Annotated in this window: 51 protein-coding genes and 1 riboswitch (2 of these 52 only partly in view); of the genes, 39 read left to right on the top strand and 12 right to left on the bottom strand. The window is 31.4% G+C overall.

The window, feature by feature from the left end:
- Positions 1 to 699, bottom strand: the 5' portion of a protein-coding gene (locus J3477_RS09240; protein WP_206869529.1) for a glycosyltransferase family 4 protein. It extends 417 nt beyond the left edge of the window; the window shows 699 of its 1116 coding nt (coding positions 1-699); its start codon is at positions 697 to 699; the stop codon falls past the left edge of the window.
- Positions 700 to 803: 104 nt separating this feature from the next.
- On the opposite strand from J3477_RS09240, the gene J3477_RS09235 reads away from it, so the two are divergent.
- From J3477_RS09235 to J3477_RS09205, 7 genes are all read left to right on the top strand, one after another.
- A complete protein-coding gene (locus J3477_RS09235; RefSeq protein ID WP_206869527.1) occupies positions 804 to 1808 on the top strand; it encodes a CotS family spore coat protein in 1005 nt (334 codons plus the stop codon).
- Between the two features lie 901 nt (positions 1809 to 2709).
- Positions 2710 to 3588 carry a sporulation peptidase YabG gene (gene yabG, locus J3477_RS09230; RefSeq protein WP_206869526.1) on the top strand — a complete coding sequence of 293 codons (879 nt, stop codon included), beginning with the start codon at positions 2710 to 2712 and terminating at the stop codon, positions 3586 to 3588.
- 463 nt (positions 3589 to 4051) lie between these two features.
- Positions 4052 to 4531: a hypothetical protein gene (locus tag J3477_RS09225; protein ID WP_206869524.1), complete on the top strand. Its 480-nt coding sequence runs from the start codon at positions 4052 to 4054 to the stop codon at positions 4529 to 4531.
- A gap of 14 nt (positions 4532 to 4545) precedes the next feature.
- Positions 4546 to 6273 (top strand): hypothetical protein, encoded by a 1728-nt coding sequence (locus J3477_RS09220; RefSeq protein WP_206869523.1) that lies wholly within the window; start codon positions 4546 to 4548, stop codon positions 6271 to 6273.
- A 17-nt stretch (positions 6274 to 6290) separates the two neighbouring features.
- A complete protein-coding gene (locus J3477_RS09215) occupies positions 6291 to 6464 on the top strand; it encodes a hypothetical protein (RefSeq protein ID WP_206869522.1) in 174 nt (57 codons plus the stop codon).
- Positions 6461 to 6916: a hypothetical protein gene (locus J3477_RS09210; protein ID WP_206869521.1), complete on the top strand. Its 456-nt coding sequence runs from the start codon at positions 6461 to 6463 to the stop codon at positions 6914 to 6916. The genes J3477_RS09215 and J3477_RS09210 overlap by 4 nt, the downstream gene beginning before the upstream one ends.
- A gap of 1 nt (position 6917) precedes the next feature.
- Positions 6918 to 8474, top strand: a complete 1557-nt coding sequence (locus tag J3477_RS09205; RefSeq protein WP_206869520.1) for an AAA family ATPase — start codon at positions 6918 to 6920, stop codon at positions 8472 to 8474.
- Positions 8475 to 8530: 56 nt separating this feature from the next.
- Here J3477_RS09205 and J3477_RS09200 read toward each other — a convergent pair whose 3' ends face one another.
- Positions 8531 to 9070: a TetR family transcriptional regulator gene (locus tag J3477_RS09200; RefSeq protein ID WP_206869517.1), complete on the bottom strand. Its 540-nt coding sequence runs from the start codon at positions 9068 to 9070 to the stop codon at positions 8531 to 8533.
- Between the two features lie 110 nt (positions 9071 to 9180).
- On the opposite strand from J3477_RS09200, the gene J3477_RS09195 reads away from it, so the two are divergent.
- Both J3477_RS09195 and J3477_RS09190 read left to right on the top strand, forming a co-directional pair.
- A complete protein-coding gene (locus J3477_RS09195) occupies positions 9181 to 10209 on the top strand; it encodes an SDR family oxidoreductase (RefSeq protein WP_206869516.1) in 1029 nt (342 codons plus the stop codon).
- A 253-nt stretch (positions 10210 to 10462) separates the two neighbouring features.
- Entirely contained in the window at positions 10463 to 11341 is an 879-nt protein-coding gene (locus J3477_RS09190) for an N-acetylmuramoyl-L-alanine amidase family protein (RefSeq protein WP_206869514.1), read from the top strand.
- A gap of 62 nt (positions 11342 to 11403) precedes the next feature.
- On the opposite strand, the gene J3477_RS09185 is transcribed toward J3477_RS09190, so the two are convergent.
- The 6 genes from J3477_RS09185 to J3477_RS09160 all read right to left on the bottom strand — a co-directional run bounded on the left by J3477_RS09185 (position 11404) and on the right by J3477_RS09160 (position 17078).
- Complete coding sequence (locus tag J3477_RS09185; protein ID WP_206869513.1) at positions 11404 to 12246, bottom strand: TerC/Alx family metal homeostasis membrane protein; 843 nt, start codon at positions 12244 to 12246, stop codon at positions 11404 to 11406.
- Between the two features lie 401 nt (positions 12247 to 12647).
- Positions 12648 to 13415, bottom strand: coding sequence for a 3'-5' exonuclease (locus J3477_RS09180; protein ID WP_206869510.1), 768 nt, complete (start codon positions 13413 to 13415; stop codon positions 12648 to 12650).
- 65 nt (positions 13416 to 13480) lie between these two features.
- Complete coding sequence (locus tag J3477_RS09175) at positions 13481 to 14092, bottom strand: TlpA family protein disulfide reductase (protein ID WP_206869509.1); 612 nt, start codon at positions 14090 to 14092, stop codon at positions 13481 to 13483.
- A 39-nt stretch (positions 14093 to 14131) separates the two neighbouring features.
- Complete coding sequence (locus tag J3477_RS09170; protein WP_206869507.1) at positions 14132 to 14836, bottom strand: cytochrome c biogenesis CcdA family protein; 705 nt, start codon at positions 14834 to 14836, stop codon at positions 14132 to 14134.
- An 831-nt stretch (positions 14837 to 15667) separates the two neighbouring features.
- The gene (locus tag J3477_RS09165; RefSeq protein ID WP_206869505.1) at positions 15668 to 16480 is read right to left on the bottom strand and encodes an alpha/beta fold hydrolase; all 813 of its coding nucleotides are present in this window, start codon (positions 16478 to 16480) and stop codon (positions 15668 to 15670) included.
- 85 nt (positions 16481 to 16565) lie between these two features.
- Positions 16566 to 17078, bottom strand: a complete 513-nt coding sequence (locus J3477_RS09160; RefSeq protein WP_206869504.1) for a hypothetical protein — start codon at positions 17076 to 17078, stop codon at positions 16566 to 16568.
- 500 nt (positions 17079 to 17578) lie between these two features.
- On the opposite strand from J3477_RS09160, the gene J3477_RS26350 reads away from it, so the two are divergent.
- Complete coding sequence (locus tag J3477_RS26350; protein WP_308483199.1) at positions 17579 to 18448, top strand: NlpC/P60 family protein; 870 nt, start codon at positions 17579 to 17581, stop codon at positions 18446 to 18448.
- 192 nt (positions 18449 to 18640) lie between these two features.
- Here J3477_RS26350 and J3477_RS09150 read toward each other — a convergent pair whose 3' ends face one another.
- The 3 genes from J3477_RS09150 to J3477_RS09140 form a co-directional block, all read right to left on the bottom strand.
- Positions 18641 to 19540 (bottom strand): SDR family oxidoreductase, encoded by a 900-nt coding sequence (locus J3477_RS09150; protein WP_206869500.1) that lies wholly within the window; start codon positions 19538 to 19540, stop codon positions 18641 to 18643.
- Between the two features lie 242 nt (positions 19541 to 19782).
- Positions 19783 to 20382, bottom strand: coding sequence for a hypothetical protein (locus J3477_RS09145; protein ID WP_206869499.1), 600 nt, complete (start codon positions 20380 to 20382; stop codon positions 19783 to 19785).
- A gap of 247 nt (positions 20383 to 20629) precedes the next feature.
- On the bottom strand, positions 20630 to 21355 hold the full coding sequence (locus J3477_RS09140) for a DsbA family oxidoreductase (RefSeq protein WP_206869497.1): 726 nt from the start codon (positions 21353 to 21355) through the stop codon (positions 20630 to 20632).
- A gap of 432 nt (positions 21356 to 21787) precedes the next feature.
- Between J3477_RS09140 and J3477_RS09135 the strand changes: the two genes are divergently transcribed.
- The 28 genes from J3477_RS09135 (at position 21788) to J3477_RS09000 (ending at position 56070) form a co-directional block, all read left to right on the top strand.
- On the top strand, positions 21788 to 23824 hold the full coding sequence (locus J3477_RS09135) for a molybdopterin-containing oxidoreductase family protein (RefSeq protein WP_206869496.1): 2037 nt from the start codon (positions 21788 to 21790) through the stop codon (positions 23822 to 23824).
- 266 nt (positions 23825 to 24090) lie between these two features.
- On the top strand, positions 24091 to 25791 hold the full coding sequence (locus tag J3477_RS09130) for a molecular chaperone HscC (RefSeq protein ID WP_206869493.1): 1701 nt from the start codon (positions 24091 to 24093) through the stop codon (positions 25789 to 25791).
- Entirely contained in the window at positions 25792 to 28347 is a 2556-nt protein-coding gene (locus J3477_RS09125) for a tetratricopeptide repeat protein (protein ID WP_206869491.1), read from the top strand.
- Between the two features lie 536 nt (positions 28348 to 28883).
- Positions 28884 to 29219 carry a PadR family transcriptional regulator gene (locus J3477_RS09120; protein WP_206869489.1) on the top strand — a complete coding sequence of 112 codons (336 nt, stop codon included), beginning with the start codon at positions 28884 to 28886 and terminating at the stop codon, positions 29217 to 29219.
- 4 nt (positions 29220 to 29223) lie between these two features.
- Positions 29224 to 30180, top strand: coding sequence for a permease prefix domain 1-containing protein (locus J3477_RS09115; RefSeq protein ID WP_206869485.1), 957 nt, complete (start codon positions 29224 to 29226; stop codon positions 30178 to 30180).
- A gap of 461 nt (positions 30181 to 30641) precedes the next feature.
- Positions 30642 to 34100 carry an efflux RND transporter permease subunit gene (locus J3477_RS09110; protein ID WP_206869483.1) on the top strand — a complete coding sequence of 1153 codons (3459 nt, stop codon included), beginning with the start codon at positions 30642 to 30644 and terminating at the stop codon, positions 34098 to 34100.
- A 165-nt stretch (positions 34101 to 34265) separates the two neighbouring features.
- Positions 34266 to 34973: a response regulator transcription factor gene (locus J3477_RS09105; protein WP_206869480.1), complete on the top strand. Its 708-nt coding sequence runs from the start codon at positions 34266 to 34268 to the stop codon at positions 34971 to 34973.
- Entirely contained in the window at positions 34951 to 36018 is a 1068-nt protein-coding gene (locus tag J3477_RS09100; protein ID WP_206869479.1) for a sensor histidine kinase, read from the top strand. Before J3477_RS09105 ends, J3477_RS09100 begins: the two co-directional genes overlap by 23 nt.
- Complete coding sequence (locus J3477_RS09095; protein WP_206869477.1) at positions 35999 to 36754, top strand: ABC transporter ATP-binding protein; 756 nt, start codon at positions 35999 to 36001, stop codon at positions 36752 to 36754. The genes J3477_RS09100 and J3477_RS09095 overlap by 20 nt, the downstream gene beginning before the upstream one ends.
- Positions 36754 to 38037 carry an FtsX-like permease family protein gene (locus J3477_RS09090; RefSeq protein ID WP_206869474.1) on the top strand — a complete coding sequence of 428 codons (1284 nt, stop codon included), beginning with the start codon at positions 36754 to 36756 and terminating at the stop codon, positions 38035 to 38037. The genes J3477_RS09095 and J3477_RS09090 overlap by 1 nt, the downstream gene beginning before the upstream one ends.
- A 486-nt stretch (positions 38038 to 38523) precedes the next feature.
- Complete coding sequence (locus J3477_RS09085) at positions 38524 to 39327, top strand: ABC transporter ATP-binding protein (RefSeq protein WP_206869473.1); 804 nt, start codon at positions 38524 to 38526, stop codon at positions 39325 to 39327.
- Positions 39324 to 40127: an ABC transporter permease gene (locus tag J3477_RS09080; protein WP_206869472.1), complete on the top strand. Its 804-nt coding sequence runs from the start codon at positions 39324 to 39326 to the stop codon at positions 40125 to 40127. Before J3477_RS09085 ends, J3477_RS09080 begins: the two co-directional genes overlap by 4 nt.
- Before the next feature lie 4 nt (positions 40128 to 40131).
- Positions 40132 to 40914, top strand: a complete 783-nt coding sequence (locus J3477_RS09075) for an ABC transporter permease (protein WP_206869470.1) — start codon at positions 40132 to 40134, stop codon at positions 40912 to 40914.
- Between the two features lie 363 nt (positions 40915 to 41277).
- The gene (locus J3477_RS09070) at positions 41278 to 42747 is read left to right on the top strand and encodes a spore germination protein (protein ID WP_206869711.1); all 1470 of its coding nucleotides are present in this window, start codon (positions 41278 to 41280) and stop codon (positions 42745 to 42747) included.
- Complete coding sequence (locus J3477_RS09065; RefSeq protein WP_206869469.1) at positions 42737 to 43828, top strand: GerAB/ArcD/ProY family transporter; 1092 nt, start codon at positions 42737 to 42739, stop codon at positions 43826 to 43828. Before J3477_RS09070 ends, J3477_RS09065 begins: the two co-directional genes overlap by 11 nt.
- The gene (locus J3477_RS09060; RefSeq protein WP_206869468.1) at positions 43815 to 44921 is read left to right on the top strand and encodes a Ger(x)C family spore germination protein; all 1107 of its coding nucleotides are present in this window, start codon (positions 43815 to 43817) and stop codon (positions 44919 to 44921) included. The genes J3477_RS09065 and J3477_RS09060 overlap by 14 nt, the downstream gene beginning before the upstream one ends.
- 22 nt (positions 44922 to 44943) lie before the next feature.
- Positions 44944 to 46029 (top strand): GerAB/ArcD/ProY family transporter, encoded by a 1086-nt coding sequence (locus J3477_RS09055; RefSeq protein ID WP_206869466.1) that lies wholly within the window; start codon positions 44944 to 44946, stop codon positions 46027 to 46029.
- Positions 46030 to 46178: 149 nt separating this feature from the next.
- A complete protein-coding gene (locus J3477_RS09050; RefSeq protein ID WP_206869465.1) occupies positions 46179 to 46385 on the top strand; it encodes a hypothetical protein in 207 nt (68 codons plus the stop codon).
- A 59-nt stretch (positions 46386 to 46444) separates the two neighbouring features.
- Positions 46445 to 48061 carry a spore germination protein gene (locus J3477_RS09045; protein ID WP_206869464.1) on the top strand — a complete coding sequence of 539 codons (1617 nt, stop codon included), beginning with the start codon at positions 46445 to 46447 and terminating at the stop codon, positions 48059 to 48061.
- Positions 48062 to 48196: 135 nt separating this feature from the next.
- Positions 48197 to 49363, top strand: coding sequence for a Ger(x)C family spore germination protein (locus tag J3477_RS09040; protein ID WP_206869461.1), 1167 nt, complete (start codon positions 48197 to 48199; stop codon positions 49361 to 49363).
- A gap of 24 nt (positions 49364 to 49387) precedes the next feature.
- Positions 49388 to 49603 (top strand): hypothetical protein, encoded by a 216-nt coding sequence (locus tag J3477_RS09035; protein WP_206869459.1) that lies wholly within the window; start codon positions 49388 to 49390, stop codon positions 49601 to 49603.
- A 52-nt stretch (positions 49604 to 49655) separates the two neighbouring features.
- Positions 49656 to 50741, top strand: a complete 1086-nt coding sequence (locus tag J3477_RS09030) for a GerAB/ArcD/ProY family transporter (RefSeq protein WP_206869457.1) — start codon at positions 49656 to 49658, stop codon at positions 50739 to 50741.
- A gap of 77 nt (positions 50742 to 50818) precedes the next feature.
- Positions 50819 to 50920: riboswitch (TPP riboswitch) on the top strand.
- A gap of 211 nt (positions 50921 to 51131) precedes the next feature.
- Positions 51132 to 52430, top strand: coding sequence for a phosphomethylpyrimidine synthase ThiC (gene thiC / locus J3477_RS09025; RefSeq protein ID WP_206869454.1), 1299 nt, complete (start codon positions 51132 to 51134; stop codon positions 52428 to 52430).
- Positions 52431 to 52499: 69 nt separating this feature from the next.
- Positions 52500 to 52694, top strand: a complete 195-nt coding sequence (gene thiS, locus J3477_RS09020; protein WP_206869453.1) for a sulfur carrier protein ThiS — start codon at positions 52500 to 52502, stop codon at positions 52692 to 52694.
- A gap of 1 nt (position 52695) precedes the next feature.
- Positions 52696 to 53499: a sulfur carrier protein ThiS adenylyltransferase ThiF gene (gene thiF, locus J3477_RS09015; RefSeq protein ID WP_206869452.1), complete on the top strand. Its 804-nt coding sequence runs from the start codon at positions 52696 to 52698 to the stop codon at positions 53497 to 53499.
- Positions 53499 to 54263 (top strand): thiazole synthase, encoded by a 765-nt coding sequence (locus J3477_RS09010; RefSeq protein ID WP_206869450.1) that lies wholly within the window; start codon positions 53499 to 53501, stop codon positions 54261 to 54263. The genes thiF and J3477_RS09010 overlap by 1 nt, the downstream gene beginning before the upstream one ends.
- 12 nt (positions 54264 to 54275) lie before the next feature.
- The gene (thiH, locus tag J3477_RS09005; protein WP_206869448.1) at positions 54276 to 55379 is read left to right on the top strand and encodes a 2-iminoacetate synthase ThiH; all 1104 of its coding nucleotides are present in this window, start codon (positions 54276 to 54278) and stop codon (positions 55377 to 55379) included.
- A gap of 4 nt (positions 55380 to 55383) precedes the next feature.
- A complete protein-coding gene (locus J3477_RS09000) occupies positions 55384 to 56070 on the top strand; it encodes a thiamine phosphate synthase (RefSeq protein ID WP_228731237.1) in 687 nt (228 codons plus the stop codon).
- Between the two features lie 57 nt (positions 56071 to 56127).
- Here J3477_RS09000 and J3477_RS08995 read toward each other — a convergent pair whose 3' ends face one another.
- A complete protein-coding gene (locus J3477_RS08995) occupies positions 56128 to 57009 on the bottom strand; it encodes a LysR family transcriptional regulator (protein ID WP_206869441.1) in 882 nt (293 codons plus the stop codon).
- Positions 57010 to 57291: 282 nt separating this feature from the next.
- Here J3477_RS08995 and asd point away from each other — a divergent pair, with 282 nt between their 5' ends.
- Positions 57292 to 57671: the beginning of an aspartate-semialdehyde dehydrogenase gene (gene asd, locus J3477_RS08990; protein ID WP_206869438.1), read on the top strand. It continues 700 nt past the right edge of the window; only the first 380 of its 1080 coding nucleotides appear in the window; the start codon lies at positions 57292 to 57294; its stop codon lies off the right edge, out of view.

Genomic DNA, 57671 nt, shown 5'->3' with positions numbered 1-57671 from the left:
TGTTATGACTAAAGACAAATCTTTGTTATATTTATGAAGCAAAAGTTCATAAGCTTCCATAAGTCCTATTATATTCTTTCTAGGGCTAAAACCACCTACGTATAGAAGAAAATCACCTTCAATTCCATACTTTTTACTTAAGTAAGATTTGCATTCCTTTTTGTTTAAAGGTTTGTAAATGTCTTCTGCAGCAAGATGGGTTACAAAAATCTTCTCTTTTGGAAAATTAAATTCTTTATATATATCCTCTTTAGAAAAGTTAGAGACTGTAATTATACCATCACATTTTTCGATTATCCCTGGCATATCTTCGTTAAATATCTTAAGATACCTTTCACTACAGGTTTCAGGCATTCTTAAAGGGATGATATCATGCAAGGTTATTACTTTTTTACAATTTATATTACTGGAGAGACCAACGCCATTTTGGGGGATATGATATAAATCTATATCATTTTCACTTAATACATTTGGAACTCTAATTTCCTCCCAAAAATTAAATGATTCATTTTGTTTAGCTACGCCAGTTTTAAAGTTGCTTCTGAATTCTTTTTCAAAATGAAATTCTTCAGGTAAGAAGATTAAATAATTATTTAAAAAATCTATTTGATTTAAATTATTTATAAGTTGATAGGTATAAGTGCCAATACCAGTTCCTCTATACCAATTAGCTGCTCTTCCGTCTATAGCTATCTTCATATATAAGTCCTTTCACATTTCTATATTTTATTATATTAAGCAATTATAAAAAGTGTTAATAAAAGGATACGCCTGTACATATAAATATATAGGAGGTGAGCACTATGATGAGGGAATTTGAAATTGAAAGACAGTTTGATATAAAAATTGAGACACTAAGGCCGAATAAAGGGATATACTATTTAAAATCTAATAAAGGAGACAAATGCTTAAAAAGGATAAACTATGGTGCACAAAAGCTATTGTTTGTATATGGTGCCAAGGAACACCTTATAAAAAATGGCTTTGACAAGGTTGATAGGTATGAGATTAATATCGATGGAGAACCTTTTGCCTTAGTAAATGAAGACTTATACACTCTCTCACAGTGGATACCAGGAAGAGAGTGCGACTTCCACAATTTAGACGAAGTTAAGATAGCGGCAAAGACCCTTGCATTACTCCATGAAGCTACAAAAGGATACGATCCTCCAGAAAACTCTAAACTGAAAAGTGATCTAGGAAGATGGCCACATCTAATGGAAAAACGAATGAAATCTCTAGATAAAATGAGAGATATGACTAGAAAGAAATCTCAGAAAAGTGACTTCGACTTAAATTATATTAAATCAATGGAGTTCTATAAGGAACTATCTAAGAGAGCGCATAATGTGATGCAAACCTCCTCTTACCTTGATTTATGTGAGATTGCAGAGAATGATAAATCTTTTTGTCATCATGATTTTACCTACCATAATATAATATTAGGTGATGATAATGAAGTTTATGTAATAGACTTTGATTACTGCAAACGAGAGATTAGGGCATACGACATAGCTAATTTTATGATTAAAGTGCTGAAAAGAGTAGATTGGAACATAGAATATGCTAAAGCTATATTAGAATCATATAGCGCAGTTGGAAATCTCAAGGATGAAGAATATAGAGTTATATTTGGATTTTTGCTATTTCCTCAAAGATACTGGAGACTTGCTAACAGATACTATTATAACGAAGTCAACTGGGGACAGAACACCTTTAACAATAAGCTTGAGGGAATCATCAATGAAAAAGAGATATATCTAAAATTCATTGATGAGTTTAAGGAAATGTATGACCAAAAAGAATAGGAAGAAAAAATTTAAGCTACCAATAATGGTGGCTTATTTTTGTTTTAGTTATAACTATTTAAAATTGAAATGATCACACTTCCGATGATTTAATGAGCTTCATAAAGAATTAATATGATTTATTCCGATGAGATAACTAAAACTGTATAACTCACTACGTTCGGACAATACAGTTTCTTAACGTCATCTCATCTCCATAAATCATTTAATTCTAATTACTTGCTCATATAGCATCTCCTGTGTAAGCATTTTAATTTTAAAGATGAGTATAAACTTAATATGTAAGAACAGCTTGTTGAAATTAAGGAGGTGCTACTTTATATGTTTTAATGAGCTTGCGCAAAGAATTAATATGATCTTTTTATATTTCGTGGCTAAAACTGCAAACTCACTTCGTTCGAACAGTACAGTTTTTTTACGCCACTCCATCTGAAAAAATCATTTAATTCTAATAGCTCGCTCATATAGCATCTGCCGTAGCTCCTCCTTAATTTCAATAGTATTAACAAGCATAACCTAGTTGCTAATAATTGAAATGCAGATATATCAGATACGTTAATAAGCTTCGCAGAGAATTAATATGATTTGTTCCAATGAGATAACTAAAACTGTATAACTCACTGCGGTTGGATAATACAGTTTTTACACTAGTACATCTTCGAAAGTCATTTAGTTCTAATTGCTTGCTTATATAGTATCTCCTGTGTAAGCATTTCGATTTTAAAGATGTGTATAGACTTAATATGGTAGAACACTGTGTTGAAGTTAAGTGGTTAATAATCTTATATTTTGATGAGCTTTTAAATAGGAAAAGCTTGAAGAAAAATTTAATCCAGACTATAACAAAAGAAGCTTTGTTACATAGTATATAATGTGAAATCATAGCTGCGAGGAGAAGTGTATGAAAGTCGGTGACTTAGTTGTAAGAAAGTCATATAGTAAGGATATAACCTTTAAGATTATAGATATAAGAGAAGATGATGATGCAGTTTATTATGTTTTAAAAGGTATTAATATAAGAATAATAGCAGATGCAAAGATAGAGGACCTAGAAGAGGTTGATGAGCAATTTATAGCGGAGAAGGATAAAATCTTTAATGCTAGGGTAAATGAGACTATTAAAAGAGTAATGGTATCAAGGGAGGTGGTTGGACATAAAAATATAACGAGAGTAACCAAGTCTCCCAAAATCATACCGGAAAAAGAGTTAACCTTTGGACGTCCTGGGAGAATACTTCATGTTGATGGAGACCCTCAATACTTAGATGCTTGCATGAAGGTTTATAAGCAACTTAATCTCAATGCTACAGGAAAAGCTATAGTAGAAAAGGACCAGCCTTTGCAGATTGTTGATTTAGTGAAGGAAATAAAACCAGACATAGTAGTACTTACTGGACACGATGGATTAATTAAGAATGCAACAAATTACCTAGACCTGAATAATTATAGAAACTCAAAGTATTTTATTCAATCAGTTCAGAACCTAAGAAATTATAATTCCAGTTACGATGAATTAGTGATATTTGCGGGAGCATGCCAGTCTTGTTATGAGGATATATTGGATGCTGGTGCAAACTTCGCCTCAAGCCCAAATCGAGTGCTAATACATTGTCTAGATCCTGTATTTGTCTGTGAAAAAGTAGCTTATACAAGAATCGATCAGGTGGTTTCTATAACTGAGGTCATTGAGAATACCATAACAGGCATAAAGGGCATTGGAGGACTTCAGACTAGAGGAAAGTATAGAGAGGGATATCCTAAGTCGCCTTATGTGCAATAGAAGATAAAAAAGATGATATAAATTATATGTAAAAAGAAGGAGTTAAATTAGCTCCTTCTTTTCTATTACTAGTTTTTCAAAAAATGGGTAATTAGAAGAATTCTAAAATTGCAGTAAAATATTATCTTCATTACAGTAGATTTTGAAGTTACGTTAGATGAAGATGAAACTAAAATACTTAATTATATAATGAGTCATGGATTTATTACAAATTCATTTTTTAGGACAGAATTTGTAGTTAAGAGTTACTAAGCATTTACTACTTTTGATGCTTCATTTAAGTAGTAATCTAAAATTATATAAAAAATTAACTTCTATATTTTACGTGAATAGTTAATAAATACAAATCTATACAATTATATTCCTTAATTGGAAGTAGTAATGTATAATACAATTAAGTTTAAAAATATACATAATGTTACATAAAATAAAATATTTTTAACCTTATCAAGGGGGGGACAACATGCCAAAACCAATTTTAGCTAATAACATAAATCGCCAAGAAAAATTAGATTTAAGCATTAAAGCAACAAGCAGTGCAAGAATGGCAATGGATTTGTTAACTTTAGAAAAAAGATTGAGAGTTAAAAGGTCAAATGAGTACATGGATGCAATTGAGAAGTTAGATATAGGCGGGTGTGAACAGTGTAAAAAGCAATTTGATGATTGTGTAGCCGTAATAAAAGATGAGTTTAAGGATATACCAGAAGAACATCATTTAGTTGGACTTTTAGCAAAGTGTTATCTAGGAGATAGGTACGATGTTCATACAGTAGATTATATGGGAAATATAGTAACTCATTATTTAATAAATGAAAGCCTTCCAGAATTAATGGAAAAAGCTAGAGGTTTAGCTTTACATGGGGGGTATAAATTTATTGAAGTTTATACAGATATTTTATGTGCAGTAAAGTCCGATGGAACTGTAAATATAGTTAAGTAAGGGGAAATGTGAAGATGGCGGATCAATCAATAAGTAGAGCAAATCTAAATTATATTGAGAATAATTTAAGTAAGCTAGCTAATAATTTAGCAGTGGTAGCTGAGAATATTGAAGTAGTTTCGAGTCAAGTTGGCAATGTAGATAATAGAGTTAATTCTGTTGCAACAGAATTAACTAATTTAACAGCTGAGTTTAGAAATTTTGTTAATGAATCAAAAAGAGTTGCAAATCTAGCTGATGCAAAACAAACTGTTGTTTTACTAGAACAAGAACTAAGAAAAAACTTTGGAAATTATGAAACCATAAGAAATCATACAGTTGGTATTTTGCAAGCTTCAGACCTTAGTATAGTAAAGAAAGAAACTATAGAAAATGCTACTGAAGAGATGATGATTTCTACTCCAAGGTATTGGTTAGCACCTGCTTTAATCGCATTGTCTGCATGGCTTAGTGATAATAAAGAACTTGCAGATAAGGCTTTAAAAGAAGCTATGCGAAGAGATGATGAAAAAACATCACTACTTTTCTGCTTAATTAGTAGAAGAGCAGGAAAGCTGGATGGATCTTTAGTTTGGCTAGAAAGATATTTTGCGATGCAGGATCCAAAGAAGATGGAAAGAAGAATAATTGTAGTTTTAGATGCATTTGCTGGAGGACTTTTTGGTGGCGATATAAATGGAATATGTATAAATAAGATAAAAGACTGGTTAAATGAACTATCCTCAAGTGCTGGATTTGTTGAGAAGCAAAGAGAGCAATGGCAAAGTGCTATTTTAGCGAGAAAAGCTACTATAGATGAAAATAGTTTTCCAGTTTTAAGTAAATATAGTCCTACATGGGTAAAGCTGAAGGAAGTATTGGAGTTTGCTGAAATTCATGAGGATATTTATGAATACTTCAGCAATATATTTAACACTAAAGTTAATAATGCACCATCACTATCTGCAAAAATAGATGAAATACTAGATAACTTAGTTAAAAATTATGATAATGACGAATTACCATTAAGAACAAAACTAAGAAAAAATCAATTAACAATTGAAGAAAATGGAGATATTCAAAGGGCTACGCAAAGGTTTGCTGAAGAAGTTAAAGCATATTCAGAATATGAGGACTTTTCACAGCATCTAACCAGTATTGCATTAACACCAGAATCCTCAGGAGCTTTAATCACTACACAGAAATTAGCGATTACACTTTCAAAAGAGTGGATTGTGGATGCTTATGAAGATCTAACTGCTAAAAATAGAGCAAGTGTTCCATTAGAGGTTGAATTAGAAATTTCAGATTGGAAAAATAAATCTAGAGATGGATCAAATGAAGCAGAGTTAAAGACTTCATTAAACGATTATATGGATAATATAAAAGCTGAGCAGCTGAGTAAACTAAAATTTCCTAATAAAAAAGTTATAACAGCAGGAATTATAGGAGCAATTTTGTTCGTTTTAAGTATTGTTACTATAATTGGACCTATAATAGTTGCTGCTATCACAGGAATTTATATCTTTATGCAGAAGAAAGCTATAGATAAGGGCAGAAATTCAGTAATTGAACAGATTGAGAATGAAAGAGCTAACTATCTACAAATTTTAAATGGGTTTTTAGCTGAAGTAGTTGATTTTAGAAGACTATACTCAGAAAAAGATAGAAATAGTCAAAAAGTTATAGACTTACTTAATGAATTAACACCAGAACAATATATAACTGTTCAAAATTCTAATAAAGTAAGACAAGTATTATAGGAAGGTGTATGAGAGTAATGAGTGAAAAGAATTTACTTATAAATAGAAATTTAGCAAAAGAACAATCTGTAAATGATACTAAAACAAATGTAAATAAAACGGAATCAGTTGATGAGTTTGCAGCTTCATTTCCAGAGTGGAATCTATTACCACCTGCAATAGTAGTTAAAAGAGTAAGGAGAAATATATGAAAAGTCCAAGCACATATTTAGAGTGGGTTCATTGCTTTGATTTAGCTAAAGAAGGTACTCATGATGAAGAAGTACTAAGTAGCATAAAGAATGGCTCAATTGATTTAACTGGTGGTGTTGGTGGTAGGATTGCAAGTCAATTAAACGATGTTATTCAAGTTAGATTAAAAAGAGCATCAGATAAATTTAATAGATCGCTTAGTTTTAGTGGCGGAGATATGAATCTGCTTACTAACTCACTAATTTTGTTTAGAAAAGAATTTAAATTCTTAATTGGTCTTGTACAAATTCCTGGAATGCCAGAAAGTGATGTTAACATGTTTATAGATGTAATCAAAAAGCAAGCTGATTTAATGCAGCAATCTTTAGAAACTACAAGTAAAAGTGATAGAACAGGAATGCTTTCAAGTATCATAAAAAGAAATAGAATAAACAATCTAGGAGAGATATAGAATGTATTTCAATGAATGTATCGGTAAGATAAAACAATATTCACTTGCTAGAATTCCATTTATATCATTTAATACTGTTGAGAAAGGTAGAGCGTTAGAAGTTTGTAAGCAAGTATCAAGTGACTTAGCTTTACCATTTTTTGTTCATACACTTTCAAAGGGTATGTATGACATTTCAAGTGGTAGATCGGTAAATGAAGATAAATCTATAGTTGGTGCCTTAGATTTCATTGCTGATCAAATGAAGGTTAAGCAAAATTTAACCTTTGTACTTACAGAAGTAGCAGAAATAGATAATGACACAATGACTGCAAGATATTTGCAAGATATCGTATCCTTGGCTGAAGAAAACGGAGGAGTAATTATCGCATTAACAACTACTCCGGTTTGGGCACAACTACAACGATTAGGGATGGCGTTATCCTTGGACTTACCAAGTGAAGAAGAAATGTTGAAAATCATATATGAAAATGTTGAACCATATAAAAGAGATATTTTAATCGAGTGGGATAATAATGATTTTAGGGAAGCTGCAACTATTTTAACTGGGGTAACGCAAGTTGAAGCGCAAAATGTTATTGTATCTTTAGTTGCAAACAGAGCAATAAAAAAAAGCGACTTAGTTGAATTAAATTTTGCTAAGAATAAATTATTCTCCAATATAGAAGGGCTTGAGAAAATAGATGTTTCACAAAGTATCTTAGATGTAGGAGGATTAGGTGGGCTTAAAGACTGGCTTAACAGTAAGAAAAAGCTTCAAACTCCAGAGAAAAGAGATGAACTAAGAAGACGTGGACTTCAACCACCTAGAGGAGTTCTTTTAGTAGGAGTACCTGGATGTGGTAAATCACTTTCAGCAAAGGCTATCGCAGCTTTTTGGAATTTACCACTATATAGACTTGACTTTGCAACGGTACAAGGACAATATGTTGGACAGAGTGAACAGCAGCTTAAAGAAGCATTCCAAACAGCTGAACACCTTTCTCCTTGTGTATTATGGATAGATGAAATTGAAAAAGGTCTTGGTGGATCAGGAAACGATTCATCTGGAGTTACTACAAGAATGGTAGGACAATTTTTGTTTTGGATGCAAGAGTGCAAAAAGTTAGTTTTCGTAGTAGCAACTGCAAATGATGTCTCAAAACTACCTTCTGAACTATTAAGACGTGGACGTTTTGATGAATTATTTTTTGTAGATTTACCAACCCAAGCTGAGAGGGATGAAATAATTAGATTATATGTTAAGAAGTATCTTCAAATGGATTTAAATGAGAGTACTATTAAGCAGCTTGTTGATTTAACAGATGGATTTACTGGTGCAGATCTTGAATCTTCTTTAAGGGATGTTGCATATAGATTAATTGCTGATGATGAACTTAAGTATTCAGAAGAGTTAATAATAAATTCACTAAGTAATGTTGTTCCACTTTCTAAAACAAGTCCTGAAAAGATAGAAGCAATCAGAGATTGGGGAAGAGAGAGGGCAGTACCAGCATCTGGTCAGCCTATAGGCGGTAAAGAATCGAACAATAAGGTTATTAGAAGAGTTTTAGTTTAATTTTAAGTTGAAAGGTGACTTCGGTTTTATTACGAGGTCACCTTTTATGTTATTTCTTACAATTGTTCCTGAGCACTTTCTATGCTTACAGAAAGACTGATTTTTTGTATAAGCGAATGAAGCTCAGTCAATGGCTTTTTTCGTCCATCTAAAATCCATTTTCTCCAAAGTGCATAAACTCCAGCTGACATAAAGGTGGAAATATACTCGTCATTGCTAGCAGAGAAATATTTTTCTATTTCGGCAGTGAAAATTCCCTGAATAATAAATTCGAACCCGCGATTAGACGATAAAATTAAATCCGGTCCGAATTCGTCAAAAAATACAACCTGTTGATCAAATTTGATAGCTGGATTGGTTTCTGTGCTAATAGTAGTGAAGATGGCAGAAATTTTCGGTTGATAGTATTGGTATAATATTTGTTCTAGTCCATCAAAATTACGATAAAAAGCCATTCGGCTGACACCAGCCCGTTGACATACTTTTGAAACGGTAAGTTTAGGTAAACTTTCTTTTGCTAAAAGCTGTAAAAGTGCTGTGGTGAGACATTCTTTAGTATCTGCTTTTATGAGCTGTGCTAGATCTGTTGCTGCCATTACAAAACCTCCTTGACTGTCACAACAGCCGCTTTTTGACTTGATAATCCTTTTTATATATTATAAAATAATTTCACTGACGTTACAAGTGTAAAGGGGGAAGGATTAAAATGAAAACAGAAACAAAAAAACTAGTGTTAGTTACAGGCGGTAGTGGATATATTGCTGTGAACATTATTTTGAAGTTGCTGAAACAAGGATATGGTGTGCGTACAACTCTTAGAACAATGTCGCGACAAGATGAAGTGAAATCAATGCTTTCAGCAGGTGGAATTGTAAATTTTGACGATTTAGAATTTATTAAGGCTGATCTCACCAGTGATGATAATTGGCATGAAGCTGCAATGGGGGCAACTTATGTGATTCATGTAGCTTCCCCCACTCCAGCAACTCGACCAGATGATGGCGATGAAATGGTGAAAATGGCTGTGGATGGTACACTTCGTGTGATGAAAGCAGCAAAAGAAGCAAAGGTGAAACGTGTTGTGATGACTTCAGCTTCTGGTGCAGTTCTTGCAGGACACAAGCATCATACAAATATTTTTACAGAAGATGATTGGACAAATTTGGACGAAGAAATCGATCCTTATCAACGTTCAAAAACAATGGCGGAACAAGCTGCATGGAAGTTTGCAAAGGAAAATCAGATGGAATTAAGTACTATCCTTCCAGTAGCTGTGATGGGACCAATTCTTGGCAAAGACTTCTCACATTCCAACCAAATAATCCGTACAATGCTTATGGGAAAAATGCCGTTTTTGATGAAAATGGGCTTTGATTCTGTGGATGTACGTGATGTGGCTGATTTACATTTGCTTGCGATGACGAAACAAGAAGCAGTAGGTGAGAGGTTCCTCGCAACAACGGGAGAACATATAACTTATAAACAAGAAGCAGAGCTTCTACGTCAAAACCTTGGAGATAAAGCAAACAAGGTCTCCACACGTGAGATGCCTGATTTCCTTGTGAAATTCCTTGCTGTATTTATCAAAGATTTGAGGATGCCAGCCACTTTCCTCGGACAAAATACAGCTTGTAGTAATTCTAAAGCAAAGAATCTACTGGGGTGGCAGCCGCGACCAGCTCGCGAAGGAATTCTTGCCACTGCTAGAAGTATGGTTGAACTTAATTTGATTTAGAAATTATTTTCAAACACCGTCAATATAAAAATATATCAAGAAGTAAAGATAGGTAACAAAGCACTCTACAGGTTAGGGTGCTTTTTCTTTAAGTATCAATAGAACTACTGAAAATTCAGATCAACAGATAGCAATTTAGCTGAATACAATATGGACACGTAAAATCAACGCATATATAATTATGATTAAGTATTTAATGAATACGAAAAGGTTCATCTATATATAAAATTACATAGCAATGGGAGAATAAAAAATGAGAAAAGTTATAATTGGGGTATTATCTATAATACTTATGTTTTCATTGGTTAGTTGTGAAAATAAAGCTAAAAAAGAAATTGTAAAAAAAGATATAGCATCTGAAAAGGTGGAAAATAAAACTGAGGATAAGTTATCAGTGGATAATAACACAAAAAATAATGAAGATGTAAGCCTGGATAAGAAAGAAGAGACTAAGACCCAAGAAGTACCAACTAAAAAAGAAGAAACTAAGATACATGAAACACCAGTTAAAAAGAAAATAATAGTTTTAGACCCTGGACATTCTGTAAAAGGAAATAGCGGTCAAGAGAAGCTTTCTCCTGATTCCAATACTATGAAGATAAAAGATCCAGGTGGTGCTCAAGGCATAGTAACTAAAACACCTGAATACGTAGTGGCTATGAAAGTTGCAGTTAAACTGAAAAGTTTACTTGAACAAAACGGATTTACGGTAGTAATGACAAAGACTCAAGATAGTGAAAACCCAGGAAATATAGATAGGGCAGAAGTTGGAAATAAAAATAATGCTGATTTAGTTGTGAGAATTCATTGTGATTCTTCAACTAGCCAAAGTGTAAAGGGTGCTTCAATGCTATTTCCAGCTCCTGTAGGTTATGCAAAGGCTATAAATGACATAAGTAAAAAATATGGTCAAACCATATTAGCTGATTTAATAGCTACAGCAGGTATGAACAATAAGGGATTAGTAGAAAGAAATGATTTAACAGGCTTCAATTGGTCTAAAGTTCCAACAGTTCTAGTAGAAATGGGATTTATGTCTAATCCAGAGGAGGATAAACTTTTAAATCAAGAGGAGTATCAAAACAAATTAGCTAGTGGGCTATGTAAGGGAGTAATGGATTCTTTAAAATAAAATATCTAAAATAAAAAGCCTAAAGTAGAATATATGTTGAAAAATTCTACTTTAGGCCTTTTTTATACTTCCACTTCTTCAGCTTCTTTTTTCTTATTCATATAAATAGAGAATAATACGCTAATAGCAAGTATTCCTATAATGATTAATATTGATGCGAGTATTGGTATATGTAGCTTGAAAGAAAGAGCAAGTTTCAAACCAGTAAATAATAATACAAATCCTACACCGTACTTGACATATTCAAAGGTACTTTGAAGTCTTTCAAGTAGGAAGTAAAGGTTTCTAAGTCCTAATATAGCTAATATGTTTGAGGTGTAAATTATAAATGGATCTGTAGTTATTGAGAAAACTGCTGGTATTGAATCAATAGCAAATAATATATCTGAACCTTCAATTAAAAATAATATTGCAAATAGTGGTGTTGCATGAAGTACTTTATCTATTCTTACAAAGAACTTTTCTTCGTGAAGTTCTTTAGTAACAGGGATAAATTTCTTTAAAAGCTTAAGCATTTTACTATCTTCATATGAAACATCATCATCTTCTTTATTTGCTAGAATTTTATAACCACTAGCGATTAGGATGATACCAAATATATATAAAATCCATTGGAATCTGCTTACTACAGCAACTCCTAATAATATAAATATCAGACGTAAAACTATTGCTCCAAAAATTCCGTATTTAAGTACTCTCTCTTGATATTTTGCTTTAATTCCAAAACTAGAGAATACTAAAAGGAATAGAAACAGGTTGTCCACACTAAGACTAAGTTCAATTACATATCCACCAAGAAATTCAAGAGATTTTGTTGACCCCTTATCGAACCATAGAAATACAAAGAATAGCAGAGCAATACAAGTAATAAGTAAAAAGTTTTTTAGTGCTTTTTTCGTTGACATTGTGATCCTCCTAAAAATAAAATTTGTCCTAAGTAGCGTTGTAGAGATTGTTTTTCTTTTATTGAAATAACTAAGTTTACTTAAGTGGAAAATTCTATAATTTCCTGCGAAATAGACAAGCTCTTTTTCATTATACTTTATGTTTTTTACTTCATGGCAGTTCCAATAAAGTAAAAAAAAGATACCCTGAAACAATGTACATATAAAAAAGCTAAATGTACATTGTTTCAGAGTATCGCAATTCAAACGCAAAACCGGGATTATATCCGTGCTGACGATTTTTGCCACTGTATTTCAGCTTGCTACTACCTCTGAACTATATAATATAGTATTTTACACTATGTTAATGCTCATTGCAAGAAAAGATTTACTAAGCTGTAAGCTGTATACGTTTTTAACGCTTAAGCATCTTCTTTTAAGCTCGAGTGAACTACAAATTGTCTAGTTCTTCCCATATTATAGGCTAGTTTTATTATTGCTTTTTCTTCAGCTGACATTTCTCTATCATACATCTTTTCAAATTGCTTTATTAAAGAGACAGTATCAACTTTTTCTTTAGGAGTGGTAGCTTTTCTATAAGGAGTAGGAGAGTAAATACTTGGCTTAACAGTGTCATCATAGATGGTTTTAAAAATTTCAGAAGTATAGTATGCATCATTAAAAGCATCGTGAAATTCATTGTCAGTATTTAAATTTAAAAGTTCTATGGCTGTTTTTAATCCAACCTTTGAGTTATTTGGAGATTTTAGATATAACGAGGCGTTTCTTTGAACGTCTATATAATACTTAGAAATTGAAGAAGTTGTTAAGCTATAGAATTCTATATTTCTAAGAAGTTCTTTAATATCTACTGTACCCCAAACACATAAAACTACAGGATCATCACCTATGAAGTTTAAAAAATCATCATAAACAGATATGAAGTCTTTACTAGAACTTACAATTTCATCATTTATCTTAGTCAGTTTTTCTACATAAGGGTGAATATTTGGATACACCTTAGGTTTAACTAGAGCATTAAAGCTAGAGAGCGTTTCAAAGCTTTCATTAAGTTTTAATGCTCCAATTTGAATAATTTCAAAGGGCAAGCGAGAAGTATTATTTGAATCATCTTCTGGAAAACCAATATACTTTTGATTAAATTCTAAATCATATATTATATAATTCATATTTCACCTTCTTTCTATATGTACACTGTAATTGTATCTTATATCAAAGAAAAAGCTTGATCATATCATTTTTTTGGTAATGTGACAAAGGCTTTCATTTCCTCAAGGGTCATAGGTCCAATCTTTTTTGAAACCAAATTACCATCGGCATCAATAAAAATTGATGTTGGGATAGAAACTATATTATATTTTATGGCTACATCTTGATTTAAATCTAGAGCAACATTAAAGTTATATTTGTTTTTATCCATGAAAGATTTTACGGTCTGGTTATCTTCACCTAGGTTAATAGTTAAAATAATCAAATCAGAATCCTTAGATTCTTCATAGAGTTTCTCTAGTTCGGGCATTTCTTGTCTGCAAGGAGGACACCATGTGGCCCAAAAGTTTAGAAAAACTTTTTTGCCTTTAAAATCACTCAAAGAAACTTCTTTACCTGCTAAAGTTTTTAATTTGAAATCAATTGCTTTGCTATCTGATGTGTTTTTAAATATTTCATTTTTAGAAATAGTTGAATTTGCAGCTGTTGATGGATTAAGCTGATTTGTAGTTTTTGTACTGTTAGCGTCAGCAGATGCATTGGCATTAATGGACTTATTCTTGTTGTATCTCATTACTGTATAAAAACTTAAGCTAAATAGCACTAATACTGCTAATATAAAAAATACTCTTTTCATTGTTAAATCTCCTTTTATGTTTTTTATAGATAACATTTATTAGAAGTTAATGAAGTTTACATATCTGCTTAGGGTATTTAAGTTATTTGTAAATACTAAAATTCCCATTACTATAAGTAGTAATCCGCTTATAATCGATATGAACTTAGAAAATTTTAAAACATTATTTTTGAATTTCAGGAAGCTATCAATTGCCATAGCTGTTAATATAAATGGTATTGATAAACCTAGAGAATAAACACTTAATAAAAATATGCCTTGATATACTGTAGTAAGGTTACTTGAATAAATTAATATGGATGACAATATAGGTCCCACGCAAGGAGTCCATCCAGCTGCAAAAGCCATTCCTATCAATATAGGACTAAAGCTTTTACTAAAGTTTATAGCAGATAAAAGCCTCTTTTCATAATAGAACATTTTTATTTTAATTATTCCCATAGTATGTAATCCAAAAACTATCATCAAAGAGCCACCAATTCTTCTGAATAAAACTTGATTTTTGATTATTAACTTTCCTAGTGTTGTAGCTGAAGCCCCCATTATAATAAATATTATTGAAAATCCTAATACAAACCCAAGTACTTTATGTAAATTTGATATTTTATATCTGTGAATTTTTTTATTGTTTATGGAAGAACCAGTGATATAACCTACGTATGCTGGTACTAATGGCAGAACGCAGGGAGATAAAAATGATAGTAAACCTGCAGAAAATGCCAAGAAAAATGGTACTCTATCCAAGCACGTCAACTCCTTTTATATTTATAGACGAATAACTCTATAGGTAAACCAATATATCTAAAAATTTTAATTTTAAGCAAGCAAAATTTTTAAATGTAGTTTTGTATTTATAGTTATCCATTTTTAGTAATGGTAATATATTATAGCAAAGTTCTATGAAGATTATGTAAAGAACTGTTATAGAGTATATAATAAATTTTTTTCATAAATATTACCTGTAATTATAGTATAGTCATTATTAAATGATAATTATACTTTATATTAAGTGGAAGTTTATAAATTTTAAATTAAAAATGAGCCCGTTAAGGACTCATAAGCTTTATAGTATATTGAATTTTTAGGCTTTGTTTAATAAAATTGTTGAAATTAATTGGTTATACAGGAGACGCTATATGAGCGAGCTATTAGAATTAAATGATGTTTTCAGATGGAATGGCTCTAAAAAATCGCTAATCGTTCTTTATTAGTGATTTTTTTACGCATCTGCCTTTTCTGAACGTATGTGAAGAAATTCTGGCAGGCGATATATTTTACTTTTTACTTTTTGATCATATAGCATTTTTATTTTCTTAAATTTAATATATGAAATATTTATAAAAACTATAGATTATTAAAAAGTAAAACTGTACTGTTCGAACGTAGTGAGTTTACAGTTTTAGCCACGGAATATGAGAAAATCATATTAATTCTTTGCGTGAGCTCATTAAGGATGAACAACTCTAAACCTAAAAGTATAAGTTTAATTATAGAGTTGTTCATTTAAAGAGCGTCGGATGATTAACCAATTAATTTCAACACGGTGCTTTAATAGTGATAATTCTTAAAATAAAGTTATTTATTAATAAATTTCACCAGTTCTTTATTAAATCTTTCACGTTCATCATAAAAAGTAGCATGACCACTATCTTCAAAAGGAATAAATTTTGCTTTCTTTATGGTTTTACTTTGTATTTTTCCTAAAGAAAAAGGTACAACCTTATCATGAATACCATGAATAATCAGAGTAGGAACTTGGATAGCCTCTAGATCAGAAAATAGTACTTCGTCTAACCAAGTTTTTGATATAGCTGCAGTAGCCCAACCTGCTGCTTGCAGTCCAAGCTGTAAAAACCAGTTTGCAAATTCTTCTGTTATGTGTTTGTGGAAAAATATATCTCCAAAGCCTTGAAGCATTTTAGGACGATCAGTATATGTTCCTTCAATGAGCTGTAAAACAGTTTCTTTATCAAGACCGTAAGGGAAATTAGGACGCTTTATAAGACTAGGTGCAGCGGCAGCAAAAAGAGCTAGTTTTGAAACACCATATCCTTTATGGCGCCCCATATATCTAACTGCTATAGCACCCCCCGTGGAATGACCAGCTAAAGTGATATTCTCTAATTTAAGTGTTTCGATAACTGCCTTTACATCATCAGCTAATGTATTATAGTCGTAGCCATCCCAAGGCTTATCTGAATTTCCGAAGCCTCTAGTATCTATACCTATACACCTATAACCAAGTTCAGGCAATTTATCAAATTGATATTCAAACAATCTATTACTTCCAGGCCAACCATGAAGAAATAATATTGTCTTTTCCCCGCAAGGGTTAAGATCTTCTACATAAATTTTTACATTAGGTTCTACTTTAATATAGTACCCCATTTATAGCCTCCGCTAGAAATACTCTTATTGATAGGGTATTCAGAGTGTGATAGATTTGTGAATTAATATTTGTCCGGATTTGATTTTAAAATTCAAGCTTAATTTCTGGTTCATCCTTAACCTGTAAATACCATATTTTATAGTTATTCTCTTCATATTCATTTGGATTGTCTGTAGGATCTTTGGTTTGTACAGAATGAGGACATTCAAAAACATAAGTGGTTTTCTTTAAATTAAAGGTTAGGCAAATATTATTTTGCTCCATAGATTGGTCATTAAGTAGATTTTTCATGCCATTTGTATTTGTTATAAAATCTTTTGTTTCTTTTGCTACATCCTTGCATTGGTCTAGAGTCATGTCAGAGGGTACCTTGAAATCAAATCGTACTCTGCCTTGCCTTTCGTAAATGGTTATGTCTTTAATCACAGGAAATTTAGAGTTTATACAAGTCTTATATTGATTAACCCAAGGTAATTTTATAGAGTGGGCACTACTAGCTGAAATCATTCCTATAGCGAACCAGATGTAAAAAAACGCGATTGTAAATGGTATAAGAAGGATTATAGCTATAAAAGAAATAATTAAGGGTTTCTTCATTTTATTATCCTACCTTTATAAGTGTAGTTAAGTAATATAAACATGAATTTATTATACAATAAATTTACAAATTATGGTGTGTTTATAAAGCAATGTATGATTATTTTTATCTATGGAAAAAATCCATTTAAGAATATATTGGTAGCAGTGGCAGTAACAAAGGGTTTTAATTTGTCCACTATTATATTAAGATATGGTTGAGCGTAAGACAGATACATTCCCCCTAGTAATATATAATTTAAATATTTGTAATCGATAGCATGTGAAAAGTTATTTATTTGCTAGGAAGTAATTATTTTATTCTTTAGGAAATTATATCTCAACTATATCTGTGGATAATTATGCGAACAGACTTAAGACATAGTATAAGTTAAAGAATAAAAAAATAAGAATATGTCGCCTGTAAGATTCTTCACATACGCTTAAGAAAAGGCAGATGCGCAAAAAAACACTGAAGAAAGTCGCTTCAGCTATTTTTTTATAGAAAAGGAGTAGATATGATGGAATTACGTAAAAAACTGATTACATCCTTGTTTGCCTTTAGTGTAGTCTGTTATATAAGTAGTGTAAGCAATATGAAAACTGCCTTTGCAATAACGCTTCCTGAAAAAGCATTGATAGTAAATGAAAGAACAGGACTTCAGCTACATATGGATGCTAACAATGGGATAGGGGCATGGAATGATCCAAAGAATACATCAAATCAATGGGTGTTAAGACCTTTAGGAGAGTATTATAATATAGTAAATGTTAGAACAAATCTTCAATTACATATGGATGCTAATAATAAGTTAGTAGCTTATAATGATGGTGAAAATAAGTCAAATATGTGGAGTATAACTGACGCTGGTAATGGCTATTATGTTATAACAAATGTTAGGACAGGCGGTCAGCTTCATCTAAGTAGTGATAATAAGGTAGTCACTTGGAACGATCCACAAAACCAATCTAATCATTGGAGATTAGAAGAGGATTTTAATAAAACTATTGAAATTAAGAATGTTGAGCTTCCACTTGTTGTAGATAATACGAGCAAGGGTGATAAAGTTGTAGCATATGCTAAAAACTTTATGGGAACACCGTATGTTTGGGGAGGAACAACTCCAAAAGGATTTGACTGTTCTGGATTTACTCAATATGTTTATAATAATTTTGGGACAAGCATTGGGAGGACAACCCATAATCAAATAAATTCAGGAATAGCAGTTTCTAGAGATAATCTTAAAGTTGGGGATTTAGTTTTTACTGGCCCAGGACATGTAGGAATATATGTTGGAGATAATCAAATGATACATGCACCATACACTGGAGCGAATATAAGAGTAGAAGGTATTTGGAGCTTTTATGCAGGACGAAGAATAATGAATTAAATTCTAATAGCTAGCTCATATAGCATCTCCTTTATAACCACTTAATTTTAACAATACTCTTAAATATAGTATTTGTAATATCTTTAAAGCACAACTAAGTGGTTAAAACCATTTAGTTGTGCTTTTTTATAAAAGTAGGAGGATATAATAATTTTTAATAGTATCTTAGTTTAGATATATAAAGAATGTTTTTTAAGAGCTGATGTAGTTTCCACCATTTACATGAAGTATCTCGCCAGTAACAAAAGTAGAGTCATCTGAAGCAAGGTAAACATAAGTGGGTGCTAGTTCTACTGGTTGACCAGCTCTTTTCATTTCTGTATCTAAGCCAAGAGATGTCATATATTCTGCAGGGTAGCTTGCCGGTTGAAGGGGAGTCCAAACTGGACCAGGAGCAACTGCATTTACACGAATACATTTTTCGGCAAGCGAAAGCGATAAAGAACGAGTAAAGCTCACAATAGCTCCTTTTGTACTTGAGTAATCTATAAGTAGTTTTGATCCTTTATAAGCAACTGCTGAAGTAGTGTTTATGATTGAGCTTCCACTGCTTAGATAAGGAAGAGCAGCTTTTGTTAAATAAAACATAGGATAAATATTTGTACGAAAAGTATCATCAAGTTGTTTTGCACTTATGTCTTCAATGCTATTTTGAGGAAATTGTACTCCAGCATTATTGACTAATATATCTATTTTACCTAACTTACTAATAGTAATATCTACAATTTTTTTAGAAAAGTCTTCATCTCTTAAATCACCAGCAATTAAAATACACTTGCTTCCTTTTGATTCAATAAGTGTTTTTGTTTCGTTAGCATCTGTATGTTCATTTAAGTATACAATAACTATATCTGCTCCCTCTTTTGCAAAGGCTAAGGATACAGCTCTTCCTATACCGCTATCTCCACCTGTAATAATAGCTACTTTGTTTTTTAGCTTTCCACTTCCTTCGTAATCTGGATTATCAAATATTGGCCTAGGATACATGAGATATTCAAGTCCAGGTTGTACAGCTTGATGTTGAGCTGGAAAGGTTATTGGAACTCTTTTGCATTGGATTTTATGTCCCATATATGGGTAGTAAAGAATCAAATTTTTACCTCCCAAAAAAATTACTCAATTCAATATATGTAAAAAGTTTAAAAGTGCAAAAGAAATTTTAAACATTATATAATATTTAACAATAGAAAAGGTAATATATGAGTTTATAATTAAATGTATATATTGATTCATTACTTAAAAAAGTCGCGTTTATAACATAAACGCGACTGATTAAATATTATTTACTAAGTCACATAAAACTACTTATAAAGAAAAGTAACAATATAAGCCTATTAAAATGTTCTTATATGACTACTATCAGGACTATAATCATATTCAGTTCTTGATCCAGTATATGGACTAGATGAACTTAAGTTAGATCCAACATTTGAACTTCCTTGTGAACTTTGGCTAACATACTGATTGTTTTGACTAGCACTTGAACTTTGACTTCCCATCTGGCTATTTTGCTGTGTACCAGAGCTTTGACTCATTTGATTTAATTGTTGCTGAGTTTGCTCTATAAGTTGACTCATTTGTGCAAGAGTTTGATTTGATTGAAGGAACTGACTAGCCTTACTTAAATCATTCATAGCATTTGTTATTGATGATTGTAGCTGTTGTTGAGTTTGCTGTTGTTGTTGTTGAGTTTGTTGTTTAAAATTTGTAATTTGTTGTTGTAAATCTGTCATAACTCTATTTCCCTGAACACCTTGAGCTTGTGAACCTTGTGAACTTAAGGAAGTGCTCATTGAACTTTGCTTTAGTTGGTTTAATGTACCTTCCATAGCACTTAATTGATCTCTTAAACCAGTGATTTCAGCACCAATTTCAGCATCATTTTTCTTAGAATCTATAAATTTTTCTACTACTTTTTTGCTTTTCTCATCCATCACAAATCACTCCTCTTAATTTTTTTTGCTACGAAAGTATCTTATCCAGTCTAAAATTCGAATATACTGGTATTATTTTTACTAAATCATTTATAATGCTACCAAAGCTGAGAAAATATTAATTAAATTATGAGAATTCCAGCGGTTTTATGAGGATTGAAATAGAATATATTTACTAATGTCAAACAGAGGTTTTTTGACAAAGTAAAAAGGATACCACAGAAGTGGAATCCTTTTGCATTTTAAATTAAATTTCACATTTACCATCAGAACAAGTATTAGATTCAGTATCATCTTTATCTAATTTGTTTGTAAGAAATTCAATAACTGGAGATGAAAGCTCTTCATTTCTCACCTTATTTAATACATCTAAGAATAAGTCTGGTGACTGAGCTCCAGATACAGCATATTTATTATTAAAAACAAAGAATGGAACGCCACTTATTCTTAAAGCTGAAGCTCTTTCTTCATCTTTTCTAACCTCTAAGGCATATTGATCAGTAGATAATATCTCTAAGGCTTTTTTGCTATCTAGACCAACTTCACCTGCTAGTTTAGATAATACTGTGTGATCAGATAAATCCAAAGAATCTGTAAAGTATGCTTTAAGGATTCTCTCAGATAATTCATTCATTTTACCTTCAGCTTTACCATAATGAGATAATCTATGTGCATCAAAAGTATTTGTTGGAATTAATGTATCGAAGTTATATTCTAGACCAAGAGTCTTAGCTTGTTCTACTAATTGATCATTAGAAGCTTTTGCTTGTGCAACAGGTATTCCATATTTTTTTGCGATAAGTTCATGAATATTAGAATCATATTTTTTTTCTGCAGAAGGATCTAGCTCAAAGCTTCTAAAAGCAATTTCTACTTCATCTTTATATTCAAATTTATCCAATGCCATTTCTAGTCTTCTTTTTCCGATATAGCAAAAAGGACATACAAAATCGGACCATATTTCTATTTTCATACAATTTTCCTCCTAAAACCCTTTAATACTAATTTTTTAAAGTTATGATTATGGCTGCATTAAGTGTTTGAAGTATAATAATTTTTAAAGATATATGCAACTATAACTTATATTTAAGAATTAGTAAGGGTTAATAATAATTTAATGTTATTATAGTCAATAAAAATGCAATATTCAATGGTATAAAAAGGAACCCCTAGAGGGTATATTTATAATATGCTGAAAAACAATAATTGTATTCTTAAAATATAAAAATAATTATATTTTAACAATAAAAAAATAGTGGTTTAAATGTAGGTCTTAAACACAAAGAGTGTAATATTAAATAATAGAATGAACAGTCATCTATGGTATACTTTAAATATATTTTAAAGATACTCTAGATAAATCTGTGAAAAATTATATTTTATTATAGAAAGGATAATTTAATATATGGGGCAAAATGGAATTAGGATTGTTAATACTGTGTGTTCAAAAAATTGCTTTGCTACCTGCCCATTAAAGGTTTATGTTAAGGATGATAAGGTAATAAAGGTAGAAGGAAATGATAACAACCCCATAACAAGAGGAAAAATATGTGCGAAGGGGAGAGTTTATCCTGAAATTGTAAATAGTGAAGAGAGACTATTGTACCCTTTAAAAAGAACTGGTGTTAGAGGTGAAGGGATATATGAAAAGATATCTTGGGATGAAGCCTTAGATTTGATATATATAAATTTAGATAAAATCAGAAGAGAAGACGGTCCAGAAGCTGTACTTTATTATCAAGGTAGTGGTAATTTTGGTGTTATGAGAAAATATGCCTATAGCTTTTGGCATCAGTTCGGAGGATATACAGGAACCATAGGAGATTTATGTGACCCAGCTGCTGAAGAGGGAATGAAATATACTTATGGATGGAGAATACAGAATTCCCTGCAAGATCTTTTAAACAGTAAGCTTATAATTGTATGGGGAGGTAATCCAGCTCATACTAATATACATGCGATGAGTTTTATCAACGAAGCAGTGAGAAATGGATCAAAGCTTGTTACCATTGATCCAAGGAAAAATGAATCTAGTAGTAAAAGTACTCTTCATATATATCCAAGAGGTGGCACCGATGGATTATTAGCAATTGGCATAGCAAAGCTTCTTGTGGAAAATAACATAACAGATAATAATTTTATAGAACAATATACCTTAGGTTTTGAAAAGTATAAAGCGCTTTTAAAAGAATATACCATAGAAGAGGTATGTAGGTTAACAGAGGTTCCTTTAGAACATTTAAATAAATTGGTAGAACTTATAAAAGAAAATCCTAAGTATGCAATGATTTTAGGTTATGGATTTCAAAGATATACTAATGGTGGACAAACTATAAGAGCTGTTTCACTTTTACCTGCTATAACTGGAAGCATTGGAGAAAAAGGCTGTGGAATATATGCTGGGGAAAGTCAAGGAGGCATGCTTAAGTGGCCATACCTTCCTGAGGAACCAACAAGAGTAAGGCTGAGAATACCAAAAGGAAGGTTAGCTAGTGAAATAGAAAAAATAGATGCTCCTAAAATTAAAGCCATGTGGGTGGAAAAAGCAAATCCACTTAATAGTAATCCAAATGTAGGAAAGCTAAAGGCTACTTTAGATAAATTAGATTTTATTGTAGTTACTGATAGTTTTTTAACTGATACTTCTAAGTATGCAGATTTAGTGCTTCCAGCTGCTTCGTTTTTGGAAGAAGATGATTTAGTAGCGGCATACGGTCATCCTTATATTCAACTAAAGCAGAAAACTGTAAGTTCTCCAGGTCAGTGTAAAAAAGATCGAGAAATATACAGGCTACTTGGTGAAAAATTTAAACTTGATATGAAGTACTTTCCAAAAGATGATGTGGAGATATTAAGTAATGTTATAAAGTATAGCAGACTAAATGTTACCGTTGAGGAAATGAAAAATAAGCCATATATTGCTGAAGACTATGATGAAATTGCCTTTAGAAATAAGGATTTTAAAACAGCAAGTGGGAAGATTGAGTTTTATTCAGAGGATATCTTTAAAGATTGGGGCGTAAATCAGCTTCCAGTATATGAAGAGCCATTTGAAAGTAAGTATTCTTCTAAAGAAAATTATTTGAAATATCCACTTCAATTAATAACTGCACATGCTTTAGAAAGGATAAATTCTCAATTTACTGAAAGCAAAAGACTTAACGATATATTTACTCCAGTTATTCACATAAATTCAGAAGATGCTAAGGTAAGAAATATAGATAGCGGAGATATGGTAAAGGTATATAACCACAGGGGAGAGGTATTTGTAAAAGCTAAAATCATTGAAGGTATAAAACCAGGAGCTGTAAATATTTTTGAAGGTTTATCAGAAAAAACAAAGGTATCTGTTAACCACTTAATTGAAGATATGAATACTGATATGGGATTTGGTGCTTCGTATCACACCTGTCTTGTAGAAGTTCAAAAACTTAATAAATAAAGTATAGTATAATTTACTGTTAAAAAGTTTAGGTTATAACAAAAGGAGAAAGTCTTTAAAGGCTTTCTTTTTTTATGATTACTTTTAATAGACATTAAGGTGATTTTAATTATTAAAATGATACTACATAAACTATTGGAATTATATGACGAATATAATAAAATATAGATAAATATAATAAGGATAAATTTACCAGTAGGTATTTAACTCTGTAATGAAAGTATAAAACTTTGAGTAATATCAATAAATTAATTGAGGTAGGTTATATGGTTAATATAGGAATTGATTTAGGTACAACAAATAGTTTAGTGTCTTATTGGACCGAGAAAGGTCCTGTAATTATTCCTAATTCTTTTGGAGAAAGCCTAACTCCATCAGTTGTAAGCGTGGATGATAATGGAGAAATTCTAATAGGCAAGATTGCTAAGGAAAGGCAGCTAGCTCATCCAGAGGCTAGTGCGTCTATATTTAAGAGAAATATGGGGAGTAAAAAAATTTATAGGCTATCTGATAAGGAATTTCTGCCAGAAGAATTATCTGCTTTAATATTAAAAGCTTTGAAAGAGGATGCTGAAAGATTTCTTGGGGTAACAGTGTCTGAAGCTGTAGTAAGTGTTCCAGCATATTTTAGTGATAGTCAAAGAAAGGCTACTCAAAGAGCTGGAGAGCTAGCGGGACTTAGAGTAGAAAGACTTGTAACGGAACCAACTGCAGCAGCCCTAGCTTATGGTCTTCATCATGCTAAATCTGATACTAAGTTTTTGGTATTTGATCTAGGGGGAGGAACTTTTGATGTGTCTATATTAGAGTTGTTTGATAATATAATGGAAGTTAGAGCAGTTGCTGGAGATAATTATCTAGGTGGAGAAGATTTTACAGAAGTGTTGGCTGCTATGTTCTTAAGGCACAATAATAAGAAAAGAGATGAAATAAGTGAAAAAGATTACTCATTTTTAAAGAAAGAAGCTGAGGTGGGTAAAAGAGCTTTTGGTGAAAGCAGAGTTATAAATTTAGAATCTAAGATTGATGATGAGTTATTATCTTGCAATATATCTTTAGATGATTATGAAAAGAATGTGAAGAATCTTTTAAATAGATTAAGAGCTCCTGTTGAAAGAGCACTTAGTGACGCATACCTCAAAGTAAGCGATATTGATTCAATACTGTTGGTAGGAGGAGCTACAAAGCTTCCTACCATACGAACCTTTGTTAGTAAGTTATTTGGTAAGTTAGCTTATGTAAATATAAATCCTGATGAGGTAGTAGCTTTAGGTGCTGGAGTACAAGCTGCGTTGAAGGGGAAAGATGCTGCATTTAAGGAAATTATACTTACAGATGTTTGTCCTTATACCTTAGGAACTACGGTGTCAGTGAGAAAATCTCATGGACAATATGAAAGTGGACATTTTTTACCAATAATAGAGAGAAATACAACAATACCTGCAAGCAAAGTTGAAAGATTATATACAGTTTATGATAATCAAAAGCTTATAAATGTAGAGATACTACAGGGAGAATCTCGTCTTTCAAAAGATAATATATATCTTGGAGAACTTAATGTGGTGGTACCAGCAGCAGTAGGTGGAGAGGAAGCTGTTGATGTACGATATACTTACGATATCAATGGAATATTAGAAGTTGAGATAACTGTAGTATCTACTGGAGTGAAAAAAACAGTAGTAATTGAAAAAAATCCTGGATATATGACTAAACAAGAAGTGACCAGTAGAATGGAGAGCTTAGCTAGCTTAAAGATACACCCACGTGAAAATCATGAAAATAAACTAATAATAACTAGAGGAGAAAGACTTTTTGAAGAAAATCTCGGTTCAGTAAGACAAGAAATCGGAAGGCTTATAAGTGAATTTGAGGAAGTTCTTGAAAAGCAAAATCTAGGAGAAATAAACGATGCTAGAAACAAAATAAAAGAGATATTTGATAGTATAGATATTAAGGGGGATTTTTAGATGGGTTGTTTTGAGGTACTAGGTATTTCTAAAACTGAGGATTTAAATGACATAAGGAAGGCTTATTCAAAGCTCTTAACAATACACTCACCAGAGCAAGATCCAGAAGGTTTCAAAAAGTTAAGAGTTGCTTATGAAGAAGCCTGCAGAATAGCTAAAGAGAAAGACTCGGTAGTTAAAGAAGAATTATCTCCTGTAGATGATTTTATGGAACAATTTAAAGCTTGCTATGAAAACTTTGAACGAAGGCTTAGCATTGAAGAATGGACTAGACTCCTAGAGAAAGATGTATGTTATAACATAGATACGGCATCAGAGATAAGTGAAAAAATCTTAGTTTTTATAATGGATAATTTTAATTTTCCAAATGATATTTGGAGATTATTTGATAGTTATTTTTCATGGAGTGCTAAAAAAGATAATCTATATAAGAACTTTCCTAAAAACTTCATTGACTTTGTTATATATAAGATTGATAAAGGAAGTACATTCCGCTATGGAGAATTAAAAAATTGTGCGTTAGGAAAAGAAGATGAATTTATATCAGCCTATAATAAAATATCTAATGCTTTAGATGACTATGATTTATACACAGCTTCTAAACATATAGATTTAGCTAAGGAAATCTGTGAGATTCATCCTGATTTACTTATATTAGAAGCAAGGTATCTGATTTGCAAAGGGAAGCTTGATGAAGCAAAAACAATACTTACAGATGTAATAGTTAAAAATACTGAGGATATTGATGCGTATTTTTACAGAGGTGATTTGTATTCAAGAATTGGGGATCTTGAGAACGCCTATAATGATTATAACAAAGTTTTGGATATAAAGTTTGATGATGGTGGAGCTTTGCTTGCACAAGGGAAATGCTGCATCGGTTTAGCAAGGTATGAACAAGCAATAAAGCATCTAGAAATATTAAATGACATGTACCACTATAGGAATGATTTCAATATAATATTGACTTCAGCTTATAATTTCTATATTGATGATATATTATGTGGGTTAAATAAGAACTGTACTGATAATAACTTGAAGTATAAACTTGCTGAAGCTTACTTCAAAACTTCAAAACCAGAAGAAAGCTATAATATATTAAAAGAGCTTAGAGAAGAAGCAGAGTTTACAGAAAATATGTATTGTCTTCTTTGCCATGTATTGCTTAAATTGAAAAATGATAATTTAGCATATAAAACAGTTTGTGAAGCTTTAGAAGTATATGAAAACAATTATGAATTAAACTTTTTTAAAGCAGATATGTTGGATAGGTTAGGTAGATATGACGAGGCAATAGAGCAGTATGATAGAGTAATAAACATAAATGATAAGAGTTCTTCAGCTCATAACAACAAGGCATATATTTTTAATATAATGAAAAAATACAATGAGGCACTTGTATATGCTGATAAGGCAATTGAATTAGACTCTAGTATGGCTCACGCTTATAAGAATAAAGCTGAAGCATTTTTAGGCTTAGAACTTTATGAAGATTGTTTAGAAGCCTGTAATATTGCCCTTAATAAATATCAGTATTTATTTGATGCTTATATAATAAAGATCAAGGCTCTTACTGCTGTAAGTCTTTATGACGAAGCACTTGATATTTATAATAAGACTATGGATTTAGGATATAAGGATAGTAAGTTATATTATTGCAAGGCAAGAATATTAATGAAACTTCGTAGATATGAGGAAGCTATTGAATATTGTGATTATGCATTAGAATTAGATGAAAATAATGATGAATATTATTATTTAAAGGGATTATGTTACTATTATGTTGAAAAATATGAGGAAGCTGTGGATTGTTTTGATGCTGCAATTAAAGTAAATACAAATAGTGGAGGGGCATACTATTATAAGGTTCAATCTCTTATGAATATGTCTAGAGAAGATGATGCTTTAAAATTATTAGATGATGTTATTGACTTAGAAGAAATTCAATACAAGGATAGTTTCTATGATTTAAAAGGGACTATTATGGAACGAAAAAATAATTTTGAAGAAGCTCTTTCCTTATACAAGCAAGCAATAGATTGTGATTCTAATTATGCACCGTATTATTATTCAGCAGGGCATATATTTAATGAATTGGAAAAGTATGAAGAGGCACTTAAATACTTTTTTAAATCTATAGAATTAGATTCTAAACAAAGAAATTGCTATGTAAACATAAGTTATTCCTTATACTGTCTTGAAAGATATGAAGAATGTATAAAGTATTGCGATAAAGCTATAGAACTTGATCCAAAGTATATAGTAGCTCATCAAAATAAAGGTTGGTCCTTCTATCAATTAGAAAAAATTCCTGAGGCAGAAAAAGAATGTAATATAGCATTGAAGATTGATGGAAACAATCTAGATGTATTACTCTTAAAGCTTAGGCTACTACATTATAAGGGATTATACCAAGAAGCTTTGATTGTTTGTGATAGGATGCTAGAAATAGACTTTAACAACAACACTGCAAATGAGATGAAAGCTAAACTAATAGAAAAGCTTAATAGTCCAAAAAACGAAAAAAAAGGATTGTTCAAATCTTTGTTTAAGTAGTGATAAATTTTAATATATTTTTTAAATTAAGGTGTCACTCTTCCGATACTTTAATGAGTTTCGCAAAGAATTAATATTATTTTCTACAATGGAATAGCTAAAACTGCATAACTCACTACGTTCGGACAATACAGTTTATTAACGCTATCCCATTTCCGAAAATCATTTAATTCTAATAGCTCACTCATATAGTATCTCCACAGTAACACCTTAATTTTAAGCTAATAATATTAGTTAAGTTTATGAATGCTTATATAAAAATCTTGTGATTATATTGAAAAATAAGCTTTCGTAGTAATAATGTAATGGCTATCTGAATCAGGTAGCCATATTTTTATATGGAAATAAATAATACAATCACTGTAAGTGTGAAAAATTACTGAAGTTATATAAAACAATTCATAGTATGTAGATGCAAAGGAAAAAAATTCAAAAAACTACTTTACAATATAAAGTAGTTCGCATTATAATAAATATGTACTTTATAATATGAAGTACTTTAATATATGTATATGTTAGAAGATAGGAGGAGAATTGTGGATTTTGATAAGGAGATATTAAAAGGGTATATTGACATGATGATATTATCCGTGCTGAAAGAAAAAGATATGTACGGATATGAGATAGCAAAAACAATAAAAGAAAGATCAAGTATAGACTATGAAATAAAAGAGGCTACTTTATATGTATCTTTGAAAAGACTTGAGAAGAAGAACTGTCTAGAAGGATATTGGAATGATAGTGAAGGTACTGGAGGGGGCAGAAGAAGGTATTATAGAATTACAGAAGAAGGAAAAATCTTTTTTAAAGACAGGGTAAATGAATGGGGAATACTTAAGAAATTGGTTGATAACTTTATAAGGGAGGATTAAAACTTTGAATATAGAGAGCTATGTAGAAAAAGTATATAAAAACTTTGATAGGAACAATGAAGAGGTGCAGGTCTTAAAAGAAGAGATGAAGGCACATCTTTATGATAGTGTAAGAGATCTTATGTCGGAGGGACATAGTGAAAAAGAAAGTATTAAAATTGCTATAAAGAATTTTGGGGATGAAGAAGTATTTACAAGTGAGCTAGAAGAGATTGTAAGCAGGCAAAAAAAGTATACAAATGTACTTTTAAAGATTGCTATAGTTGTATTCATTATTGGAGTGATTGTAAGAATAAGTGGGATTTTTACTGAGGAGATATATAGGGCTGATTGGGAGAAGAACAGACCTATGACTAGTTCTGATTTGTACAATAAAATTGAAGAGATAGGTGGAGAAAAGGAAGCTTTAACTTCAGAAGATAAGAGTAAAATAGATGAACTTCTTAACAAATATAATGATACCTACGATAATGGTGTATATTATATAAGAGTTATAAAGGATGGAAAAGTTAATTATGAATATGAGAGAAAAGTGGATGAGAAACTAATCACCAATCAAGGACAAGGAGAAGCATCCAATATAAACGGTTGGAAAGTTGAGCATCGTGAAACTGATTTAGATTCTTACAGGTGTTCTCAAATTTATAATGAAGCATTTAATATTCAAAATCAGACGAATGAATTATTTTATATCTTGAAGAATATTGGATTTTTATTTATAGCCCTCTCATGGATGATTGCATGTATTTCATATACTCAAAGCTTTATATTAAAAGGAAAAGAAATAAAAAGACTCGCTTTTCTACTATCATTAGAGACTATAGTAATATTTGCATCAATTTTATCTGAGAAAGAAATTATAATAGTAGTACCATTAATGTTCATGGCACTAAATAAAATTCTGTTTAGAGTATTAGAGAATAAAGAAAATAAATTACCTTTACCTCAAAAAGCTAATTAAAAAACATTGTATCAGCACCTTCATAAAAGAAGGTGCTTTTCTTTTTGGCGCTGTTAAAGCACCGTGTTGAAATTAATTGGTTAATCATCCGACGCTTTAATGAGCTTACGCAAAGAATTAATCCATGGCTAAAACTGTAAACTCTACGTTCGAACAGTACAGTTTATTAACGCCATTCCATCTGATAAAATCATTTAATTCTAATAGCTCGCTCATATAGCGTCTCCTGTATAACCAATTAATTTCAACAATTTTCTTAAATATAGCCTTCTTTTTATAAAAGTATTAAAAGATGATTTGCTGGAGTTTATGGTTATGAGTAGGAGGATACATACCTAAAGTTTCAAAACTGTAACGTTAGTGTAACTAAGATAAGTATAAGAAAATTTTATATCCATTTAGAATGTTAAATATAAGCTTAGAGAAATGATTACAAATTAAATCATACTAGGAGTGGAAAAATGAAAAAAGCAATCAATTTTGTATTAAAAAATGGATTCGTAATTTTTTTAGTCATTGTGATGTTAATAGGTGGAGGCATATATTCAGCTCAAAGTATTAAGATGGAAGCAATGCCTAATATTAATATTCCAGTGGTTACTGCAGTTACAGTATATCCTGGAGCATCACCAGAGGATATATCAGAAAAGATAACAAGTCCTATGCAAAAAGCCATATCTGGCTTACAGGGAATATCCGATGTAAAAACCATAAATAATGAAAATGTAGGAATTATTGTAGCACAATTCAGTTATAGCAAAGATATGGACAAGGCTGAAAAGGAAGTAAATGATGCAGTAAATAAGGTGAATTTACCTGATAACGCACAAAAAACAGCAGTTTCTAGGATAGGTTTTGGAAGTATGCCAATCATGACTTATACTGTTGAGGGAGAAAAGGATAAGCAAAAGCTTACAGAATATCTAAATGATAAGGTTAATCCTAAGCTAAGCGGAATTAATGGAGTTTCAAGCATATCTGCTCAAGGAACTACTAGTAATAATCTCTATATTAAGGTTAATAAGGACAAACTTAAGGACAAGGGAGTAAGCATTGATGATGTAAAAAATGCACTAACAGGAAACAATATATCCTTTCCAGTTGGAGAAGCTGATATTAATGGTTTAACTATGCCAATAAGATCAGAGGCAAAGATAAATACAATAGATGAGTTAAAAGCTATTCCGATAGTAGTACCTGTAAATGCAAATGCAGTTATGGCGGATACAATGGGCTCTGCTCTAGGTCAAGTAAGTGAAGGTATGGAACAAATGGCTCAAGGCTTTACTCAAGGGATGGCCCAATTAGGTCAAGGAATTGGGCAAATGGGAACTCTTGTAGGAGGAAATACTCAAGCCATAGCTATGCTAAATGGAATTCAAAAAATTCAAATTGGAATATTAGCTCAACAAGGTATTCTTCAAAATCCTCAAGCAACTCAAGCTGAAAGGGCTCAAGCTCAAGTGGTACTTGGAAGTCTTCAAACTTCACTTAAGCAAACTCAAGATGCTTTAGATAAATCAATTAATGACACCATAGACAAATCAAAAACTATGGCTTCAAGCTCAGCTCAAAGTCAAAATAGCAATAAGAGTAGTTCTAATAAAAACACAAAGACAGCTACTACAACACCTGAAATTAATGTTAAGGTTGTATTTTTAAGTGATGTGGCTGAGATAACAAATACCTCATCAGAAAATCAGATGAGAACTCGTTCTAATCAAAAGGATGCCATAATATTAAACATCTATAAAAATGATGATGCTAATACTGTTCAAGTTGCTAATGATATTAAGGCTTCAATAAAAGCTTTAGAAAGTCAGAATTCAGGAGTTAAATTCAATTTAATTAGTGATAGTTCTACAAGTATAAAGGACTCAGTAAATGGAATGGTAAGAGAAGGATTACTAGGTGCATTATTTGCAATTATAGTTATTGCCTTTTTCTTAAGGGATTTAAGAGCCACAATTATAGCAGTAGTATCAATACCACTTTCAATATTAATCGCATTAATATTGCTACCAAGATTGGGAATAAGCTTAAATATAATGTCGCTTGGTGGAATGGCTGTAGCAGTTGGACGTATAGTAGATGATTCCATTGTTGTAATAGAGAATATCTATAGAAGGTTCTCAATGCAAGAGGAAAGAGATTCAAACCTCATAAAAGATGCTGTTGCTGAAGTAGCTTCTGCTATAACCTCTTCAACAATCACAACAATAGCGGTATTTTTACCATTATCCTTCATATCAGGTATGGTAGGTAAAATATTCTTCCCATTTGCTATAACTGTTGTAATATGTATTTTGGCATCACTTTTAGTCTCAATAACTGTTGTTCCAGTACTGACTAAAGTTATGCTGCTTAATAAGAAGATAAAGCATGTGGAGCATGAAGGAAGGATAACTTTATTCTATAAAAATATATTATCCCTAGCACTTAGTCATAGGGTAGTCACCCTTATAATTTCTTTAGTATTTTTAGTTGGAACCTTGAGTCTTGCTTCGAAGCTTCCTGTACAGTTTTTACCATCTGAAAGTACAAATATTGTTAATGGAACTTTGACAATGAAGCCTGGAACTTCAGTTGAAAAAACTGATGAAGTTGCTATGAAGTTTGAAAAATATCTATCTGAAAGAAAAGATATAGAAACCTTTGAAAGCTCTGTTGGAGATAGTAGTTCTTCAGGTAATGCAATGTCAATGCAAGGAAGCAATACTGGTAAGTTTACAATTGTTATTAAAGATGGAGAGAATTTTGAAAAAGTTACAAGCGAGATACAGGAAGAAGCTAAGAAGTTATCTAACGAAGATGGAAAACTTGTAGTAAATTCTCAGTCTTTAGCAGGACAATCAGATACTGCAGAGGTTTTGGTATATAGCGATAAGGTTGAAGATTTAGAAAAAGCATCAAAGCTTATAACTGCTAAACTAAAAGAATTTAAGGACCTTGGTAACGTAACAAGTTCCATAGAAGAAAAGAAGCCTGAAATCAATGTGAAGGTTGATGAAAAGAAAGCTGCTGATAATGGATTAAGTTCAATTATGGTTGCTGGAACGGTTAGAAATAGTTTAAGCTCAAACAAAGTTACAACCATCAAAAATAACGGAACTAGCACTGATGTTTATTTAGGGTATGAAGAGGTTAAACTTGATAACGTAGATAAAGTTAAAAATATGGACATAACTGGCATGAAGGGGAGCATAAAACTTTCTGATGTTGCAGAAGTAACACAAAGTTATGGACCATCTAGTATAGCTACTCTTGATGGAAAACAATATATTTCAATAACCGGAGATATAAAAACCAAAGATACAAGTAAGGTATCAAAGGAAGTAATGGCTGCTGTTGATAGTATAAAAGGGCAGTTACCAGAAGGTGTAACTTATAATAATGGTGGAAGCAGTAAACAAATAAATGAAAGCTTTGGTCAAATGGGAATGGCAATGCTTATAGCTATAGGGTTAGTATACCTTGTTATGGTTCTTGCCTTCGGAGAAGGAAAAACTCCATTTGCAATCTTATTTTCATTGCCATTTGCAGCTGTGGGGGCACTACTTGGACTTTTAATTACTGGCCAATCCTTATCAGTATCAGGACTTATAGGAATGCTGATGCTTATAGGTATAGTGGTTACGAATGCTATTGTGCTTTTAGATAGAGTAAAACATAATAGGGAAAATGGAATGAACGTGAAAGAAGCATTAATGGAAGCCGGTTCTATTAGACTTAGACCTATTTTTATGACTGCAATTGCAACCATAATGGCACTTATTCCTTTAGCCTTAGGTTTTTCAGAAGGTGCGCTTATATCTCAAGGCTTAGGGATAGTTGTTATAAGCGGGCTCTTAGTCTCAACATTGCTTACTTTAATTGTTGTTCCAGTAATGTATAGCATACTTCAAAGAGAAAAGTTATAATATAATTTAGTTGAAACCGTAGGTTAAATCCTACGGTTTTAAAGATTAAACACTTTAATCCAAAATCTATTTTCAAAATTCCTCTGGATTTTCAGAGGAGAATTTGAAGATATAAATTTATATATAGCCACATAAATCTTAAATTAAGATATTGGAGCAAGCAATATGAAAAAGATATTAATTATTGAAGACGATGTAACACTTAATAATCTCATAAAAACTTTTATAGAAAAGTATGGTTATGAGTGCATTACAATAAAAGACTATGAAAATATAGAAAACGAATTTCATGAAGTAAAACCAGATCTAGTACTTCTTGATATTAATCTACCTTATTCAGATGGGTTTCAGCTTTGCAGAAGCTTTAGAAGAGAGTCAAACATACCTATAATTTTTATCTCGGCTAGAAGTAGTGAATTGGAGCAGATTAGAGGTATAGAAATGGGAGCTGATGACTACATAGTGAAGCCCTTCAGTTTTGAATTATTATTGGTTAAAATTCAAGCTTCCTTTAGAAGAATGATGGATTATTCTCAGGATAAAAGAGTTCTAATAGCTTCAAATGGATTGGTACTTAATAAAAATAACTTTGAGATAAGCTTTGAAGATAAAACAACAGAATTATCAAAAAAGGAATTTCAGCTTCTTAGTAAGCTTATAGAAAAAGAAAATTCAGTAGTATCTAGAGAAGAACTTTTAGAAGAGCTTTGGGATGAAACCTTCTTTGTAGATGATCATACATTGACGGTGAATGTTACTAGGGTAAAAAATAAATTGGCATACCTTGGGATAAGTGATGTGATTAAAACTAAAAGAGGCTTTGGCTATATATATAGTGGTAACGTAAAAGATGAAAAAGAAATTAATAATTGATTTTTTAAAAGATAATTTAGGTTATATAGTAGCTTTCTATGCAAGTATAGGTTTAGTTTTACTATATTATTTTATAATAGAAGATATAACAGATATCGCTTATCCCATTTTAATAGCTTCTATTATTTTTATAATATTTTTATCAATACAGTTTGTTAAATTTTATAGTTTTCATATAAATATTAAAGAATCAATTAACTCAGAAAAAAATAAAATCTTTGAAGGAACTAATGAGCAAAAATATTTTTTAAATATATTAAAAGATCTGCAGGAAGAGTATTTAAAAGAGATTAGTAGAATGAGCTCTGACAGTAGCACGTATAAATATTTTATTTCCCAATGGATTCATAACATGAAAACTCCTGTATCAATTATAAGTCTTGTACTTCAAAAAGTAAGATACGAGAGAGAGGGCGGCGAAGAAGAGTCAAATGATATTGATAAAGCCCTTGAAGAAATTGGTGAAGAGAATTCAAAGCTTCAAAATGGGTTAGAGCAATTATTAAACCTTCTTAGAATGGAACAATTTGTGAGAGATTATGAGCCTGAGGAGGTTAATCTTTTAAACTCAATAAAAGAACTTATTAATTCAAAAAAATCCTTATTTATTTATAATAATGTATTTCCTCAAATTGAGTGTGAGGATGCTGCCATTAGAGTACTTACTGATGAAAAGTGGAATAAGTTTTTAATTGAACAAATAATAAGCAATGCAGTTAAATACTCGAAGGAAGAAGGAAAAAAGAAATTTATTAAATTTGAAATTAATAAATTCGATAATATGGTAAAACTTGATGTAATCGATCAGGGAATAGGAATCTCCAAAACAGATCTAAATAGAGTTTTTGAACCCTTTTTTACAGGTGAAAATGGAAGAAAGTTTAAGGGAGCAACAGGAATAGGTCTTTATATCTGCGAGCAGCTTTCAAAAAATCTAAACCATAAATTGACCATAGAATCTCAAAAAAGTAAGGGGACAAAAGTATCTATAACCTATTATTTAAATACCACAGGAGGAGTTATAGATGGAGGTACTAAAAGCTAATAATATAGTTAAAAATTATAGTGGTTTATTTAATTATGATTCTCAAAATATTATTAATGGCTTGAATATTAACATTAATGAAGGTGAATTTACTGCTATCATGGGTTCTTCTGGGAGTGGTAAGACTACACTTTTAAATATGTTCAGTGGGGTGGATAAACCAACAATAGGTGATATTGAAATAATGGGCTTAAATATTTCAAAGCTTAATGATAATGAAAGAGCAATTTTTAGAAGAGAGAATCTTGGGATGATTTTTCAAAACTTTAATCTTCTTGATGATTTAACATTAGAGGAAAATGCAGCATTGCCTTTAGTTATTCAAGGAAGGAAAAGAGAATTTATAGAGGAAAAGGTTGGTGAATTATTTAAGCTTTTAAATATATATGATGTAAAAGATAAATACCCAACTAGTGTGTCAAAAGGACAGGGACAAAGAGCAGCATGCTGTCGAGCCTTGATAACAAATCCCAAAATTATATTTGCAGATGAACCTACTGGTAACCTTGATTCTAAAGCAGCAAAAAAATTTATGAGTTATATGAAGCGTATAAATGAAGAAAAAAAGATAACTATAATTCTTGCAACTCATGATTCTATAGCAGCAAGCTATTCCTCAAGGGTTATTTTTATAAAGGATGGTAACTTATTTGCTGAAATTTATAATAAAGAGGATGACAAAAAGTTTCATAATAAAATTCTAGATTGCCTTGCAATAATGGGTGGTGAAGGCTAGTGGATTACCTCGGTATTGCAATAAAAAACTTAAGTAAGAATATAGGCAAATATACTACTTTTTTTATAGCGTGTATTTCTTCACTAGCTTTGAACTTTATCCACTCAACATTGGTTTATAATGATATAACTTTGATTTCTAAAAATAATTTATTGATAATAATTTTAAAATTATCTATGGTAATTATAATTGGTATGCTCTGCTACTTTTTAATATATGCGTACATTAGTTATATGAAGCTAAGAGAAAAAGAGTTTAAACTCCTAATGCTTATTGGAATGACTCAAAAAGAGCTTTTTGGAGTGCTTTTAGTTGAAAATACAATTTTACTTTCAATTTGCTTGATTTTTGGAATATTGCTCGGAGCAGTATTTTCAAAAATATTTTTTATGAGTCTTCTAAAGTATCTTGGACTTAACAGTATTAATTTAAGATTGATAAAAATTAATTATATTTCAATAATATCCTTTGGGATAGTTCTTTACGTAATTCTTGGTCGAATGGCCAAAAAAGTATTAATTGATATTACGACTTTAGAAAAATATCAAGGGGAAAGGTTTATACTTAAAGTTAAAAGGGGTGCAAAGGTATTAGCGCTTATTGCATTGATTATTCTTAATGTTTGGTTATGGATTCATAGTGCTAGTAATAAAAACTATGTACCTACTAGTAAGTGGGTAAATTGTGTAACGTTTCTATATTTGCTTATTTTTTATGTGAGCAAGCTTATCCTAAGTTTTTTCAATAAAAAGAAGTATTTTTATAATGGAAAGTTTTTGTCCTTTCAAGCTACTATAAAAAATCTTTATAAGGGAGATACTTTTTTATTTAGGATAACTTTTTTTAGTTTTCTTTTTATAACTTATAATAGTATCTATAAAATTTATATCCACGATACAGCTAGGATAACTGTAAATGAAATAAAAATTCTAAATTTAATAGATTCTTTTACTAATATAACTTTCTTTTTTATATTAGCAAGTATATTATATTTTAAATCCCAAATTGAATTAGAGTATATGAAGGATTACTTCTCAAGACTATATTTAGTTGGACTGACTAAGAATGAGTTAAGGGCTACTGCTAAAAGACTGCTTACAAGCATATTTTTTACTAGCTGTACTCTAAATTGCTTTATGACAGTTTTTTATTTATTATGGGTCAAAATAGATTTTGGATATTTTAAATCAAATCTAATACTTCTTTTATTAGCATATATATTTAATTTTATAGCATATTCAAAAGCTAGAGACAAATACAATTTAATAATTGACCTTTTGTAGAGAATTAACTAATTATTAGCAAAAATGAAATAATATGTTCATACTTAGGGCTTATAATAAAGCTTGTAATAGTATAATATTACAGATCCCTAACTTCTATCAGTTGAATTAAAGAATTCAGCTGATTTTTTTTGTCTTTTTATTATGGCGATGCTAAAGCATCGTGTTGAAATTAAGTGGTTATCCATCCGATGCTTTATAACCACTTAATTTCAACAATACTCCTAAACATAGCCTTTATTATTAATATTTCACTAAAATATTATATTTTGTGTGAGTTCACTATTGATGATAGATATTATTTGTTATAAAATTACAATATTGCTTTAAAATACATTCCTTTTTGCAGTTCATAAAATACAAATATAGATGTACCACTTCAATCCTAAAACTATTTTCAAAACTCCTCTGGGTTCTGAGAGGAGAATTTGAAAATATAGATTTTATTATGAAGTGGTACATCAATAAGAATGGAGGGATAGAAGTTTGATAGAATTAAAAAATATCTCTAAATCTTTCAAGGTCTTTAGACGTAATCCTGGTTTTAGTAAAGCTTTAAAATCTCTTTTTAGAAGAGAGTACGATTTAGTTAATGCACTTGAAGATATATCTTTCAATATATCTGAAGGTGAGATGGTTGCTTATATAGGCCCTAATGGTGCCGGTAAGAGTACTACAATTAAAATAATGAGTGGTATCTTAAATCCAGACAGTGGAAGCTGTGTTATAAATGGAAAGGTTCCTTGGAAAAATAGAATTGAGTATGTGAAAGACATAGGTGTGGTTTTCGGGCAGAGATCGCAGTTATGGTGGGATGTGCCTGTAGTAGATTCTTTTGAACTATTAAAGGATATATATAAAATTCCATATGGTGAGTATAAAAGCAATAAAGATATGCTTACAGAGCTTTTAGATCTTGAAGATATAATCAAAACTCCAACCAGGCAATTAAGCCTAGGCCAAAGAATGCGCTGTGAAATAGCCGCATCACTTCTTCATAGCCCCAAGATATTATTTCTAGATGAGCCAACCATAGGTTTGGACGCAGTTTCAAAAATCGCAGTAAGAGATTTCATAAAAGAAATAAATAAAGAAAAGAAGACTACAGTTATACTTACCACTCATGATACTCAAGATATTGAAGCTTTAACCAAAAGGATGATACTTATAGGAAAAGGGAGAGTACTCTTAGACGGAAAACTTCAGGATTTAAAAGACAGGTTTAATAATGACGGAGAACTGAATATAGATGAAGTTGTAGTAAGAATGTACAAGGAGTACAACATATGAGAGGGTATATATCTTTCTTTAGGATAAGGTTTATAAATGGATTGCAGTATAGATCTGCAGCTTATGCAGGAATTGTAACTCAGTTTGCTTGGGGATTTATGTATATAATGTTATATGAGGCCTTTTACAGAAGTGGCGCTAAAAACTTACCTATGAATTTTACTCAGCTTTCTAGTTATATTTGGCTACAACAAGCCTTTCTAGCACTATTCATGACTTGGTTTCTTGAAAATGATATATTTGATCTAATAACTAATGGAAACGTTGCCTATGAATTAGTTAGACCACTAGATTTATATAATCTCTGGTTTAGTAGAAGCTGTGCTAATAGACTATCAAAGGCTATACTCAGATGTTTTCCAATCCTTTTTGTTGCAATGATTTTACCAGAACCATATAGATTTCATTTACCAGTTTCAATTATTTCAGCACTACTATTTATTATATCTATGATAGTTGCCTTTTTATTAGTGGTAGCATATTGCATGCTTATATATATTTTTACCATGTATACTGTATCTCCTATGGGAGTTAGGATGGTTTTAGTAATGCTGGCTGATTTTCTTTCAGGTGGTTTAGTTCCGTTGCCGCTTCTTCCAGATTGGTTTACAAAGTATATAAATTTTTTACCCTTTGCATCTATGCAGAATACGCCTTTTAGAATATACAGTGGTAGTGTTTCATCAATGGATGCAGTATATAAACTGATGCTTCAGCTTATTTGGCTAGTGATACTTGTGGGATTAGGAAAAATAATAATTAAAAAAGCATTAAAAAATGTAGTAGTTCAGGGGGGGTAAAGAAATGAGATTATATTATAAGTATTTTCTGATGCATTTAAAATCCGTAACCCAGTATAAAACTTCTTTCCTCTTAACAACTATAGGGCAAGGGATGACTACTTTTTTTTCGTTTTTAAGTATGTATTTTCTTTTTGATAGGTTTGGAAATATTGAGGGATATACTTTTAAAGAAGTGCTTTTATGCTTTAGTACTATATTTATGTCTTATTCTTTAGCAGAGTGCTTTGCAAGAGGCTTTGACTCTTTTTCTTCAATAATTTCTAATGGTGAATTCGATAGAATAATGGTTAGACCAAGAAATGAAATCCTGCAGGTGTTGGGTTCAAGAATTGAGTTTACAAGAGTAGGAAGACTTATACAAGCAATTATAGTATTTTCTTATGCGATAATAAGTGGTGGAGTTCATTGGGACGCACTTAAGATAATTACAATAACTTTTATGATTTTAGGGGGAGTGTGTATCTTCTCAGGTCTTTTTATGATATATGCAGCTATATGTTTCTTTACTTTAGAAGGACTTGAGATTATGAATATACTCACTGATGGCGGAAGAGAATTAGCACAGTATCCACTTAATATTTATAATAAGTGGGTGATTAAATTCTTTACTTTTATAGTTCCGTTAGCATTCATCAATTACTATCCTTTTTTGTTTATCATAGGAAAATCACAAGGGCACGAACTTATATATATGATTTCTCCTTTAGCCGCTGTTTTATTTTGGATTCCAAGCAATATGCTATGGAAGTTCGGAATTAAACACTATAAATCCACTGGATCATAAAGTATATTTGCAGTGAATATCAATTATAGTTAGCATCTTATAAATAATGGTTCATAGTAATATCTTTATACAATTGAATGTAATTAAGTATAACAAATAAAGCCTATATAGATCAGGTATTTATAAATTTTTAATAATTAAAAGTCCGTGCATAGATAAGGAAATTAAGTTCCTAATATGCATGGCTTTTATTTTTACATAGAGTCCTTATTAATATTGTGATAATTACTTTGGTCATCCTTTTTCTATACTTTTGGCAATAAGTTTACTTTGACTTTATGTGCAATAATTTACCATAAATATTTATTTATACTAAGGACAAAATAGAAATATTATTTAGTCGGAAGAATAGGAGGCGATATGATGAACCTTCAAAATACAATTAGAGAATTGCAAGAAAAGCTTGGCTTTCCTGCTGAGTTTGTTTCAAAAAAGCTTTTATTAGGAAAACAAAATCTTGTTGAAGCATATTTGATGTACCTTACTGGAACAATTGATAAAAACATTATAGATAGAGATATATTAAATCCATTACTGCTTCATATAAATGAAGATTTATCTAGTAATAACAATGTAGAAGACTATATAACAAGTCGGTATATTGCAGTAAGCAGTACCACTATAGAAACTGATATAAACAATGTAGTATTTGAAATTAAAAGAGGAAAATCAATTTTAATACTAGGTAATTCGGATAAATTTATTATGATTGATACTGCTACTGAGAAATATAGAGCTATAGAAGAGCCACCAAATGAGACCTCCTTAAATGGGCCAAGAGATGGATTCATAGAAAATGTTAAATCAAATGTAGCCTGCTTGAAGAAAAGGATTAAGGATAAAAATCTGAAAACTGAAATTTTTATGTTAGGAACTAGAAGTCAGACTGACTTGGTGCTTATGTATATTGATGACATAGTGGATAAAGAATATCTAGATAAGCTTAGGAAAAGAATACAAGAGATAGATGTAGATTCAATCGCTGCTAATGGAATTATAGAGCAGTTTATAGAAGATCGTCCTTACAGTATTTTTCCATTAACCTTCGGTTCTGAAAGACCGGATGTAGTGCAAGCGCACATAATGGAAGGAAGAATAGCTTTTTTATTAGATCAAACGCCCTATGTGACTACGTATCCTTCAACCTTTATAGAATTTTTTCAAACTCAGGAAGATTATTATGGGCGAACACTGATATCTAGTTTCGTAAGAATATTAAGGTTACTTGCAGCTTTTGTAGTTATTACATTTCCTGCTATATATATAACTTTAATAAAATTTAATGCTGAAATGATTCCTTTAAAGTTTATTAAAACTCTTGTTGAATCAAGAAGAGATTTAGCGCTTACTCCATTTATGTCTCTAGTGGCTATGCAAGTAACTATTGAGCTATTAAGAGAAGGAGGTCTTAGGCTGCCAACAAAGATAGGGCAAACCTTAAGTGTGGTTGGTGGAATAATTATAGGTGATGCAGCACTTAAAGCTAAGTTTGTAAGTTCGACAACTCTTCTTGTGGCTGGAACTACAACTATTGCCTCTTTTGCTATATCTAATTATAAGATGACGCTTGCGATAAGACTTATATCTTACCCCATGTCAATCTTAGCAAACTGGTTAGGTGTGATGGGAATAGCAGTAGGTTGGTTTTGTCTGCTTGCTTACTTATGTTCCCTGGAAAATCTGGGGGTTCCGTATTTTACTTTTCATAAAAGAGATCTTAAGGATACTATAATTAGGGCTCCTCATACTAAGCTTAATACAAGACCAGAGGCTATACCTAACAATAATCCAAGAAGACAGGGTAACGTAGGAAGTGGTGACAATGGGCAATAAAAAAATAACCTTAACTCCAACTGAGTTTATATTAACTTTGGTAACAGGTATGGTGGGAGTTGGGATACTCTACATCCCAAATGGACTTATAAAATATGCCAATCAAGATGCATGGGTTGCCTGCATATTTGGTGCTGCATACCCATTTTACATAGTATTTATAGCAAAATATCTGAGTAGTAAGGCTCCTAATGATAATATATTAGTTTTGAGTAAAAAGTTGTTCGGTAGGTTTTTTGGAAACATATTAAACATTATATTTGTATCATTTTTTCTATTCATATTATCCTCTGAGGTAGCTGGATTTAGTAATGCCTTTAAAACCTACGTTACGAGTTTTTTGAAGGATTATCAAATAATAGTTGTATCTTGTTTAGCAGCGGCTTATGCAGTGGCAAACGGCATAAAACCACTAGCAAGACTTAATGTGGTTGTGTTTTTTATAACTGCAGAATTGATGTTTCTTCCTTCAGGGGCTCTAATCAATGGAAGTATCCTGAATATAATGCCGGTATTTAGATCAGGAATAGTTAGAATACTGCAAGCTTCAAGAGAAACTACTTTTTTTTATACAGGGATAGAAACTATATTGCTTATATATCCACTATTGAATAAAAAAGATAAGATATTTAAATATGGAACAATAGGTGTTTCTTTTGTAATGGTTCTCTATGTATGGACAGTATTTCTTACAATATATTATTTGGGAATAGATATATCACCTAAGTATTTGTGGCCAATTTTAGCTTTGACTGATGCCATAAATATACCGATTATAAACAGTTTTAGATATATATTTTTATCCCTATGGGCGTTGATAATAATTAAATGCATAGCAATGTTTTATTATTCAACTGTATATGGAATCACTCAAGTTGTAACTAAATTCCAAATAAAACCAGTAACAATTTTTTTATATCCTATAATTGTGTATTTATCTTTATCCTTTGGAAATGCATTAGAGAGGAGTGAAATATCAGGAAAAATAACACCAATTTATGTGGTTTATATTCTAATTTATGTAACTGTAATAGCTCTAGTCTTAAAGTTGAAAAGAGGGGATGTGAATGAGGAAAAGTAGTATAGTTTTATTTTTAATAAGTGTATTGATAATAATCATATGCTTCATAGGAGCAAAAGGTGAGTTAGTAGAAAATTTAGAGCTGCCAGTTGGGCTCGGAGCAGATTTAGATAGAAGTGCTGGTCAGATTCGATACAGTGTACAATTGCTAACTTATTCAATCGGAGGAACTGAGCAGCTAGCAAAAAAGATATTAGAAGGTAAGGCTACTACTCTTGGTGAGACAAGACAAGTAAGGCAGCTACAATCAGATAAAAAACTTACACTGGGAGCTACGAGAGTATACGTCTTCAGCGAAGATGTAGCAAGGTATGGACTCAGACCTTGGATAGATATAAATCTTAATAATGCATTTATGAACGATAGAGCAATGTGTGTTGTTTGTAAAGGTACGGCTCGGGAAATGTTTGATTTTGATATATCAGGCTATGCTAGTTCAGTAGAATATATTGAGGGAATGGTGAAAAATTCTGAGGAATACAATTTTTTTAAAATGCAGTATTCTCTTAATGATATTATAGTTAGAATTGATTCAGAGGGAAGGAATGTGCTCTTACCTTATGTTGAAATTGACGGCGATAAGTTAAAATTCACAGGACTTGCAGTGTTTAATAAGGATAAGATGATTGACAAAGCAGACATGAGAGAAACCAGGGTAATAAATATGCTCAAGGAAAATCGTGTTAAGGGTATTTTTACCATAGAAAATAATCCTAAAGAGTACATAAACTTGGAAGCATCTTCAAAAAGAAAAGTAAAGTGCGTTAAAGTGGATGGAAAGTATAAGTTTACAATAAACTTAGATATAAATGGAGAAGTAGTATCTAATGAATTATATGAGAATATATATAGAAAAAATAAAGATATTAAGAAGTTTGAAAAAGATATGGAGAATAACATAGAAAAACAGTGTAATGATTTAATTAATGAGATAAAAGGAAAGTATCAAACAGATGTCTTAGATTTAGGAAGAGTGGCTGTAGCTAAATACGGAAGAAAGACCGGAGCCGATTGGGATAAGATTGTAAGTCAATCAGAGATAGAAGTAAAAGTGAAAGTGAAAGTAAGGTCATTAGGTAGAGGAAGTTATTAAAACAAAAGAAGGAAATAAAAATATGACTAAACTAAGTAATCATCAGTTATTTACACTTATGTTTATATTTGAAATAGGAAGCACTACAATTTTTGCATTAGGAATTGGAGCGAAGCAGGATGCATGGATTGTTATACTGATAGCACTTGCAGTAGGTTTAGTTTATATGTGGATTTATACAGAAATACAGAATAAGTTTCCAGGCAAGAATTATGTGGAAATAATCAAATTGATATTCGGAAATAAGCTGGGGTTAATAGTGTCAATAATGTATATTTCCCCATTCTTCAGGCATGCATCTCGTAATGCAAGGGAATTTGGAGAGTTAATCATTATAACATTACTTCCGGAAGCGCCTTTGATAATAATAGTTTTCTTATTTATAGCTACTAGCATATATATAATTCTTAAAGGTGTAGACACAATGGCTAGATTAGCTGAAATATTTTTCTATATAATTATTTTCTTTATGTTATTTATATATATCTTTACATATATTTCTGGAAATGTTGAGTTTAAAGAATTGCTACCAGTTCTAGGAGAAGGCGTTAAACCAGTGTTAAAGGAATTGCCTCCAGTTATTATGTTTCCTTTTGGAGAAACATACATTTTTCTAATGTATTGGAATCAGGCTATAGAAAAGAATAAGGTAAGAAAAACAGGAATGAAAGTCATATTTTTTTCAGGGCTGTTATTATGTGTTTCTGTTATTATGGATATTTGTGTACTAGGTGCTGAGTATACATCCATAGCCACTGTACCTTATATAGAAGCTATTAAGCTTATAAATATTGAAGGAGTTATAAGTAATATAGACGCTATAGGTGTAACGCTTATATTTATAGGTGGTTTTTTTAAAATGACAGTATATCTAAATGGTATAAACAATATATTGTGTACAGTTTTAAAAATTAAAAACCGAAATATTAGCTTATTGCTCTTAGGCTGCTTTCAATTGTGGTTCGTAATGACCTTTGAGCCTAACTATGCTTATCACAAGTGGCTCACAAATTTTGAAACAACATATTTTATGTTAATATATTCCAATATAATTCCACTCTTTATACTATTGGTGTACTGGATGAAAAGAAAGAGAATTGAATTTTAAGCTTAAGATTTAAGTTGCTGAGAGGATTGAATTAATTTAAAGTTTTGAAATATATATTTTAACAAATGAGGTGACAACCTAATAATTAGAGGATTAAGTTGTTAGGTTTCTGTGAAATATAAGGGGATTTTACTGGTATGAGGGTAATTATGAACATCATAGATATTCTAAAAAAATTCTTTGAAGGTAGAGATTGGTATATAACTTTTTTTACAATAATGACGTGGATACTGTTATTAGTAATTATTATTTACACAGTTATACAGTTTACTCTTTTTATATTAAAGGTTAAATATAAGAATGAACAATTTATAAATGAAGTAAATAATGTTAAAAAAGAGAAAATCAATAAATGAATATAAATGGAGGAAGGTGAATTACAATAATATAATAATTAAAAAAATAGGAGTAGAAAATGTTTAAATACATAGGTAGAAAAGTGAAAAGTTTGTTAATGGATCAGGGAAATTTGAATTCTGAAGATTCTGGGAAAATAACTAACAAAACAGAAAATGATAACCAAAATAAAGAGAAAATATCAGATAAATTGGAAGTAAATATAAATAATTTTGAAAAAATTTTTGGAGAAAGTTTAGATATTATCTATAGGAGATTTTCTTTCGGTGACAATGGAGAGTTCAGTGCAGGACTTATATATGTTGAGGGGTTAAATGAAAATTTTATTATAAATGAAAGTATAATGAAAGCATTTATGTATGATAGCAGGATTGCAAATATTAAAAATATGAAAGCAAATATAGATTTTATAGAAAAAAATATGTTGTCAGTAGCTCATTCAAAAAGAACGAGTTTCCAGCAGGAAATAATTGATGCCTGCTTATCAGGCGAAACCATATTTATGATAGATGGTTCAGAGGAGGCTCTTATAATCCATTCCGAAGGATGGGAAAACCGTGGTGTGGAGGAAGCTAAGACGGAAGCGGTTGTAAGAGGTCCAAGAGAAGGATTTTCAGAAAATATAGCTACTAATATGGCATTAATAAGACGTAGGATAAAAAGTCCTAATTTAGTTTTTGAATCAATCAGAATAGGAAAACAGACAAGAACCAGTGTATGTATAGCATATTTGAAAGATATAGTCGATCCTCAGTTAATACAGGAAATAAAAGATAGACTTAAAAAAATCAAGATAGATGCAATCTTAGAGTCTGGATATATTGAACAATTAATAGAAGATAACCCTAAGTCAATATTTCCTACCATAGGAAACTCAGAAAAACCTGATGCTGCTTCAGCAAAAATATTAGAAGGAAGAGCTTGTATTTTAGTAGATGGGACGCCTTTTGTACTAACCATGCCCATGCTATTTGTAGAAGGATTCCAAAGTGCAGAAGATTATTATTCTAGGCCATATTTTGCCAGTATGATAAGAATATTAAGGTACTTGTGTTTTTTTATAAGTATCTTTGCTCCAGTAACTTATGTAGTACTGTCGACCTTTCATCAGGAACTTATACCTACCACGCTTCTGTTTACTATGGCAGCTGGAAGAGAAGGAGTACCTTTCCCTGCAGTTGTGGAAGCAGGGCTCATGATAGTTACATTAGAAATTTTAAGAGAAGCGGGAGTTAGATTACCGAGACCAGTAGGTCAGGCGGTAAGTATAGTTGGGGCGTTGGTAATAGGTGAAGCAGCTGTGTCTGCTGGACTTGTAGGTGGATTACTAGTAATAGTTATAGCACTTACTGCTGTGTCAAGCTTCGTGGTTCCAGTATATACAGATGTTATATCTATATTAAGGATAGCATTTTTAATATTAGGAGGGGCCCTTGGAATCTTCGGCTTAGGAATTGGTATACTTATAGTATTTGCACATGCTGTATCTTTAAAGTCTTTTGGAGTACCGTATTTTTCTCCACTAGCTCCACTAGTTAAGGATGATATAAAAGATACACTAATAAGGGCTCCTTTATGGAAAATGAACAAAAGACCTGTAGCAATTGCATCGAAAAATATTTTTAGGCAAGACGAAAATATGAAGCCGAACTTTAATGATAAAGAAGAAAATTAAGTACTTAGTTAAGACATTCTTTTAGCGAAATTTAATCTATATAAATTGTAGGATCCAGTCTCAGTGGATTTTGTAACATACAAAATCATAGTTGAGTCTAGAACTCTATAGTTGATATAGAGGTGAGGTAAGCTTATGAAAAATATAAAAAATACAATTAGGGTAGCCATTTGTATCATACTATCGTTAAGTCTGACTTCCTGTTGGAGCTCAGTGGAGTTAAATAAATTAGGTATAGTAATTGGAGTTGCAATTGATAAATCAAGCAAGGAAGAAGATTTAAATATTACAGCTCAAGTAGGAGTGCCTAAACTTGAAAAGTCTAACTCAGGAGTTGGAGGTAAAGAGCAGTTTACAAATATTAAGGAAAAGGGAAAAAATGTTTCAGATGCTCTTAAAAATATTAGCAGGGAATACAATAGAGTACTTTTCTTTGCACATAATCAAGTAGTTATATTCAACAAAGATTTAGCGCAGCAAGGATTAAGTGAACAATTGGACTTCTTTTTAAGACAAAGAGAGATGAGGCCTTTAACGTGGATGTTGGTAAGTGATGGGGAAGCTGCAAGTATTCTTGAAGCTCATACTAACACACAGGATGACCCAGGAATAAATATAGGCAAATTAATTAAAAATGAAAAAAATGTATCTCAGCTTCCAAGCATAAATTTTAAAGAATTTACGTCACGATTGATGAGCAAAACTACTTCGCCAGTGATACCAATAATAGAAATGAAAACAGTTGATGAGAAAACAAAGGTGCCTTATATAGCAAGTACAGCTGTTTTTAAAAAAGACAAAATGATAGGTGAACTTAATGAAAGTGAATCCATGGGGCTATTATGGGGGATAAACAAGGTAAAGTATGGAACAATATTAGTAAATTCTCCAAATGGAAATGATAAAGTAGCTATAAGGATAATAAGATCAAAGACCCGCATAAAACCTAAGGTAGAAGGCGAGCATATTTATATGAATATATACATTGACGCAGAAGGAGATATATTAGAACAAACATCTTCAGAAGATTTGTCAATTCCTAAAATCATCAAAATTGTTGAGGAAAATGAAAATTTTTATATTGAAAATCAAGTTTTGACTACATGGAATAAAGCTAAAGAAATGAATGCAGATGTATTTGGATTTGGAGATCTGATATATAAATATAAACCTAAGAAGTGGAAGGCAATTGAGAGTAAGTGGGAGGATGAGTTTCAGAAAATAACTGTTAAGGTGGAGGTAGATGCAAAAATAAGAAGAATGGGTAAAATAACGAAACCATCTACTTATCAAGGAAAATAGAAGGACTTTTTATGAGGTGAAGATATGCTTTTTGTAATAATATCTTTCGTAATTATAATATTTATGGAACTTCCAGAATTAATGAAAAAGAGGCAATTTAGAGAGTTGCTAGCTTTTGCGACATTTACTTTGATTGCATTGATTCTAAGTATATTTTATGTTTTAAGAATTCCTATCTTCAATCCAGTAGAGGTTTTTCAATATATAATAAAGGATTTACTTCATTTAAATTATGGATAAATAGAGTTTGGATATAAATATGGTTTAGACTATAATGGGAGAAGTGCTGAGTATGAAGATAGAAAAGGGCATGATATCAAGTTCAGAGTTAATGTTTCTGATAATAGCCTTACTTCAAGGATCTACGCTAACTGCAAGTTTTATAATTGGAGTCACTAAACAAGATACTTGGGTTGTAGTTGTGGTAAGCTTTTTTATACTAGGCTTTTTACTGCAAGTTTATTTTAAGTTAGCTCAGCGTTTTCCAGAAAAAAATATAATAGAGATAAATGATATTACATATGGAACATATCTTGGGAAACTTATATCACTTATTTACATATATCATTTTTGGTTCATAGTAGCCGCAAACTTAAGATTCATTGCTGATTTTTTTTCCACTTTTCTTATGCAGGAAACTGATATTATTGTGTTTATATTGTCCATAGGTATAACTTGTATATATGTAATTAGAAAAGGATTAGAGGTTCTGGCAAGAATGACTCCTTTTTTCACTACTATTACAATAGTAATAGCTATTATGCTAATAATTATGCTTTTTAATCAATATGATATTAAAAATATGTTGCCAATGTTTCAATTTAATTTTATTCAGTTTTTACAAGGGGTAAATGTAATAACTGCAATACCATTTGGAGAGCTTTTGATTTTTCTCATGATATTTCCAAGTGTGAGAGATAAAGAAAATATAAAGAAATATTCTTTTAAAGGGATGTTAATAGGTGGAGCATTTTTCTTAATGGTTATTGTTAGAAATACACTAGCTTTAGGGGTAATAAGTGAATTGGAGCTTCAGTCTTCATTTCAAGTTGCAAAGTTAATAGATATTGCCGATATTATCAGTAGGCTAGAATCTTTAATAGCAGTTGTATTATTATTTAATGTATTTATGAAAATTGCTATATTTTGCTATGGAACTGTATTAAGCTTAGCTCAAATTCTTAAACTTAAAACCTACAAGCATATAGTTTCACCTATAGTTATTATTAGTATAATATTTTCAATTACCATGTATGAATCACCAGTAAATCAAGCTTATACAGCTGCAAATATATATCCAGTTTACGGTTGGATTCCGGAAATATTATTTCCTATGGTATCTCTTATAATAGCTAAAGTTAGAAATTTAAAGGAATAAAAGTAAATCTTTAGTTTACAAATAAAGCAATGAGAGATATAATCATCTTGTAAAACTAATAAAAATTAAATATACCAGATATTTGCTGGGGGTGCCGCAAGGCTGAGAGGGATAATTTATCCTAACTCCATGAACCTGATATGGTTAGGACCATCGTAGGGAAGCAAGGGCTTTATTCGTATATAAGCTTGCTTTTTGCAAGTTTTTTTATTTGGATAAATATGCTGTTAAGCAGTCTTTTGTATTTCTTACAATTGACTGCTTTTTTGTTTTCTTTATCAATTTGTACCAGTTTTAATTAAGATATTTTGCCATAAAAGGTCCTAAAAGTATAGTTGCAACAGATTATTAAATAACTTAAACAAATTATATTTAAGGAGAGATCATTATATGAATTACACAACACAAATGGATGCTGCTAAGAAAGGAATTATAACTAAGGAAATGGGATTAGTTGCAGAGAAGGAAAAACTAGATGTAGAAGTCCTAAGAGGACTTATTGCTGAAGGAAAAGTGGTTATTCCTGCAAACAAGAATCATAAATCTTTAAGTGCGGAAGGAGTGGGACAAGGGCTTCGTACAAAAATAAATGTAAACTTAGGTATATCAAAGGATTGTTGCAATCTCGATGTTGAATTGGAAAAAGTAAGGACTGCAATAAATATGAAAGCGGAAGCAATTATGGATTTATCTAACTATGGAAAAACTGAACACTTAAGAAAAAATATTGTGGATATGTCCACTGCAATGCTTGGAACAGTTCCTATGTATGATGCTATAGGTTTCTATGATAAAGATCTTAAGGATATAACTGTGGATGAATTTTTTAATGTAGTGGAAAAGCATGGAGAAGATGGAGTGGATTTTGTCACAATTCATGCAGGGCTAAACAAAGAAACTGCTAAGATAGTAAAAAATAATCCTAGACTTACAAACATAGTTTCAAGAGGAGGTTCATTGCTTTTTGCATGGATGGAACTTAACAAAGCTGAGAATCCATTTTATGAGTACTATGATAGGCTTTTAGATATTTGTGAAAAATATGATATTACAATATCTTTAGGGGATGCTTGTAGACCAGGATCTATAAAGGATGCTACTGATCCAGCACAAATAAAGGAACTGATTACTTTAGGGGAACTTACAAAGAGAGCTTGGGAAAGAAATGTACAAGTTATGATTGAAGGACCTGGACATATGCCGCTAAATGAAATACAAGCTAATATGCTTTTGGAAAAAAAATTATGCCATGGAGCACCTTTCTATGTACTTGGTCCTTTAGTAACTGATGTAGCACCAGGTTATGATCATATAACTTCAGCTATAGGTGGTGCAATTGCAGCTTCTAGTGGTGCAGATTTTTTATGCTATGTTACACCTGCGGAACATTTAAGACTGCCTACATTAGAAGATATGAAAGAAGGAATAATAGCAGCAAAGATAGCAGCTCATGCTGGAGATATCGCAAAAGGAGTGAAAGGGGCGATGGATTGGGACAATGCAATGAGTAAGGCAAGAGCTGATCTAGACTGGGAAAGAATGTTTGAGCTATCCATAGATGAGGAAAAAGCAAGAAGATACAGAAAAGAATCTTCACCTGAAAACCCTGATAGCTGCACAATGTGTGGAAAGATGTGTTCTATGAGAACAATGAAGAAGATATTAAACAATGAAGATTTAAATATTTAATTAAAGCTATGCAACATGAGATTTACGAAATTTTTAAAATAAAGAATTTAATATTTGGAGGTGTGATAAATGCTATTAAATGGAGAAAAGAAAGAGTTTAGAGCAAGCATAACAGTGGCAGAGCTTTTAGATGAACTTAAGATAAATTCAGATAAAGTTGTTGTAGAAGTAGATAGAGTAATTCTTGATAAGAATGAATACGCAGTTAAAAACTTAAGTTCTGAATCTGAGGTAGAATTAATAAGGTTTGTGGGAGGCGGCTAAAATGAAGATATATGTAAATGAGGTACTTAGAGAAGTTGCAGAGGATAGTACAGCTTACACTATAAGAGAAACCTTTAAGACAGATGCAGATATCTTGATATATAACTCCTTTCCATTGAAACAAGACATAAAAGTCAAGGAATTTGATAAGATTGTTTTAATAAAAAGAGGAGAGATACCTTCAAAAGAAGAACTAGAAGCTCTAATGGCAGCAAGACATACTCCTTTCGTTCATGAAAAGCTTAAGAAAGCTAAGGTTGGTATTGCTGGACTTGGAGGTCTTGGGTCCAATGCAGCAGTAGCCTTAGCAAGGATGGGTATAGGAAAGCTTTTACTTATTGATTTTGACATAGTTGAGCCAAGCAATCTAAATAGACAATATTATTTTGTAAGACATATTGGTATGAAGAAAACAGAAGCTATGAAAGACATAATAAATGATTGTAATCCTTTCGTAGATGTTGAAATTAAAGATATTAAGCTTAATGAAAATAATATTGAAGATATTTTTCAAAATGTGGATATAATAATCGAGGCTTTTGATGACCCTTCAGCAAAAGCAACTTTGGTAAGAACAGTTTTAAGTAGTATGAAAGATAAGAAAATCATAGCGGCTTCTGGTGTTTCAGGCTTTTACAGTAGTAATTCTATTATAACTAGAAAACTAAAGGACAACTTTTATATGGTTGGGGATATGGAAACAGAAGCGGCAATAGGCTGTGGGCTTATGGCTTCAAGAGTTGCAGTGGCAGCTAATCATGAAGCCAATGCAGCTGTAAGAATTATCTTAGGGGAGGAAATATAATGGAAGATTTATTAAATATAGGTGGAGTAGAACTTAAAAGCAGACTTTTTGTTGGGACTGGGAAGTACGGTTCAAATAAAATAATACCGGATATAATAAAAGCTAGCGGAACTCAAGTTGTTACTGCAGCTTTACGAAGAGTTAATTTTAGTGATGAAGAAGAAAATATACTAAGTTATATAAAAGACTGCGTCATAATGCCTAACACTTCAGGGGCAAGAAATGCTGAAGAAGCAATAAGGCTTGCAAGAATAGCAAAAGCTGCAGGTTGTGGCAACTGGGTAAAGATAGAGATAATGTCAGATAATAAATATTTGCTCCCAGATAATTATGAAACAATAAAGGCTACAGAAGTTCTAGCTAAAGAAGGTTTTATAGTGCTTCCATATATGAATCCAGATATCATGGATGCTAGAAGAATGGTAAATGCAGGAGCAGCTGCCGTAATGCCTCTTGGAGCTCCTATAGGAAGTAATAGAGGAATCAGAACAAAGGAAATGATACAAATACTTATTGATGAAATAAAAGTTCCAATAGTAGTGGATGCAGGAATCGGTAAGCCATCTGATGCTGCAGAAGCTATGGAAATGGGAGCAGAGGCTGTACTTATAAATACTGCACTTGCTACAGCAGGAGATCCAGTTCTTATGGCTGAAGCTTTTAAACTTGCAGTTGAAGGTGGAAGAAAAGGTTATTTAGCTAAGTTAGGTGCTGAGAGATCTAAGGCTGAAGCATCATCACCATTGACTGGTTTTTTAAGATAGGAAGTGAAATAAATGAGTTTTTATGATATAGCTAAGGAAGTACAAGATTTTAATTTTGATAGCTTTCTTAACGACGTAACAGAGGAGAAAATACAACATATACTTAAAAAAGATAGGATAAGTAAAGAAGATTTTCTATGCTTGCTATCACCAGTAGCTGAAAAATTCTTAGAGCCTATGGCGCAAAAAGCACATAACTTAACTATGAGTAATTTTGGAAAATCGGTAGTTCTGTATACTCCACTATATATTTCGAACTACTGTGTTAATAGATGTGCTTACTGCAGCTATAACTTAGATAACGATATAAATAGGCAAAAGCTTACTATTGATGAGATAGAGAAAGAGTGCAAAATAATATATGAAAGTGGACTTAGACATGTTATCCTTCTTACTGGCGAGTCTAGGTTTCATAGTCCAGTATCATATATAAAAGATGCTGTTAAGATAATGAAAAAGTATTTTAACTCAATAGCAATAGAAATATATCCATTAGAGGAAGATGAATATAGAGAACTTGTAGAAGCTGGAGTAGATGCACTTACCATATATCAAGAAACTTATAACATGGAGGTTTATGACAAGATACATCTTGGAGGGCCTAAAAAAGATTATAAGTTCAGACTTGAAACACCAGAGAGGGCTTGCAAAGCAGGAATAAGGGGCATTGGTGTTGGTGCATTGTATGGACTTACTGATTGGAGAAAGGAAGCTTATCTTTCAGGGTTACATGCAAAATATATTGAAGATAATTTTCCTCATATGGAGATGAATATCTCTATTCCAAGAATAAGACCTCATGCAGGAAGCTTCACTGACTTATATGAGATTAGTGATAGAAATCTAGTTCAGATAATGCTTGCTTCTAAGCTATTCCTTCCTAGAGCGGGTATAAATATGACGACTAGAGAAAGCGCAGAGTTTAGAGATAACCTTATCCCCCTAGGCGTAACAAAGATGTCTGCTGGAGTGTCCACTGAAATAGGAGGACATACAAAGGAGAAGGAAAACAAAGGTGATGGTCAGTTTGAAATCTCTGACACAAGAACAGTAGAAGAGATAAAGAGCATGCTTTTATCAAAAGGGTATTGTGCAGTCTTGAAGGATTGGGAATAAATTTATGAATAAAGCTATAGAGCACTATGAAGATAAAGATGTAAGAATAATTAAAAATAAACACTCAAGTGTGTCTGTTAAAACAGGAATGAATAAAGGAATTTATATTATTACTAATAGAAAGCTAATTGAAGAAAGAACTCTTACAGAAGTTATTGAAAGCAGTGTAAAAGGTGGGGCTGTAGCGGTAATATTACGCGAAAAAGACCTAGATGCAGATAGTCTTATGGAACTTGCAATTAAATTAAAAGAAAAAGTAAGTAGAAGCACATCATTATTTATAATTAATGGAAGTTATGAAGTAGCAAAGACTGTTGGTGCTGATGGACTACATTTAAGCTTTAATAATTTTATGAGTTTTCAGGAAGAGTTTAATGGATTTTTAGGTGTCTCTGTACATTCTCTTGAAGAGGCTATATTAGCTGAGCAAAAGGGTGCCAGTTATTTAATAGCTGGACATATATTTGAAACCTCTTGTAAGGAAGGTATGAAAGGAAGGGGCTTAGATTTTTTAAGCAAGATTTGTGAAAGTGTAACAATACCTGTGATAGCGATAGGTGGAATAAGCGAACATAACATAAGTAATATAATGAAATGTGGTGCTTATGGTGCTGCTGTAATGTCATCTGTAATGCAAAGTGAAGATCCAGAAAGCTATATATGTAAATTAAGATATAAGTCAAATTTATAGATAGTAGAAATACCTTCAAAACTGTTTTTATATAACAGATTTGAAGGTGTTTTTATACTACATCATCTCTTTGGACAACTTCAGGAAAGCTTTTAAAGCAGGGGAGAGCCACTTATCTTTATGATAAAGTACCTGAGATACTATACCAAAATCAGGACCTGCCCAATTTAAAGGAACTAATCTTCCTTGATTTAATTCGTCCTCTACAGCCACCTTTGGTAAAAGTGTTATTCCGAGTCCGCTCATAGTAAACTGTTTTATAGCTTGAACACTTCCAGTTTCTAAAACTACATTTGCTTTTAGATTATAGCTGTTTAGAATGTTTTCAAACACAGCTCTATAACTGCAGCCCAGTTCAGTTAATATAAGAGATTCTTTTGCAATGTCTTCTGGCAAGATTTCATTTTTTTCTAATAGAGGATGACCTGGTGCTGTTAAAAGAAGCATTGGCTCATCGAAGGATATTTCAGTTATAAAATCACTAGCTTCTATCCTGGTTCCTAAAGAAAATGCAACATCAATAAAGTTGTCACGAAGAAAATGTCTAAAGTCCGTGCAGTTGCCAAACTTCATAGATACTTCCACATTAGGATAAAGTTTTCGATATTCCTTTAATATTTCTGGAAGTCTGAGTACGCATAGAGACTCCGCAGCACCTATAGTAAGTACTCCGCTTGGAACATCTTCACTGGTTAAAACATTTTTTATCTCTGAAGAAAGCTTAAGCATCTGTTTGGCATAAGGCAGTAGTTTTTTTCCTTGATGTGTTAAGGTTATATTTTTACCTATTCTTTCGAAAAGTTTTACACCGAGTTCACTTTCTAAAAGTTTAATTTGGGTTGTTATAGTGGATTGGGCATAGCCTAAGGAATCAGCAGCTTGAGTAAAGCTTTGTAATTTGCATATAGTAATAAAGGAATTGAGCTGTTTTAAGTCCATAATATCATCTCCATCCAAATTTATAATGTTAACCATTTAATTTCAACAGTAATCTTAAACATAGCCCCAAATATAGATTTAATTATAGAAATTTTCATCTATACAATGAGCATAAGATAATAATGAGTTATAAAATATAATATGGTATTATCAAAAAAATTGAACATATCAATCAAAACTTTCAATTTTACTAATGTATATGGCCATGATACCATATATTTAGATAAAACTATATGGGGAAATATAAATAAAATAAGATAATTAAAATTAGGAGTGAATGATATGAGTGATAAGTTAAGAGTAGGGCTTATAGGTGGAACTGGAATGGTAGGGCAAAGATTAACTTTACTATTGGATAAGCATCCATGGTTTGAAGTTAAAGTTATAGCTGCTAGTGGAAGATCCGCTGGATTGACTTATGAAGAGGCAGTTAAGAATAGATGGAAGATGGCAAAACCTATTCCTGAAATTTTAAAAAATATAGTGGTAAAAGATGGAGTAGCTGTAGAAGAAATATCTAAAGAAGTTGATTTTGTTTTCTGTGCTGTATCTCTTAATAAAGATAAAACAAAGAAACTTGAAGAATTATATGCAAAACATGAGATTCCAGTAGTTTCATGTAATTCAGCCAACAGAATGGTAGAAGATGTTCCTATGGTTAT

It is taken from the genome of Clostridium zeae (assembly GCF_017312485.1).
In the GTDB taxonomy this organism is placed as follows: domain Bacteria; phylum Bacillota; class Clostridia; order Clostridiales; family Clostridiaceae; genus Clostridium_AR; species Clostridium_AR zeae.
This window is presented reverse-complemented; position numbering and strand designations above follow the sequence as displayed.

Bases quoted from the DNA above. Each gene is read 5' to 3' on its own strand.
- J3477_RS09235 (WP_206869527.1), top strand. From the start codon at position 804: ATGATGAGGGAATTTGAAATTGAAAGACAGTTTGATATAAAAATTGAG.
- yabG (WP_206869526.1), top strand. From the start codon at position 2,710: ATGAAAGTCGGTGACTTAGTTGTAAGAAAGTCATATAGTAAGGATATA.
- J3477_RS09225 (WP_206869524.1), top strand. From the start codon at position 4,052: ATGCCAAAACCAATTTTAGCTAATAACATAAATCGCCAAGAAAAATTA.
- J3477_RS09220 (WP_206869523.1), top strand. From the start codon at position 4,546: ATGGCGGATCAATCAATAAGTAGAGCAAATCTAAATTATATTGAGAAT.
- J3477_RS09215 (WP_206869522.1), top strand. From the start codon at position 6,291: ATGAGTGAAAAGAATTTACTTATAAATAGAAATTTAGCAAAAGAACAA.
- J3477_RS09210 (WP_206869521.1), top strand. From the start codon at position 6,461: ATGAAAAGTCCAAGCACATATTTAGAGTGGGTTCATTGCTTTGATTTA.
- J3477_RS09205 (WP_206869520.1), top strand. From the start codon at position 6,918: ATGTATTTCAATGAATGTATCGGTAAGATAAAACAATATTCACTTGCT.
- J3477_RS09200 (WP_206869517.1), bottom strand. From the start codon at position 9,070: ATGGCAGCAACAGATCTAGCACAGCTCATAAAAGCAGATACTAAAGAA.
- J3477_RS09195 (WP_206869516.1), top strand. From the start codon at position 9,181: ATGAAAACAGAAACAAAAAAACTAGTGTTAGTTACAGGCGGTAGTGGA.
- J3477_RS09190 (WP_206869514.1), top strand. From the start codon at position 10,463: ATGAGAAAAGTTATAATTGGGGTATTATCTATAATACTTATGTTTTCA.
- J3477_RS09185 (WP_206869513.1), bottom strand. From the start codon at position 12,246: ATGTCAACGAAAAAAGCACTAAAAAACTTTTTACTTATTACTTGTATT.
- J3477_RS09180 (WP_206869510.1), bottom strand. From the start codon at position 13,415: ATGAATTATATAATATATGATTTAGAATTTAATCAAAAGTATATTGGT.
- J3477_RS09175 (WP_206869509.1), bottom strand. From the start codon at position 14,092: ATGAAAAGAGTATTTTTTATATTAGCAGTATTAGTGCTATTTAGCTTA.
- J3477_RS09165 (WP_206869505.1), bottom strand. From the start codon at position 16,480: ATGGGGTACTATATTAAAGTAGAACCTAATGTAAAAATTTATGTAGAA.
- J3477_RS09160 (WP_206869504.1), bottom strand. From the start codon at position 17,078: ATGAAGAAACCCTTAATTATTTCTTTTATAGCTATAATCCTTCTTATA.
- J3477_RS26350 (WP_308483199.1), top strand. From the start codon at position 17,579: ATGGAATTACGTAAAAAACTGATTACATCCTTGTTTGCCTTTAGTGTA.
- J3477_RS09145 (WP_206869499.1), bottom strand. From the start codon at position 20,382: ATGGATGAGAAAAGCAAAAAAGTAGTAGAAAAATTTATAGATTCTAAG.
- J3477_RS09140 (WP_206869497.1), bottom strand. From the start codon at position 21,355: ATGAAAATAGAAATATGGTCCGATTTTGTATGTCCTTTTTGCTATATC.
- J3477_RS09135 (WP_206869496.1), top strand. From the start codon at position 21,788: ATGGGGCAAAATGGAATTAGGATTGTTAATACTGTGTGTTCAAAAAAT.
- J3477_RS09130 (WP_206869493.1), top strand. From the start codon at position 24,091: ATGGTTAATATAGGAATTGATTTAGGTACAACAAATAGTTTAGTGTCT.
- J3477_RS09125 (WP_206869491.1), top strand. From the start codon at position 25,792: ATGGGTTGTTTTGAGGTACTAGGTATTTCTAAAACTGAGGATTTAAAT.
- J3477_RS09110 (WP_206869483.1), top strand. From the start codon at position 30,642: ATGAAAAAAGCAATCAATTTTGTATTAAAAAATGGATTCGTAATTTTT.
- J3477_RS09105 (WP_206869480.1), top strand. From the start codon at position 34,266: ATGAAAAAGATATTAATTATTGAAGACGATGTAACACTTAATAATCTC.
- J3477_RS09100 (WP_206869479.1), top strand. From the start codon at position 34,951: ATGAAAAAGAAATTAATAATTGATTTTTTAAAAGATAATTTAGGTTAT.
- J3477_RS09095 (WP_206869477.1), top strand. From the start codon at position 35,999: ATGGAGGTACTAAAAGCTAATAATATAGTTAAAAATTATAGTGGTTTA.
- J3477_RS09080 (WP_206869472.1), top strand. From the start codon at position 39,324: ATGAGAGGGTATATATCTTTCTTTAGGATAAGGTTTATAAATGGATTG.
- J3477_RS09075 (WP_206869470.1), top strand. From the start codon at position 40,132: ATGAGATTATATTATAAGTATTTTCTGATGCATTTAAAATCCGTAACC.
- J3477_RS09070 (WP_206869711.1), top strand. From the start codon at position 41,278: ATGAACCTTCAAAATACAATTAGAGAATTGCAAGAAAAGCTTGGCTTT.
- J3477_RS09065 (WP_206869469.1), top strand. From the start codon at position 42,737: ATGGGCAATAAAAAAATAACCTTAACTCCAACTGAGTTTATATTAACT.
- J3477_RS09060 (WP_206869468.1), top strand. From the start codon at position 43,815: ATGAGGAAAAGTAGTATAGTTTTATTTTTAATAAGTGTATTGATAATA.
- J3477_RS09055 (WP_206869466.1), top strand. From the start codon at position 44,944: ATGACTAAACTAAGTAATCATCAGTTATTTACACTTATGTTTATATTT.
- J3477_RS09050 (WP_206869465.1), top strand. From the start codon at position 46,179: ATGAACATCATAGATATTCTAAAAAAATTCTTTGAAGGTAGAGATTGG.
- J3477_RS09045 (WP_206869464.1), top strand. From the start codon at position 46,445: ATGTTTAAATACATAGGTAGAAAAGTGAAAAGTTTGTTAATGGATCAG.
- J3477_RS09040 (WP_206869461.1), top strand. From the start codon at position 48,197: ATGAAAAATATAAAAAATACAATTAGGGTAGCCATTTGTATCATACTA.
- J3477_RS09035 (WP_206869459.1), top strand. From the start codon at position 49,388: ATGCTTTTTGTAATAATATCTTTCGTAATTATAATATTTATGGAACTT.
- J3477_RS09030 (WP_206869457.1), top strand. From the start codon at position 49,656: ATGAAGATAGAAAAGGGCATGATATCAAGTTCAGAGTTAATGTTTCTG.
- thiC (WP_206869454.1), top strand. From the start codon at position 51,132: ATGAATTACACAACACAAATGGATGCTGCTAAGAAAGGAATTATAACT.
- thiS (WP_206869453.1), top strand. From the start codon at position 52,500: ATGCTATTAAATGGAGAAAAGAAAGAGTTTAGAGCAAGCATAACAGTG.
- thiF (WP_206869452.1), top strand. From the start codon at position 52,696: ATGAAGATATATGTAAATGAGGTACTTAGAGAAGTTGCAGAGGATAGT.
- J3477_RS09010 (WP_206869450.1), top strand. From the start codon at position 53,499: ATGGAAGATTTATTAAATATAGGTGGAGTAGAACTTAAAAGCAGACTT.
- thiH (WP_206869448.1), top strand. From the start codon at position 54,276: ATGAGTTTTTATGATATAGCTAAGGAAGTACAAGATTTTAATTTTGAT.
- J3477_RS09000 (WP_228731237.1), top strand. From the start codon at position 55,384: ATGAATAAAGCTATAGAGCACTATGAAGATAAAGATGTAAGAATAATT.
- J3477_RS08995 (WP_206869441.1), bottom strand. From the start codon at position 57,009: ATGGACTTAAAACAGCTCAATTCCTTTATTACTATATGCAAATTACAA.